Consider the following 55,161-nt stretch of genomic DNA (forward strand, 5'->3'; position numbering starts at 1 on the left):
CGGTCTCTCCCGAGCGTCTCAACCGTCTTTCCAGTCCGTCAGGCCGTCTCCCCGACCCGTCAGCACCGCCTCAGCAGCGCCGGTGAAGGGGGTTCTAAGCATAACACTTATCAGCCGCAAGCGAAAAAACACGTTCTGCGGAAATTTTTTGCGAAGAGCGATTTTCTGAAATAATATCAATATTATAAGATGCCATACTGCCCTAGAATCCATACCCTCATCACGGTTAGCAGGCGGAACCCTTTGTTGGAATCGTACGGGGACCAGCACCAGCACACAATATATAGAGGCTACGTGGATACACTACACAAGAAGCCACGACTCGGATTGTGCGAGTCGCCGGTCTTTTCGTGTCTGAATCGCCAAGTTTGGCGATACGATTCACACAACAAGGCACATTGGTGATCGATTTCCCGCACCCATTTGCCAACAGGCGATAACCGGAGATACATCCAGCCAAACACTTGCACACGCACGCCAGATGCGGTCAGGTTCCCGGGCGACTGAAACTGCGCTGGCTATGGCAAAACATGAACACCGTTGATCCTTTCCCAATGGTTCGAACCGTCGGCCTTGACGGCATTCTGGTGACCTACGCCGATACCATGACAGAACGGTCAAATCGTGCAGCGCTGGCGTTTCGGACAGAAGTTGAAAGCCGGAACTGGGAAGGTGTGTGCGAAACATCGACCTCTCTTGCATCGGTCTACATTCGGTTCGATCCGTTACGCCTGCACTATCGTGAGTTGGAGATTCGCGTCCAAGCGCTTCTGAAACAGCACGACTGGTACAATGCTGCTTTGCCTTCGGGCCGCAAGCTGTGGCGAGTGCCAACGGTATTTGGCACGGAACTGGCACCCCAACTGGAGGACGCCGCCAGGGCGGCCGGGCTGACAGCAAGTGAAGCGATTCATCGGCTTGGCCAGTCCCGGGTTCGTGTGCTGACAATCGGCTTTGCACCGGGGCAGCCATATCTCGGGCCATTGGGTCCGGAGTTCAACATTCCCAGACTGAAGGATTTGAACCCGATGGTGCCAGAAGGGGCTTTGGTTCTGGCAATCTCGCAGTTCGTGCTGTTCTCCGGCCCAACGCCGACCGGATGGCGGCATGTGGGGCAGACTGCCTTTCGCTGTTTCCGGCCCGAGAGCGATCCGTGCTTTGCATTGAATCCTGGGGACGAAATGCAATTCGAACCCGTCTCACGTAAGGAGTTGGAACATATTCAGGCAACAAACAGTGACGGCACAGGTGGCGCGACCTGTCAGGAGATTATCTGATGAGTCTGATCGTCCATCGCATTGGCCCATCTTGCACGCTCCAGGATCAGGGACGCTCTGGCTATCTGGATCAAGGTCTTTCAAGGTCAGGAGCCGCCGATAATCTTGCATTGCACGAAGGCGCGGCCCTGTTGGGGCAAAGCCCGGAATGTGCAGCTTTGGAATTGACGGGGACCGGGGGGGAGTTCGAAGCCACCCGGACCATTCGCATCGCTTTGACCGGTGCACCGATGCAGGCCAGCATTGATGGCAGCGCCGTCGCGTGGCACGCCTCGCACAGTTTGGAGACCGGGCAGCGATTGGTAATCGGGGCGGCGCTTCAAGGCAACTATGGCTACCTGCATCTGGGCGGTGGCGTTGATGCCGAGGTTTTTCTTGGGTCCCGCTCGACCCACCTGACCGCCAGGATCGGGCAACCATTGCAGCCTGGCGATGTTTTGGTTGCTGGATCTGACAACGGCAATACTGGGATGAAACTGCGCCCCGATGATCGGTTTTCGGGTGGCGTACTGCGCGTTGTCAGAAGTTTTCAGACCCCTCTGTTTGACAATGCAACCCTGGACCGCTTTGCCGCCACCGAGTTCCAGCGGGGCACGCGGGCCAATCGGATGGGCATGCAACTGGAGAGTGATGGCGACGGCTTTGCCGCCAAAGGCCAGCTCAATATTCTGTCCGAGGTCATTACGCCCGGCGACATCCAGATGACCGGCACTGGAAACCCCTTCATTCTGCTGCCCGAGTGCCAGACCACCGGAGGTTACCCGCGTATCGCTACCGTTCTACCATGCGATTTGCCGCGCGCTGCGCAGACCCCGGCGAGTGGAAAGATTCGGTTTTCGTTTGTCACCATGGACGAGGCCCTGAACCTGCATGCCGCTTACCAATCTGAACTTGCGCGCCTGCCGGGCCGTGTCGAGGCACTTGTGCGCGATCCGCATGACATCGCCGACCTGTTGTCTTACCAATTGATCGGCGGAGTCGTCTCTGCCACCGACTAAGGAGATATGCCGATGCCCCGCGTCGATCTGAATGCCGATATGGGTGAAAGCTTTGGACCCTGGAAATTGGGGGACGACGAGAACCTGCTAAAGATCATCACCTCGGCCAATATAGCCTGCGGCTTTCACGCGGGCGATCCGGATGTGATGGCAAAAGCAATGGCCACTGCCGCTGAAAATGACGTCGGCATTGGCGCGCATCCCGGCTTCCCGGACCTTCAGGGCTTCGGACGGCGCAACATGAAAGTGCCGCATGCCAGCCTGCGCAATCTGGTGCGGTATCAATTGGGCGCCGCCATTGGGGTGGCGAAAGCAGTGGGGACCCATGTACGCCACCTGAAGCTTCATGGCGCGCTGGCCAACATGTGCTCGGTCGATCTAGACATGGCGCGGGCTTGCTATCAGGGTGCCTTGGACGTGGACCCGGACATCATCATAATGGTTCTGGCAGTAACCCGGCAGGAAGAAGCCGTGCGCGAACTGGGCTGCAACTGGGTGGGCGAGATCTTCGCCGATCGCGCTTACAACGATGATGGCACTCTGGTCGACCGCAGCCTGCCCGGAGCCGTCATTCACGACGCCGACATCGCCGGGCCACGCATTCTGAACATGGTCCGGGAGGGCGCAATCATCACCGAAAGCGGGAAGCGGCTGGAAACTTCGATTGACACGATCTGTTTGCACGGCGACGGACCGACCGCTGTTCAAATCGCCCGCTCGGTACGTCAGAACCTGATTGACGGCGGGGTCGAGGTCACAAAATTCACCAGATAGACAGGTCTTCGCAACCATCTGCCCCCAGTATCTTACTGTTGCCCGATTGTCGGCCAGCCCCTAGCATGTGCGCAAGTGCATGTTCTGAATACTGTAATTAAAATAACGTAATTCGCGATGGTTGGTCCGGCCAATCCTGTCGCAGCCTGTTTTCTCGCAAGGAGGCACACAAATGTCTTTCGACCTGATGTCGTATCAGCCCAGAGGCGACAAGAAGAATTCCGAATTTTTCGCTGAGTATCTGCCAATGATTTATGAGCGGCGGACCAGTTCCGGAATTGCTGATCAGGTCGGACCAATGCGGGCGATTGTCATTCAGGTCGAACCGAATGCGTTGTTCGACACGATGGTCGAACTTTACGTGATGACGCCGTATCGCCACTCGGCAAGCTATCTTGGGGCGACGCACAAATTCGCGGTAATGCACTCTCATCCCGAATATCCGTCGCTGATCATCATGGCGCCGCTGAGCGACACGTTCGAGGATTTCATACCCCGCATCAACCGCATGTACCCCCTGGCGCGCAAAACACCGCAAACCCGCTACGTGGGTGAGGTGTTCGCGGCCTCGGACCTGAATGATCTGAGCAAAACGCTGGAAGATCAGAACATCCGATTTGAATATAGCGGTGATACCGAGAACCCGTTTTACACGCTGGACGGATTCCGCTTTACCACCCCGTCGGATTTCACCTGCAACCGGGTCGGCTATTCCTCACATGATTTCAATGATCCCGACAGCCTGGGCCTGGGCGACCGCGTCTTGCTGAGCGACGCCGAGAAGCGGCGGCTGCACGAAGCGGCGGCCTTTGCGGAAGACACCAAGATCGGTCCCTTGATGCTGGGGTTCGATCATCTCGCCACCCGTGTTTTGGCCGGTGAGCGGGAAGATGCGATCCTCGAGTTCCTGACCATGGTTCCCTACTATTTCTGGGGGGCGTACAACATCTTTGACATGAACTCGTCTACGAACGTGAACCGGAACGCCAATGTCGATGACGACAAGAAATCGCCTGCCAAGGTGTTCACAGCCAACAACACACCGTCATTCGTGAACTCATTTGCCAAGCTGCCGATGCCGACCGAGGATTTTGTCCGCAATTTCGGACGTCGCCTGCATCACATGGCCGTCGAAATATTGGATGGCGATCACGGCGCGGGTGAAAAGAACGTCGATTTCGTGGTGAACACTCTCAAGGACAAGGGCGTACCGTTTCTGGCCCATGTGGTGGGCGAATGCAAAGACGACCCAAACCTTAAACAGATCTTCTCGAAACACTCGAAGAATACATTGCTGATCACCGAGTACATCGAACGCTGCCACAAGTATGAAGGGTTCTTCACCAAGGACAACGTCGCTGCCCTGACAGCCGCCGCCGGTCAGGATGAACAATACGAACACGGCCACGTATTCGACTGAAAAAAAGGCTGCGAGGGGAACTCGCAGCCCAGACCCATCCAGGAGAGAATATGTCGGACCTTATGATGGCCCGATCATGAAACATGTGACATTGCGCGCCTGCAGGCGGCGGCAGGCCAGATCGGCCTGTTCGCGGGTCATGCCCTGAAAGGTGGCGTCAAACCCGCGCGAGCTTTGGTTCACCTTGCGCAACGTGCCTTCCAGCGTGGTCATCTCCGACAGCGCCGTTTTCAGCAGAATCTTCTCAGCTTCATACCGGGTTGTGTAGCGTCCCACGTTCACGCCCCAAAGGTGCCCACCTGACGTAGACAGGCGGGTAACGACCTCCTGCTCGGGTTCGGGCTCCTTTGCAGGTTCGGCCGACGCCAAAACCAGATTGTCCGGGCGAAGCGCCGGACGCGTGTCCGAATTTTCGACAGGAGGTGCGGTCGGCGCGATATCTGCCGCCGCAATCGCTGCCGCTATCCCGTCCTGAATACGCTCTCCGTTCTCGGCTGCTGTTTCGGCGACGGTTCCTGCCACCTGCACCGCACCACCAGCGGTTGGGCGAAGGACCGGTCGCAGGCTTTTTTCTGGCGCGCCTACAAGGCTGGCGACCTGCGTAGCGCTGCCCAGCCCGGCGTTTCCTGCATAGGCAGGACGTGCGGGTTTGCGAATTGGCGCGCGCGACGGAGCCCGGCGGAAACCCATGTCCAGCAGTTCGGCCACCTTGGCGTTGCGCGACGCGCCCGACTTGCCGCCAAAGACAGTTGCAATGATCCGTTCATCCTTGCGCTTGGCCGATGCAACGAGGTTGAAGCCCGCAGCCCGTGTGTATCCGGTTTTGATCCCGTCCGCGCCTTTGTACGCAGCCAGCAACCGGCGGTTGGTGTTGGGCACGGTCTTAATGCCCGCATGCGTCGACTGACGCGAAAACAGGTTATAGTACTGCGGATAATCATAAAGCAGATGGCGCCCCAGCGTTGTCATGTCGCGGGCTGTCGACAAATGACCCGACTCGGTCAAGCCATGCGCGTTCTTGAAGGTCGTGCGGCTCATCCCCATCGCCTTGGCCGTCCGCGTCATGCGGCGGGCAAAGGCTGCCTCGGACCCGCTGAGAGTAATCCCGATGGCCGTGGCCGCATCATTGGCCGATTTTACTGCGGCTGCGCGGATCAGGTAGCGGAACGCGATGGTTTGTCCGGTCCGCAGGCCCAGTTTTGAAGGCGGCTCGGAAGCAGCCTTGCTGGTGATCCGAACCGGCGTATCCAGCGTGATTTCACCGTTACGCACCGCCTCGAACGCAATGTATAGCGTCATCATCTTGGTCAGAGAGGCCGGGTGAAGGCGCGTATCGGCATTGCGCGAATGAAGAACCTCACCGGTGCGCGCATCAATCACCATCGCCGCGTAGGGTGCTGCGATGGCCTGCAATGGCACAAAAACAAGTAACCACAACAGTGCTGTAAGGAAAAAGCCCATTCGGGCTGGAACTGTCCGCCGAATCTGCACGATCTTTGCCTCTGTCTGCCTCGCACCGCCGGGTTTTCCCGGTCGGCTTCATTTATTTTGTTGGCAACAAGGCTAGCACAGGGCTGTCGCCAAATAAACCGAAAGCTGGGCATTTCGCCCATTCGTGACGCCTAACAAAACCACAATATGTAGCGGCGCAACCAAATCCACCCACTAGATGCATACCCCGGACTCGGGTTTGGTCACGGTAGATCAAGAATTTATGAAACTGAGACCTATTGGCAACATCAGGTCAGACCCCTGACGAGATCGCCCAGATCGCCCAGATCCGCAAGCTCACGGAATCGCGGATCGTCGCTGGGGGTTTCTGCCTGCTCGACCTCCCAAACCAGCCCGTGCGGTACATGAACGCCCCATGCGCCGGCCTGAATTGGCGCAACGACATCCGACCGCATCGAGTTGCCGACCATCATCGAAGCCAGCGGACCATCGCCATGCTGTTCGAAAATCCCACGATAAACCTCGGGTGTTTTTTCCGAGACAATTTCCACGTGATCAAACAGATCGCCCAATCCCGACTGTGCCAGTTTCCTTTCCTGATCGATCAGATCTCCCTTGGTGATCAGAACCACACGGTGGGTTTCACATACACCTTCGATAGCGGCCTGTGCATGCGGCAAAAGCTCGATCGGATGGGCCAGCATCTCTTGCCCCGCATTGATAAGCTGCCGAATGACGGATGCGGGCACCCGATCCTCGGTCACTTCGATCGCAGTTTCGATCATGGACAGGGTAAAGCCCTTGATACCGTATCCATAGTGCCGGATATTCCGCTTTTCGGCAGCCAACAGGCGATCCATCAAGTGATCGCGGTCCGCGTGATCGGCCAGCAGATCCGCGAAATGGGCCTGGGTGAGCTGAAAGAATCGCTCGTTGTGCCACAGTGTGTCGTCTGCATCGAAGCCGATGGTGGTCAGTTTTTCATGCATTCCGATACGTCCGCTTGCTCTTTCCTCTGACGCCAACGACGTTATATAAGCGCTCAGATAAACCGAAGCCTGAATCGAATTGTTAAACGCGATGCTGCATTACCAATGGATGATGTCTGACCAATCGGACGACGATGCGAACTCGTCGGTTCTTGTGCAGACACGCCCCAAGACCAAGCGTCCGCCATTGTACAAGGTTCTGCTGCTGAACGACGACTACACGCCGATGGAATTTGTGGTGCATGTACTGGAGCGATTCTTCGGGATGACCCATGCACAGGCGTTCGAGATCATGCTGACGGTTCATAAGAAGGGTGTTGCCGTCGTGGGTGTCTTCAGCCACGAGATCGCCGAAACCAAAGTGGGACAGGTTATGGATTTTGCCCGCAGGCACCAACACCCCCTGCAATGCACTATGGAAAGAGAAGAGTAAGCAAAAGCGGCCGGGCCTGATGCTCCGAGCCGGACCTCTTGCCGGTATCACACATGACGTCACGTATTGATCTTGCTCTGGAAAGCGGTCTGGTGCTGTCGCAGCCGCTGACCGTGATCGGCCCTTCGCCGGATTGCAATCTTTCCGCTCTGCCACGCGGAACTCAGGTGGTTCAGCCCTTCAAACCCTTCCACGACCATTTCGCGACGTTGGGTTTCGATGTCACGCCGGCATCTGAGGAACCGTGCGAGGACGCAATTGTCTTTTTGCCACGCGCCAAAGCGCTTGCCCGGTCCATGATTCATCAGGCGTGTCACCGTGCCAGCGGTAGGGTCGTCGTCGACGGCGGCAAAACGAATGGCGTTGACAGCATTCTCAAAGACGTTCGCAAACGGGTGCCAGTCGAGGGACCGATTGCAAAGGCGCATGGCAAGATTTTCTGGTTCCAGTCCGACAAATCGACCTTTTCCGACTGGGCCGCGCCGGAAGTTCAGCACGCTGACGGCTATCTAACAGCCCCCGGTGTCTTTTCGGCTGACGGTATCGATCCGGCATCGGCATTGCTGGCGCAGGTACTGCCTGAAAATCCGGGGCCTCGGGTTGCCGATCTCGGCGCGGGCTGGGGATTTCTTTCGGCCAAACTGCTGGAACGAGCCGAAGTTCGCACGCTGCATGTGGTCGAGGCCGATCATACAGCGTTGTCCTGCGCCCGCTCTAACGTGACTTCTCGGGTTGCGTATTTTCATTGGGCTGATGCCGTGACGTGGAAAGCGCCCGAGCCCTTGGACACGGTGATAATGAACCCACCCTTTCACACCGGAAGAAGCGCTGAACCTGCGCTGGGCCAGGACTTTATCAAGGCGGCAGCACGCAACCTGACCCGCAATGGCGAACTGTGGATCGTCGCAAACCGGCATCTGCCCTATGAGGCCACGTTGTCAGACTGTTTCAGGCAAGTTGAAGAGGTCGCCGGTGACAACCGTTTCAAGGTGTTCCACGCCTCTCGCCCTCGCCGGTGATCCCGGCTAACCTGCGCCAAACCTCCGGAGGAAGCTCATGTCGTTTTCCATATCAGGCAAATCCGCAATCGTAACAGGCGGTGCCAGTGGTGTCGGTCTGGCAATCGGCCGTCACTTTGCGGATGCGGGTGCAAACGTCATGTTCGCGGATATGGACGAAAAGCGATTGATCGAGGAGTTGGGGGAACAGGCAGATGACAGCAACATTCGGTATTTCGCAGGCGATCTGCGCGAGAAGCTGACCATTGCCAATTTGCTTTCCGCAACCATCGATGCCTTTGATCAGGTGGATATTCTGGTCAATGGATCAAGACAGGTCCGGCGGACGGACCCGCTGGATGCGGAAGACGACTCGGTCCGTGATTTGCTGAACCAGAACCTGATGCCTGCCTTGCGGCTCAGTCAGCTGGTTGCCAAACGCATGACGAAACAGGCCGAAGATCAGGATGATGGCCCTGCGGGTTCGATCATCAACTTGTCTTCCATAGCGGCGCGGCGCACGCACCCCGATTTGCTGGCTTATTCTGTCTCGACCGCTGCACTGGATCAGATGACGCGTTCTCTGGCGGTTGCACTGGCGCCGAACCGTATCCGCGTCAATTCCATCGCATTGGGCTCGGTCATGAGCGCGTCACTGCAATCAACCCTGAAAGAAAACCGCGATTTTCGCAAAGACATTGAAAAACATACACCTTTGGCCCGGATTGCTGCTCCGAACGAACTGGCGGAAACCGCGCAGTTTCTGGCCTCTGATGCGGCCGGCTTCATTACTGGTCAGATCATGACAATCGACGGAGGCCGAACCCTGCTGGATCCGGTCGCCGCTCCAGCGCACTGAGACAAATGTTCGAAAACGAAAAATCCGCCGCTGCCGCATGGTTCCGCCAATTGCGTGATGAAATCGTTGATGCGTTCGAGTCTCTGGAGGATACACATGAGACCGGGCCGTTTTCGGACGCCGCAGCCGGACGTTTTGAAGTCAAACAAACCACGCGGCAATCAGAGGATGGATCGGACGCAGGTGGCGGGTTGATGTCGGTCCTGCGCGGTGGGCGCGTTTTTGAAAAAGTCGGTGTCAACGTCTCGACCGTGTACGGATCACTGGGCGAGCGTGCGCAGCAGGCCATGGCAGCCCGCAAGGGTATTCCGGGGATGACCGAAGACCCAAGGTTCTGGGCCTCGGGCATCAGCCTTGTCGCGCACATGCAAAACCCGCACGTACCGGCGGTGCACATGAACACGCGGATGTTCTGGACACCACATGCCTGGTGGTTCGGGGGCGGTTCAGACCTGAACCCCTGCATTGAATATGACGAGGACACTGCGCATTTCCACGCCACCCAAAAAGCCCATCTGGACCCGCACGGGCCAGGACATTACCCGCGGCTGAAGGATTGGGCTGACGAGTATTTCTATATCCCTCACCGGAAAAGGGCACGCGGGGTTGGCGGCATATTCATGGATGATTACTGCACCGGCGACTGGCAGGCTGATTTTGCCCTGACCCAGGACATCGGCCGCGCATTCCTGCCTGCGTTCCTGCCTTTGGTGGAAAGGCGTCGGGTCCAGGGTTTTGATGACACACACAAGAACGCTCAGCTTGTGCATCGCGGGCTTTATGCGGAATACAATCTGGTCTACGACCGGGGCACCAAATTCGGACTGGAAACCGGGCACGATCCGGACGCCGTTCTGATGAGCCTGCCGCCTATGGCCAAATGGGTCTGATCAATCTCGTTCAGAACCCGAAATCCATGAAATTGTCATAGCAATAGTCCTGTGCCGACGCCGCCGTCATGTTCGCGCCTACCCGTTTGACGGTGACGGAATAGCCCGGGCTGGTATCGGCACCCTCGGGCGGTGTCAGCGAGAACTGTACAGTCCTTGCTTTGGGCACATAGGCGCCGGCAATATATATGCGTTGGTTGGACTTGGTTCTCAGCGTCCGGATTGCATAATCCCCTATACCACACCAGTACGCCACCGGGGCAGAAGTGCCGATCGCGGCAACCTCGTAGACACCGTTTGGCAGCGGCGTCACCGTGGTCCGAAACGCGGGCCGCACGGCAATGCCAAAACCGACCGCCTGTGCTATCCCCGGTAGGACGATCAACATCGCCAGAGCCGCAGTCTTTGCAATCCGCATCTTGATCGCCTCCGTGTAACCCAAGTTGTCTGATATAAAATAATAATTGCGCTGCGCGTCGAGTAAAGCCGTGGTCGCCTGCCCTTTTTCAGTGTTTTACCCCTGTGCATTTGGCAGACGGCTCGAATTTGCCGGGAAAACGAACGCCCTTTATTGACTCATGCTGCACCGGCACAATAGGAGAGGCCGGGTTGGTCGCATCGGGCGACCTGCGCATTTCCCTATGGAGTTCAAAGCAAATGTCTGACCTGCGTGAAACCGCGATGTCGTCCAAGGCCTGGCCCTTTGAAGAGGCGCGCCGGTTGCTCAAACGCTATCAGAAAGGGGCTCCGGATAAGGGGTATGTGCTGTTCGAAACCGGCTACGGCCCGTCCGGTCTGCCGCATATCGGAACCTTCGGCGAGGTCGCGCGGACCACGATGGTCAAGCGCGCATTCGAAGCGTTGTCGGATATTCCGACCAAGCTGATCTGCTTCTCGGACGATCTGGACGGGATGCGCAAGGTGCCAACCAATGTGCCGAACCCCGAGATTCTGGAGCAGCATCTGCAACGCCCGCTGACCTCGGTGCCTGATCCGTTTGGTGAATATGACAGCTTCGGCGAGCATAACAATGCGATGCTGCGGCGGTTTCTGGACACGTTTGGTTTCGAGTACGAGTTCTACTCGGCCAAGGAATTTTATGAGTCCGGGCAGTTTGACGAAGTGCTCAAGCGTGCGGTCGAGCGTTATGACGAGATCATGGCGATCATGCTCAAAAGCCTCCGGGAAGAGCGCCAGCAGACCTATTCGATCTTCCTGCCCCTTCACCCCGAAAGCGGGCGGGTGATGTATGTGCCGATGAAGAAGGTCTGCGCCGAGACCTATACTGTGACCTTTGACGATGAGACCGGTAAGGAATGGACGGTTCCTGTCACCGGTGGCCACGTCAAACTGCAGTGGAAGCCGGATTTCGGTGCGCGCTGGGCGGCACTGGGTGTGGATTTCGAGATGTATGGCAAGGAACATGCCACCAACGAGAAAATCTACGACGCAATCTGCCGGGCCCTGGGTGGTCGCGCGCCCGAGCATTTTTCTTACGAGCTGTTTCTGGATGAGAACGGGCAGAAGATCTCTAAATCCTCCGGCAATGGCGTGTCGATTGATGAATGGCTGACCTACGCACCGACCGAGTCGCTGGCATATTTCATGTATCAAAAGCCCAAGACGGCGAAACGGATGCATTTCGACGTGATCCCAAAGGCCTATGATGAGTATCATCAGCAGCTGCGCGCTTATCCGGGGCAGGATCTGAGGGCGCAATTGAACAACCCCGTTTGGCATATCCATGGTGGAAATGTACCTGAGTCCACGCTGATGGTTCCGTTCGCGATGCTGCTGAATCTGGCATCGGTATCTGGTGCCGAAGACAAAGAAGCGCTGTGGGGCTTTATCCGTCGCTACGCGCCGGAGGCCACGGCCGAGACGCATCCCGACTTGAATCAGGCGGCGGGCTTTGCGGTGCGCTACTTCAATGATTTCGTCAAGCCGACCCGCAAACATCGTGCACCTACGGATCAGGAACGCGAGGCGTTGGAGGCGCTGAAAGCCGCGCTGGAGGTTTATGACGGCCCGATTGAAGATGAGGCGCTGCAGTCAGTGGTTTATTCCATCGGACGCGAGCGGTTTGATCCGATGCGCGGCTGGTTCACCGCCTTGTACGAAGTGTTGCTTGGCGCCTCTCAGGGGCCGCGTTTCGGCGGCTTCATTGCGCTCTATGGCGTGCCTGAAACCATCGCGCTGATCGACAAGGCGTTGGCCGGAGAACTGGCCTGATTTGACCTGATCCCGCATGGGGCTACCCTTCCGTTTGGAGGTGACCCCATGCGTCGTTCATTACTTGCCTTATCGTTATCTGTCGCAGTGGCTACGGGCGTTTTTGCCCAAAGCTCCGAAATCGAGGCAAATATAGCGGCGCAGATTCAGGCGTTCAAAGTCGATGATTTTGATACCGCCTTTACTTTCGCCAGCCCGAATATCCAGCGTCTGTTCCGAAACCCCGATAATTTCGGGGCAATGGTTCGCAATGGATATCCGATGGTCTGGCGCCCGTCGGACCTGCGGTTTCTGGAACTGCGCGAAATTGCCGGGGCGTTGTGGCAGAAAGTTCTGATCGTGGACGGTCGCGGCCAAACCCATATCCTGGACTATCAGATGGTTCAGCAGGAAGACGGCTGGAAAATCAACGCGGTTCAGTTGCTGGGGAAAGCAGACCCCGCAGCCTGACACAACACGACCGTCACGGTGACATGAGACCCGGTTAATCCCCATTCGATATCCAGACTTTCGCGCCCGGAATTCATCCGGGCAATGGTCTGGTGCGCGCTGCAATCTGATCGGCAGCGATTGGGAAAGGGATTCGAATGAACAAGGCAATCACCGACGGCATCGTGTTTATGCCGCCTCAGTTCGCAGATGATTTGGGCGTCTGGTCCAGCGGCGATGGCACCCCGGGGTCTCCGACATATGCCGGGTCGGTTACGGGCGCATTTGTGCCCTCGGATCCGAACTTTGCCGGATGTCTTGAAATCCTCAAAGTGAGCACGACCCAACACTTGCGGTATATGGGGCAGACGCCGTTGCTGCCCGGCTGTTACCTGCAGATCAAGGCACGGGTCAAAGCCATCAGTGGTCCACTGCCCACCGTCAGGATCGGAGGGGTAGGCCGGTGTTGCCGGCGACGTGCACGTGACCGGTGTCGTCGAACAGGGGCCTGCCGCGCAATTGTCGGGGTACGGCACAGTTCATGAGATTACCGCCATTGTCGGAACTGGCCAGCGGGCTGGCGTCGACATGGCGTGGGGCGCACAGGCACTGTATGGACATTTCGGTCTGGATTTCGACGGGCCAAACGGGGCCGTGGTGCGCATTGACGATCTTCAGATCACCGACATCACGAGTGTTTTTCTGCGCGACATGATCAGCAGCGTGGATGTCACGGATTTCGGCGCAGTCGGCGATGGGGTTGTGGACGATTCCCTTGCGTTCGAAGCAGCCGATCAGGCGGCGGGGGGCCGTCGTGTGTTTGTGCCGCAGGGTACTTATTTGCTGGCAGAAAACACAACCATCGTGTCAGAAGTTGATTTTGCGGGCACCGTTACAATGCCCGACGACAAGATGCTGTTGCTGACCCAAGGTTTTGACCTGCCGACTTATATATCGGCTTTTGGCCATGAAGAGCTTGGCTTCAAAAAAGCGTTTCAGGCTTTGCTGAACAATTCAGATCATGAATCGCTGGATATGGGCGGGCGCAAGATTTCGGTGAGCAAGCCCATCGACATGGCCGCTGCCGTTCCCAATAAGAAAAGTGGTTTTTCAACCCGGCGCGTGATCCGCAATGGTCAGTTTGACGTCAAAAGCAGCTCGGCCTGGGACACCGAGATCTTCACCTCGGTCGCAACCTACAACCCTGCGGACCAAACACGGCTGACAAATGTCGCTAACGTCGCGAATATTCCGGTTGGTGCCCTGATTCAGGGCAATGGTGTCGGGCGCGAGATTTATGTCCGCTCGAAGAACGAGGGTGCCGGTGAAATCACGCTGAACGCGCCGATTTACAATGCTGCTGGCACACAGACATTCACCTTCACCAGCTTCAAGTATCTGCTTGATTTCAGCGGCTTCGACACGCTGCGGAAGTTCAGCCTGGAAGAGATCGAATTTCAGTGCAACAGCAGATGTAGCGCCATTCGTCTGGCTCCATCCGGCAGCACGTTTGCGGTCAGCAATTGCTTTATCAGCCGTCCCATGGATCGGGGGATCACATCCATCGGAACCGGTTGTCAGGGCCTGCTGATCGACAATTGCCAGTTCCTGTCTGCCGAGGAGTCCCTGAACGTTACCGATCGCCGTTCGATCGCCCTCAATGCAACAGCGAATGATGTCAAACTGCGGCACAATCGGGCGGTTCGGTTCCTGCATTTTGCTCTGTTGGGCGGCACCAACAACTTGATTCTGGGCAATCATTTCTTTCAGGGCGACAGCATTCCGCAGGGGTTGCGAACCGCCGGGTTGATCCTGACGCGCACTTACAACAGTTCGACCATTGCTGAGAACTACATCGACAATTGCTACTTCGAATGGACGAATGAACGGGATGCCGCTCCGACCTATACGTCCGGCTATTCCTTCAGCGCGCTGAGTATCACAGACAATATTTTTTACTGTGGCGAGGCGCCGTCATGGTTCAGTTTCATCGTTATCCGACCGCACGGCCCCGGCCACTTCCTGAACGGCTTCATCGTCACCGGAAACAAGTTCCGGTCTTCGAGCGGGAGTATCTACAAGGCCGAACGCGTGGACACGAGCTTTGCGGACCTGAACAATAACGCGCACATGAATGTCACGTTCCAACACAATACATTCCACGGAACGCTGACGGATTCAGAAAACCCGGTTCGGGTGCGGCACAAGCAACAGACGCCATCCTTTGCATGGGGTGTGTTGTCGGTGGGCAAGCTTCCATTCGCGGGCAAAGCGCGGGGGTGTGACGCCGTGACCACGCTTGGTCCCCTGAGAACGGTGTTTGGCAGTGTGAGCCACGCGAGCCCATATGCCGAGCTCGAACAGGGTTTTGGCGCTCGCGACGTGATCCTCCGCTGGCCAGAGCAACTTAGCGGGGAAGTATCCGTTATCCTACGCATGGACAGCTGAGGCCGACATGGCCGTCCCCGGAGGACGGCCAACTCCCGCCGCATCAGAAGTCGCGCCACAAGGCAAATTTGATCCCGACGTTGCTTTGGAAGGCATTCCGTTCGGCACCAACAACCCAAGTTGTACTCCCGCCCTTTCGGCGGATCATCACTGACGGCCGTGCGCTCCAATAAACCGGACGGCCGGGGGTATATGTGCTTTCAAGCTGCAGCAGTGGATTGATCCATCGCTGAGATGACAGCCCCGCCGTCAGATCAAGTTTGCGAAACAGCGCATCGTGCGTGCGGTATTCCAAAGCTGCGTCGATCGCGATCCAGCCATTTCCCCAACCGCTTTCAAACCCATTTCCGTAAGACATAGTCGCCTTGTACAAGGCCCACGCGCTTTTTTGCCGGTGATGTGCGCCGACACCAAATTCGGTGGCAAACCGACCTTTGCGCCCAAGATCCGCAACCGGAGTACGGGCGAAAATCAAAGCGTGGCCATAAAGGTGTTGGTGCTCCTCGGCGTCGAGTCCAATCGTCAGTCCGGGCCGTAACCCCCATTCTGCATAAAGTGACGATTTGTATTCGTAGCTGCCGTCCTCGGACCTGAATCCCGTGATTGCAGCCGCGACAAAGCCGGCATTCTGTTCCCTCAGCCAAGCCCCGGCAAAAACCGGACCGGCCAATGTCATCAGAAAAAGGAAAAGCAAGATGCGGATCATGACCGCACCTTCCCCGAGCATGGTTAACGGATCGTTAGTTTTTCGTTTGTTTTCTGGAAACTAATTCCCGAAGACACCAAACGAAACACAAGACGTTTCCGGTTCCTGTGTTAGGCTGAGAAAAGCCAAAGGAGATTCCAGATGCTACAGATTTCAAAATCCGCAAGCGTTCAGACTGTCATCACCACATTCGAAATGACACCGGGGACCTGTCAGGACCTGCTTGAGGCGCTGACGGATGCCTATGCGGAATTCATCTCAAAACAACCGGGTTTCGTATCCGCCGGCCTGCACGTGAACGATGCTCAAACGCGGATCGCAAACTACTCGCAATGGGAACGCCGCGAAGACTTCCTTGCCATGCTCCGCACTCCCGAGATGCGCGACCGGAACCGCAAGATCAATGAGCTGTGCAAAAGTTTCGAACCGGTCATGTATGATGTCGCGGAAACATTCGGCTTATCCTGACCTGAATCAAAGACCACAACTGAACTTGGGTTCAGTCTGAAAACCTGAAACGGAGGCTCGTGTCATGTATCACAACATTCTTGTACCCATTTCGTTTGATGTCGAACGTGACACGTCAGGACCACTGAAACTGGCGCAAATTCTGGCGATCCCTGAGGCAAAGGTCACGTTGCTGCATGTCGTTGAACATATTCCAAGCTACGCGATCTCGTACATGCCGACGGAGTATCTGATCGAAGCCCGAAGGGCCATTCAGGCCGAGTTGGACAAACTGGCAGCAAATATTCCCAACGCGCGGGGCGTTGTGGTCGAAGGGCATTCCGGCAGGACCATTCTGGATTGGGCGCAGGAGCACAAACCTGATCTGATCATCATCGCTTCCCACCGACCGGGCATGCAGGATCTGTTGCTTGGATCGACCGCCAACCATGTGGTGCGCCATGCGGCCTGCGCGGTTCACGTGGTACGCTGATATTCAGTCCTTCAGCATTCGCCATTCCGAGGCCAAAGCTTTGCCACAAATCCGGGCGAAGATCAGCGCGAAATGTTGAAAAGATCCGTACCACCTGAGCCCGAACTGAATCCGCGCGCCGCTCACCGGTATCGTCGGGCAGACGCGACGCGCAAAAGGGCTCTGTCCCCGATCCGCATTCTGTTCATGGTTCTGGCCCTGCCCCTGACAACGGCACTGGTCGCCGCCAACATCTATTTGCGGACGTCCGAGTACGAAAGAAACGATGCCATTATTCATCTTGTGGCGATGGCGGGTTGTGACACCGTTCTGAAGATTGTCCCGGGACCATTCGTCCGGGGCCAACCAGGGTATCATGAACGCAATGATCCAAATGGCGACGGTGTCGCCTGCGGGATTCTCAATCAAGCCTCTTCGACCGGACAGACACAACAACGCCCCCCAGCCACGAGCGTGCGTTCGGTCGGTAACGCAAAATTCGTCCGGCCCTAAGGGCTGAGGACCTGCTAAACCACAAAGACAAACCGGAACCGCAGGCCATCAAACCACGATCAGTCCCCGGCTGAGGGCCGTGGCGATGGCATGAGTGGTGTTTTGTGCGCCCAGCTTTGCCCGCGCGCTTTCAATGTAGACACGCAGCGTGTGTTCCGAAATCGACAGGGAGTGTGCGACCTGAGCGCGACTATAACCCAGTGCAAGCAAGGTCATCGCGTCAATTTCGCGCGGAGACAGGGCGCGTGGAGCGTCCGGTTGTCGCTCACGCTCAAACTCCAGCGCCTTTCGGTTGAAGTAATGGGCAATCAGGATCAGGCCACGCCCATTTTCGGAGATGAAATCCTGCCAGGTTTCGTCATCGCAGGAATGGTTCACTGTAAACAGGGCAAACTGGCCGTTGGGACCGCGGATCGGGATGGAGTAACCCTGATTGCCGACGCCGTGCTGCTGCGCGTCCAGAAGAAAAGCCTTGGCGACCTTTCCGGACCAGTCCAGTGATTTCCAGTCAACCGGATGAAATCGCTGGAAGCACCCGATAATAACCGGGTCGATCCGGTGATAGTTCTTTTCCTGATATCGCTCGGCCCAGGCATCGGGATAGGTCGTATATCCGTATTGGTCCCCTGCCCCATCAACCCAGTGATAGATGATGTGTTCAATCTGCAGCTTGTCTCTGAGATGAACAGCGATAGCACTTAGTTCATCAAGCGTGCTGGTGTTTTCCAAATCCTCCAGGATCTGGCTCAAATCGAGTCTTGTGACCATCCGCCGGCGCCCGCACCTCGTTCTTCATGGACGCGATTTCGGCCGCTGCGATCAGCCTAGTATCGTCAAGCTGCTCGGCCAGCGCGGTCAAACCGTTTGCCGAAGCAAAGGCGTTGAGGTCCGACAATACGTCCAGTATCCACTCATTTTGCGCCATCAGGGTCTCTCCGAAACGGTTAACGAAGGGTTAACACAACCATAGCATGCATAGTGTTTTTTCGCATATTCACTGCTTTCTACTCCCCAAAAATAGCGGGGGCCGAAATTGCAACTCTCTGAAAGCATTGAAGCCCCTCTGAAACAAGAAACGCCCGCGAACCAAAAATGTGATTCGCGGGCGCTGAAATTGGCTTTCGTGGACTTAGTCGCGCGCGTCCAGAACCTCTTCCAGTGTGCGCATACCGGTTCTCGGTGCCTGAACCAGAACGGACATGTTCCCGGGCTTGTGTTCGTTGCGCATCATCTTCATGTGCGCAGCAGGCAGTTCGTTCCAGGCAAAGACCTCGGACATGCAGGGATCAAGACGGCGTTCGACCATCAGCTGGTTGGCCGAGGCGGCTTGTTTCAGATGCGCGAAGTGAGACCCCTGAAGTCGCTTCTGGTGCATCCACATGTAACGCACGTCGAAGGTCAGGTTATAGCCGGTGGTGCCGGCACAGATCACAACCATGCCGCCTTTTTTGACGACGAATGTCGAGACCGGAAAGGTGCTTTCGCCCGGATGTTCGAACACCATGTCGACGTTCACACCCTTGCCGGTGATGTCCCAGATCGCTTTGCCAAACTTGCGGGCCTCTTTGAACCACTCGGCATATTCCGGCGTGTTCACCGTGGGCAGCTGACCCCAGCAATTGAAGTCCTTGCGATTCAATACACCCTTGGCGCCCAGCCCCATGACAAAGTCACGCTTGCTTTCGTCCGATATCACACCGATCGCATTCGCGCCGGCTGTATTGATCAACTGGATCGCGTAAGAGCCCAGACCACCCGACGCGCCCCAAACCAGAACGTTCTGACCCGGCTTCAGGTCATGCGGCTCGTGACCAAACAGCATCCGGTACGCAGTGGCCAGCGTCAGCGTGTAGCAGGCGCTTTCTTCCCAGGTCAGGTGCTTGGGACGCGGCATCAACTGCTGAGCCTGAACGTTGGTGAACTGCGCGAACGAGCCGTCTGGAGTCTCATAACCCCAGATACGCTGGCTGGGCGAGTACATCGGATCGCCACCATTGCAGTGCTCGTCATCACCGTCATCCTGGTTGCAGTGGATCACGACCTCATCGCCGACTTTCCAGCGTGTGACCTTGTCGCCCACGGCCCAGACGATACCCGAAGCATCGGAACCTGCGATGTGAAACGGCTGGCCGTGGCCATCAAACGGGCTGATCGGCTTGCCCAGCGACGCCCAGACGCCATTGTAGTTGACACCTGCGGCCATCACCAGAACCAGCACCTCGTGGCTGTCCAATACAGGCACATCAACCACTTCCAGCTGCATGGCAGTGTCAGGCTCGCCATGGCGCTCTTTGCGGATGGCCCAGGCATACATTTTCTTGGGGACATACCCCATCGGAGGGATCTCACCCATCTCATAGAGGTCTTTTTCAGGTGCCTCGTACGACGCGATACCGCTGTCGGTGTCCAGAGCCATGTTGGCCTCCTTTAATCAGTTCGTTTGCCGCGACGCAGAATCGCGCCCGTTAACCGATGGAATATTGGCCATCGAGTAACATTGCAATAGATATTGACACTGTTTTTGTAATTTTATGACCCAGCAGTTGCAGAAAGACCTTTCGCTTCTGCAGCATAATACGTCTCGATTTCCTTTGGCGCAGAGGCGGCATAGTAGTTCAGAAGATCCAATCTTTGCCCTGAGGATGAGATTTTTCCGTCAACCTGTCGCAATACCCTGCGCTCGACCAACTGGTTGACAGCGGACGTGATCGCATCGCTGTTGGATTCGGATCCGCCTCCGTCCCGCTGCATGAAGCGGGCGATCAGGTCGGTCAGCATTGCACCGGGCATCTCGCCATGTTCGCGCACAAGCCAACAGGCTGCAGGCGCAGGCACCAGGGGTATCGCCTCGCCAATACGCGCCATCAGCAGACGTGCGAGATCGGTCATAAGATCCTTGCTGCCACCTGCCCGATAGGCCCGCAGCGAAACAGGCTCGCCATAGCGCACAGAGGCAAGGCCGAACCTTGTGTATCGACCAATAATGCGCCGCCAGACCTGCTTGAGCATCCAACGCGTCACAACCCCGATCCTTGCGCGAAAGCGCCGCTCGCTTCCCAGCGCGGCCCGGGTCAGAATCGTATCTTCCAGTACACGATCGTAATTCAGCGCCACGGGAACAAAGACCACATCCCGTCCATCGGATGTGGTCCCGTCTATGATGTATTTTAGCAAGCCAAGCTTGGGCCGCCCCAATGCGCCGGTCAGGCTCAGCCCGCCTTCGGGGAACATCGCCTGCGTAACACCGGCCTCGGTTGCATGACGCACATAACAAGCCAGTACATGACGGTAGAGGTCACTTCCCGACTTTCGCCGGATGAAATACGCGCCCATCGCCCGGATCAGGCGGCTCAGCGGCCAGACGCGCGCCCATTCTCCGACCGCGTAAGACAGTGCCGATTGCTGCGCTGCCAGGTAAGTGACAAGTACATAATCCATGTTGCTGCGATGGTTCATGACAAAGACAACCGTCGCTTCGGGATCTATTTTCTTTAAGGCGTCCTCGTCCTGATGGCTCAGCCGGACTTCGTAAAACGCGTTGCTCAGCATGCGCGCAATACGGATGGCAAAGCTGAAATAGGCAAAAGCGGAAAAGGACGGAACAATCTCGCGGGCAAAGCGGCGGGCCTGCTCGAAGGCGACGCCTTCGGGGATGCCTTCTTCGCGGGCATGTCGCTGCACCGCATAGCCAACCTGTGGGTCGTAGATAAGCCTTTCGATCATGTCATGCCGCCGGGCCAGCTTGAACGGCTGAATCGGTCTTTGCAGCCGCTGGTTCAGGCGCGACACGGCCCGCTCCAGGCGGCGGCGAAAAAACCAACGCACCGACGGGAACAGAAAATGCGACGCAAAAGTGACCGCAGCGAAGACCACGATCAGTACAAACAGCCAAAGCGGAAGTTCCACGGTCTGCGTCATGGCGGCACAGTGCCATTATTCCAAAACACCTACAATCTGAACAATTCGGGATGCCGCAACGCAGCGAATTGACATATCCCAAAAATTGCGCTTTAGAACCCTTAGACGAAATTATGTTGCCCACCCAAACGCGAGGCCCACCCATGACGCAGATGCAGAAAGACCGCCCCTGGCTCATCCGAACCTATGCTGGTCATTCCACCGCACAGGCCTCGAACGCGTTGTATCGCAGCAACCTGGCCAAAGGGCAGACCGGTCTGTCCGTTGCCTTCGATCTGCCGACTCAAACGGGGTATGACAGCGATCATACGCTGGCACGGGGCGAGGTGGGTAAAGTGGGTGTGCCCGTCTGCCATCTGGGTGACATGCGGGTTCTGTTCGACCAGATTCCGCTGGAGCAGATGAACACCTCGATGACGATCAACGCCACAGCGCCCTGGCTGCTGGCACTTTATATCGCCGTGGCCGAAGAACAGGGCGCGGATGTCTCCAAGCTGCAGGGCACGGTTCAGAACGATCTGATCAAGGAGTACCTGAGCCGCGGCACCTATGTCTGCCCGCCGAAACCGTCGCTGAAGATGATCGCGGATGTGGCCGAATTCTGCTACACCAACGTGCCGAAGTGGAACCCGATGAACGTGTGTTCCTATCACCTGCAAGAGGCTGGCGCGACACCTGAACAGGAACTGGCCTACGCGCTGGCCACCGCCATCGCCGTGCTGGACGAACTGCGCCCGCGCGTTCCGACCGAAGACTTCCCCGCGCTGTGCGGAAGGATTTCGTTCTTTGTGAATGCGGGAATCCGCTTTGTCACTGAAATGTGCAAAATGCGGGCATTCGTCGACCTTTGGGATGAAATTCTGCAACAAAGGTATGGGGTCGAAGACCCCAAATTCCGCCGATTCCGCTATGGCGTTCAGGTGAACTCTCTGGGTCTGACCGAGCAACAGCCGGAAAACAACGTCTATCGCATCCTGATTGAGATGCTGGCCGTGACGTTGTCGAAAAAGGCGCGCGCCCGGGCGGTGCAGTTGCCTGCTTGGAACGAAGCATTGGGTTTGCCACGGCCCTGGGATCAGCAATGGTCGATGCGGATGCAGCAAATTCTGGCTTATGAAACCGACCTGCTTGAATTTGGCGACCTGTTCGACGGCAACCCGGCCGTGGATGCAAAGGTCGAAGAGTTGAAAGAGGGTGCGCGGGCCGAACTGGCAAACCTCGAATCGATGGGCGGTGCTGTTGCCGCGATCGAATACATGAAATCGCGGCTGGTGGATTCCAACGCGGATCGCCTGAACCGCATCGAGCGCAATGAGACCGTCGTGGTCGGCGTGAACAAATGGACCGAAGGCGAGCCTTCGCCGCTGCAAACCGAAGATGGCGGCATCATGGTCGTCGACCCGGCAGTTGAACAGGAGCAGATCGGGCGGCTGAACGAATGGCGGGCGGACCGCGACGACAACGCGGTCGCAGCGGCTCTGGCGGCGTTGCGCGAGGCTGCGCAATCCGGGGCCAACGTCATGGAACCCTCGATTGCCGCCGCCAAGGCGGGCGTAACAACCGGCGAATGGGCCGAAGAGATGCGCAAGGTGTACGGCACCTATCGCGGCCCGACCGGCGTTTCGGGCTCGGTCTCGAACAAGACCGAAGGCCTAGAGGATCTGCGGGCCGCAGTGGACGCGGTCAGCGACAAGCTGGGGCGGCGTCTAAAGTTCCTGGTTGGCAAGCCGGGGCTGGACGGTCATTCCAACGGAGCCGAACAAATCGCCTTCCGTGCCCGCGATTGCGGTATGGATATCAGCTATGAGGGCATCCGCCTTACGCCCGAGGAAATTGTGACGGCCGCGATCGAGGACGACGCCCATGTCATTGGCCTGTCGATCCTTTCCGGCAGCCACCTGCCGCTGGTTCAGGATGTCATGGCCCGGCTTCGCGAAGCCGGACTGGATCATATCCCGGTCATCGTCGGCGGCATTATTCCGGATGACGATGCGGCAAAACTGAAATCATTTGGCGTTGCCCGAATTTACACGCCAAAAAATTTCGAACTGAATGCGATCATGGGTGATATTGTCACCTTGGCCGATCCAAAAAACCTTGCAGCGGAATAACGCACAAAACCGAGATTAATTCCCAGTTTCTATTCCCAAACCCGAATGAATGGATTACGGCATTGTTCGGGATGCGAAAGGCCAATTGGCCTTTCGTAAAATAAATGAATGGGAGAGAAATAATGGGGATCAATCTGGACAATATGTCCCGCAAGGACCTGTTGGAATTGCGCGATCAGATCGAAAAGGCACTTAAAACAGCGGAAAAACGCGAGCGCCAAAACGCCTTGAAAGCGGCAGAACAAGCTGCCGCCGAATTTGGGTTTTCACTGGCCGAATTGTCGAGCGACGCACCGCGTGGACCCAAAGGCTCAAAAGCTAAGGCAAAATACCGCAATCCGGCCGCACCCGAACAGACCTGGTCTGGCCGCGGTCGCAAACCGCAATGGGTACATGACGCGCTGAAATCGGGCGCGGATATCGCAGATCTGGAAATCTGACAGGGCTGGCCGGAAAATGACTATTCATATCGGCGCTGAAAAAGGTGAAATCGCTGAAACCGTTCTTTTGCCCGGTGATCCGTATCGGGCAAAATGGGCGGCGGAAACGTTTCTGACGGATGTCAGAAAAATCAATGACGTGCGCGGAATGCTGGGCTTTACCGGCACCTGGAAGGGAAATCCTGTAACCATTCAGGGCAGCGGCATGGGAATGCCGTCCCTGTCAATTTACGTCAATGAACTGATCCGTGATTATGGCGCGAAAACCCTGATCCGCATCGGCTCGTGCGGCGGAATGCAGGACAACGTCAATATCCGTGACGTTATTCTGGCCATGACCTCGACCACGCTCAGCACGCCTTCGCGCGGGATCATGAAAGAGCTGAATTTTGCCCCCTGCGCCGATTGGAGCTTGTTGCAGGCCGCAGCCAGCGCCGCGCAAGCCAAGGGCACGACCACGCATGTCGGCGGCATCTATTCGTCGGACGTATTCTACGATGAGCGTCCCGATCTGAATGAACAGATGGTCCGGCACGGGATTCTGGGCGTCGAGATGGAAGCCGCAGAGCTGTATATTCTGGCCGCCCGCCACAAATGCCGGGCGCTGGCGGTTCTGACCGTTTCAGACCATTTGCTGACCGGCGAGGCACTGCCGTCGTCAGAACGTGAAAGCAGCTTTGGCGACATGGTCGAAATCGCATTGCAGGCCGCGTTCTCGGACGCGACGTGACCAAGCTAGGGGCGATCCTTTCGCCCCTTGTTGCCCCGTCAGGCTAACGCCCATGCGACCGGTCATAACCGTTCGGATCAGGGCTTGCCCAGCCGTCCAGCGCACCGTCCAACGGGGCAAAGACTTCAACCAGCAACGGATGGCAGGTTGCGGTATCCGAAGAATGCACGGATGAACAATCCCCGCCCGGACATGCGCTCAGATTGCCTAACAGGTCGATCTCGGCAAAGAACTCCAGGTAATCGCCCGGACGGACGGGTGACGCCTTCATGAAATACTGACCGGTATCTCGCGTGAATCCGGTGCACATGAAAACGTTAAGGACGTCGTGAACTGCCTGCTCAGCCTCGGACATCTCAATTCCCAGATGGTCCGCCAGTGCGCGGGTCAGATTGGAGTGGCAGCAATGGTGGTATTGCGTCCCCGACAACAGGTTTCCGGTGTAAGGATCACACCGGGTTCCAATCACATCATGTACGGACCCGCCAAATTCGTCGATCCCGTACCAGTCCAGCGTGTCTTCGACAATCGTGGCCAAAGGGCGCAGGTTGGGAAAGCTTGACCACATCCGCTCTCCGGCTGTCAGATGCGTGCCATGCAGGGCGCGGGACTTTCCGGAATAGAATCGTTCCGATAAGTCGTTGAGATTCCATATATTCAGATCGCCGACCTGCGGCCCTTCGACAGAAGTGATGCGAAAGAAATGACCCGCCGGCACCTCGAAACACCGGGCATCGCGCGGGGGCACCAACACCACATCCGTCTTGATCGCATCCCTGCGGGCGCGCCGGTACAGCGCAAGATCAGGTATGGGCAAAGTGTCATTAGGATAACAGATCACCGGTTTTATCGCCCGGCGGGCCGCAGCATCTTCAGGGGGCAGAGCCATCTTCAGTCCATCCAGCTTTTTGGCCAGAGTGCCTCATATCGCCCGACCTGAAAAGCCTCGGCGTTCCGGCTAAGCCTGATTCCTCAGGCATTGCGTAGGCTGATCATTTGTTTGGACAACGGCCCCACAAAACGCGCAGGACCACGTGCCCTCTTTCAGATGCTGACGCCACCGGCAATCCCGGGTCAGAGACGAATGGCGCGACCTCCAAAAGAAATAGGCAATAACACCCGCAGCGAGCAAAAGCAGAAGAACTGGCATGGTTCTGCTTTGCTCATCTGCCGGTGAATTTCAAGAGGGTTGCCCTTGCCGCGCGCATCAAGCTGCGTTTGCGTATTCGAACAACTCAGGCTCACCCTCAGCCAGCCTCAGCACAGGTTCCGGCGTGTAATAGGCCCAGGCCTGACCCAGAATTTCCAATGCTTCGGACGCGTTGATCTTTTTGTTGTCTTTAGATTTTTTCATCGGAGTGACCCCGTTAGATCCTGTCACTCCTCCCTGTCGCAAAGATATAGCTGCAGGGTCACCGCTACATCATACAATTTTGCAGACGGGCAATGCGCTTGCCGCAAGGCGGCAAGCGCATATTGTCGTGTTTCGATTAAACGGCGCGCTCAACCATCATTTTCTTGATCTCGGCAATAGCCTTGGCCGGATTAAGCCCCTTGGGGCAAGTCTTGGCGCAGTTCATGATCGTATGGCAGCGATACAGCTTGAACGGATCTTCCAATTCATCCAGGCGCTCGCCCGTGGCCTCGTCCCGGCTGTCGATGATCCACCGATAGGCGTGCAGCAGAGCGGCGGGGCCTAGGTAACGATCACCGTTCCACCAGTAACTGGGGCAGGATGTCGAGCAGCTGGCGCACATAACGCATTCGTAAAGGCCATCCAATTTCTTGCGATCCTCGATGGATTGCTTCCACTCTTTCGCCGGGCGGTTGGTCTTGGTTTCCAGCCACGGCATGATGGAGGCGTGTTGCGCGTAGAAATGCGTCAGGTCGGGGATCAGATCCTTGACCACCGGCATGTGCGGCAGAGGATAAATCTTCACGTCGCCCTTGATCTCGTCCATGCCGTAGATACAGGCCAGCGTGTTGATCCCGTCGATATTCATTGCACAGGAACCGCAGATGCCTTCGCGGCAGGACCGGCGGAAGGTCAGGGTCGGGTCAATCTTGTTCTTGATGTAGATGAGCGCATCCAGAACCATCGGACCACAGTCGTCCATATCAACGAAATACGTATCCACGCGCGGGTTCTGCCCGTCATCCGGGTTCCAGCGATAAATCTGAAACTTGCGCACGTTGCTGGCGCCGTCCGGCCTGGGCCAGGTTTTTCCTGTCGTGATACGGGAATTCTTGGGTAGGGTAAGTTGTACCATTTCCGACCTCGTGAATTTCACGGCCATTGATACATACTGCAGCGCAAAAAGCCAACAGTATAGCCATTGAAACGCCGAATAAATTGGGAAATTTGACCTTTACAAACCTTTCTGCAGCACTGAGATTATTTGATGTTTTGAGACGGAAACCTAACTCATGCCGCCGACAAAAGTAGCCAACATACCTTTCGGCACCGGGAATCCGTATCAACACATGATGTACCAGAAATGCGGGCCGGAATTCATCCTGCGCGGAGCCCGAAATGGAGAATTCGCAACCTTTGGTCAGCCGGAATTCAGGGAACAGCACGGCATTGTTCATTTGCATTGGGACGATCGGTTGTTTCAAAGCAAGGACGGGCTGGCTGACTCCCATATTTCGCGTTTTCAGATAGCCCACGACAATCTGAGCCAGTTTCAGGACAATGGCGGCCGGGTTATCTGGACCATTCACAATCAGGTCGCGCATTCGAATCCCGGTGAGATTGAGTTATTCAGAGCCAGTCGCATACAGCTAACCATGCTTGTCGATCTGATCCACGTACACACTCCGCATGCCAAAAAGCACATGATTGAGGAGTACAATGCCGATCCGAAAAAGATCCGGCTGATCCCGCACCCCAGCTATCTTGACGTTTACGAAGATAGCCAGATCACCCTGAACCGCCCGCTTCCCGCGCGGGACAAGACCCGGTTTCTTACATTTGGCACAATGCGAGGCGGTCGCGAGCTGAACATATTGCACGCGGCGGTCGCTAAGCTGTCGCGACGGGGCTACGATTTTCATCTGCATGTTGCGGGCAAGGTATTTCCTGCCAATCGCCGCGTGATCCGCCAGCTACAGTCAGTCGACACTGTTGACGTGACCGATACGCGTATTCCCAACGAAGACATCCCTGAGGTTTTCGCGCAGGCCCATGCTTATGTGTTACCGTCCGCTCAGACATTCACATCCGGGACAGCCATGCTGGCACTCAGTTTCGGTCTGCCGATCATTGCCCCCGACACGGCAGCGCACCGAGATACCACACCCGAGGCCTGCCATGATCTGCTGTATCAGCCTCATAACGCGCGGGGTCTGATACGAATGCTGCGTCACGTGATGCAGATGACCGACCAGGAGCTATCCGAAAAACGGCAGGCCTGTTTCGATTTCGCCACAGCGCGGCACCCGGAGAACGTTAGCCAAATGCTCGCCAACACCCTGAAGGAGCTTGTCGGTGAATCAGGACTTTAGTTCCAGACTCTCATCTCTCAATAGCCTTCTTGATCTTCCCGATCTGGTGCGCATCGCCGATATCGGCGCCAACCCCATGCGCCATGATGCGCCCTATCGCGATCTTCTGGCATCCGGAAATTGCGACGTCATCGGCTTTGAACCCCAAGAAGAAACCATGCGCGACCTGATCCGGAAAAAGGGACCGAACGAGCAATATTTCAATACCGCTGTCGGCGACGGACGGCTGGCGACCCTGAACATCTACAAAGGGTCTGGCCTGACGTCGCTGTTGCACCTGCGCGATGCTACATTGCGGCACCTGAGAGGGTTGCGCCGAGCGGCCCGGCAAATAGGTTCGATGGAAATCCAGACACGAAAGCTGGATGATATTCAGGATCTCGGTCGCGTAGATTTTCTGAAAATCGACATTCAGGGGGCCGAGCTTTCCGTGTTCGAGGCCGGAAAAACCACCCTCAGGGATGTCGTTGCGATACAAACCGAGGTTTCGTTCTTTCCGCTTTACGAAGATCAGCCCGGTTTCGGCGAAATAGATACGCTCATAAGAAGCTTTGGGCTGGTTCCGCACAGCTTCGCCCATATCGAAAATCGTTTGGTTGTTTCAAAATGGTCCGGCCTGCTGACCGATTTCAAACCTTCGCAAATGCTGGACGGTGACATCATCTATCTTCGGGATCTGTCAATGCCCGACAAGATCGGCACGGCCGAGCTGAAACGAATGGCGATATTGTCCGAGGGTGTTTTCGGCTTCACGGATGTGAGCATCAAGATTCTTGAAATCCTGGCACAGCGGCAAGCAATTTCCGAAGCGGATACGCAGGCGTACATTCACCGCTACGTCGCAGCACAATAAGATAAGTATTTTCGCAGGCATTCGCCGCCTCGAGAGCGCAGGCCATTTTGTTTGGAAATGGCCTGTGGAATTGTTTAGAACGTCCGCGCCTTGGGCGCGATTTTCTTCAGGTTTATGCCACCTTGATCTTCGGTCGTCAGCGGATCGACAATAACGGGGCGATAGCTGAGATCGACCTTGTTGCCCTCGACACGGCTGACGGTGTGAACGCGCCAGTTTTTGTCATCGCGTTCGGTGAAGTCTTCATGTGCATGGGCGCCGCGCGACTCCTTGCGGGCTTCGGCACCGACGATAGTGGCCAGCGCGCTAGGCATCAGGTTTGTCAGCTCCAGCGATTCCATCAGGTCGCTGTTCCAGACCAAGCTGCGGTCGGTGACTTTCAGGTCGTCCATCTTGGCCGCAATCGCGGTCATCTTTTCGACGCCTTCCGCCATGGTCTTTGCAGTCCGGAACACGGCTGCATCGGCCTGCATGGTCCGCTGCATCTCGAGCCGCAGATCAGCGGTCGGGATTGCACCATCGGCATTGCGCACGGCGTCAAACCTGTCGAAGGCCTTGTCGACCGACGCCTGATTCAAAACAGGATTCGCCGCATCTGCGTCCACCACCTTACCGGCGCGGATCGCTGCCGCACGGCCGAAGACCACCAGGTCGATCAGCGAGTTCGACCCCAGACGGTTCGCACCATGCACCGAGGCACATCCTGCCTCACCCACGGCCATCAGGCCCGGAACCACGGCGGTCGGGTCTTCGGCGGTCGGGTTCAGAACCTCGCCCCAATAGTTCGTTGGAATACCGCCCATGTTGTAGTGCACGGTCGGCAGTACCGGAATCGGTTCCTTGGTGACGTCAACGCCGGCAAAGATCTTGGCGCTTTCCGAAATGCCCGGCAGACGTTCGGCCAACGCTTCTGCCGGCAGGTGGCTCAGGTTCAGGTGAATGTGATCCCCGTCCTTGCCAACACCGCGTCCTTCGCGGATCTCCATGGTCATCGAACGCGAGACATAGTCACGTGGCGCAAGGTCCTTGTACTGGGGCGCATAGCGCTCCATGAACCGTTCGCCTTCCGAGTTGGTCAGGTATCCGCCCTCGCCCCGTGCACCTTCGGTGATCAGGCAGCCGGACCCATAGATGCCGGTTGGGTGGAACTGAACGAACTCCATATCCTGCAGCGCCAGACCGGCACGGGCCACCATGCCGCCACCGTCACCGGTGCAGGTGTGGGCCGAGGTGGCGCTGAAATAGGCGCGGCCGTAACCACCCGTGGCCAGCACAACCATCTTGGCATTGAAGACGTGCATCGTGCCGTCGTCCAGCTTCCAGCAGACGACACCCTGACACTGCCCGTCTTCGGACATGATCAGGTCGATGGCGAAATACTCGATGTAGAATTCGGCGTTGTTCTTCAGCGATTGGCCGTAAAGCGTGTGCAGAATTGCGTGACCGGTTCGGTCAGCCGCCGCGCAAGTGCGCTGCACTGCGGGGCCTTCGCCGAACTCGGTAGTGTGACCGCCAAAGGGACGCTGATAGATCTTACCCTCTTCGGTCCGGCTGAACGGCACACCGTAATGTTCCAGTTCGTAAACCGCTTTGGGGGCCTCGCGCGCAAGATACTCCATCGCGTCGGTATCACCCAGCCAGTCCGAGCCTTTGACGGTGTCGTACATGTGCCATTGCCAGTTGTCGGGGCCCATATTGGCCAGCGACGCGGCAATACCGCCCTGCGCGGCAACCGTGTGCGAACGGGTCGGGAAAACCTTGGTTACGCAGGCTGTGCGAAGCCCCTGCTCGGCCATGCCCAGCGTGGCGCGCAAACCTGCCCCGCCAGCGCCGACAACGACCACGTCATATTCGTGTGTTTCGTATTCGTATGCAGCCATTTCGTTCAGCTCCGGGGTGTTACAGGGCGATGCGCGCGATGGCAAAGATACCAGCGGCAGCAGCAGCGTAGGACAGGCAGATTGTCAGGATGATCAGGACCTTTTTCATCGTGCCATGCACGTAGTCCTCGATCATCACCTGCGCGCCGTCGGCGAAGTGCTTGAAACCGACCGCGAGGGTCAGCGCGGCGACAATGGCCGGGAACGGGCGCGCATAGTAGTCGAGCACCACGTCAAACGGCTGCCCCAATATCGGTCCAAAAGTGAAAATGAACAGTGGCACTAGGATCAGCAACGCAACCGAGCTGACCTTCATCGCCCAGAAATGAGCCGTGCCGGACTTGGCAGAGCCCAGGCCAATCGCACGCTTGCGGTCGGTAAGATAACGCATGAGGGCCTCCTAATTATCCGACGATCAAAAGGGTCAGAACGGTCAGTACAACGGAACCGATCACAACGGCCCAACCCAGCTTGTAGGCGGTTGGAATGTCCAACCCCACAGCGTTGTCCCAGATAAGATGCCGCACGCCCGCCAGCAAGTGATACCACAGGCCCAGCAACGAAAAGGCCATGATCAGATCGCCCAGAACCGAGGTCAGCCACCAGTTGGCCCGCTCGAACGCTTCGGGCGATGTGGCAGCGGCCAGGAACCACCAGACGATCAGCAACGCGGCCACGATCATGGCGTTGCCGGTGATGCGCGTCAGGATGGACGTGACCGACGTCAACTGCGGACGATAAATCGACAGATGCGGAGAAAGCGGGCGGTTGCCCCGATTAACATCGGCCATGGCGGCTCCTTTTCGGTTGGCTACCGAAGGTTTTACCGTTTTTTGTGGGTCTGTCACGTGCTGCGGATGCAAAAAGCCGCATATTCGGTCCAAAATCACAGATAAAGTTAATATGTGATCACGGTAAATATTCTCGTGATCACAAATCACATATTGCGCCGCCTATGTTAGCGTTTTCAACGGCAAAGCAATGTGATCACGAATCTCATCTGCTCTGTCGCAAGCCCGCCGTCTGCTGCGTCACTTCGCGCAGCAGTTTCTTGCGGATACGCTCCGGGTAATCGTCAAATCCAGCCGCCGAGACGACAAATGCGCCCTCGCCGACAATGACATTCTCAAAGAAATAGGCGGTCAGATCCGGCTCGCTTTCTTCGATTGCGATGGCGTTTACGGTGATGCCCCGGCTGCGCAGAACCGCATGGAGCTGCGAGGGTTCAACCCCTTCGTTCGAAATCCCGTCCCCGGAAATGTCGATCAGGCGTCGTTTGCAGTCCGCAACCTCGTCAAAGCTGGGAACCGTCATCTCCAGTGCCTCGCCAATCGCCGTGGAAAAGTTGCGCCATACCCTTGGATCATCAGAAACCTGTTGGGAAAACCTTTCGAGCGCTTCGAAGCTGTCGATGCGGGTCCAGGGGATCGTGATCCTTTGGCGCGAAGACCCCGTCCACTGGACAAGCATCAGTTGCGCCTGCCCCCTGACAAGTGCCTCGGACACAACCGGGTCGCGCAATCCAGCAGACAGGCCATCCATCTGAATACGGAACTCCTGCGCGTCGACCGATCCTGATACGTCAACCGCCAGCGCCAGCGCCAGATCGCACGCGGCTGCCGGTGGAGCAAAGCAGAGACAGGCCAGAATATTGCGAAGCCAAGACATGAACGCAGATTAGCATGGTTGGCGCGATCTGCGTTCAAATGAATGTAATCTGTCAGATCGGCATCAGGGCCCAGTAGTCCAGATCCAAAAGAACGTCCGGCAGGTATTTTCCGTCATCGTTTCTTAACGCAAACGGTTCACCTCCCTTGGTCGCCACCAGTCGCAGACGGATGGCACCAATGCCGGGCGTGCCGGTTTCGGCCTTGTCCAGAACCTCGCTCCAAGCCTTGATCGTGTCGCCGGCAAAGCACGGATTGGCGTGGGCACCACCGTTCAGGCCGACGATCATCTGCGCGTTTGCCAGCCCGTTGAACGACAGCGCACGTGCCATCGAGATGACGTGGCCGCCATAGATCAGACGTCCTTCGGGTCGGAAGGTCAGATCGAAATGAACCTTGGCGGTGTTCTGCCACAGGCGGGTGGCCAGCATGTGCTCGGCCTCTTCCACGCTCACGCCGTCGACGTGATTGATGGTTTCGCCTGTTTTGTACGCATCCCAGCGGTGGGATTCGCCGGATTGTACAAAGTCATATTTCGAGAAATCGAGGCCCTGCGGCACCACCAGATCTTGCGGGTCCAGCACTTTTTTCAGATCCGGAACAACCGTTTCCGGCGCAGGGGCATCGGGGTTCGCTTTGCGCACCATGACCCAGCGGACATACTCGATCACAACTTCGTCGCGCTGGTTCAGCCCGCGGGTACGCACCCAAACCACACCGGTCTTGCCGTTCGAGTTCTGCTTGAGCCCGATCACCTCGGATTCCGACCGCAGTGTATCGCCGGGATAGACGGGTTGCAGCCAACGACCCTCGGCATAGCCCAGATTGGCCACCGCGTTCAGCGATATGTCGGGGACCGTTTTACCGAACACAACGTGAAAGGCGGCCAGATCGTCAATCGGGCTTTGCAGCAGGCCGCAATTCCGGGCAAATTCATCCGAGGAGTAAAGCGCATGCCGCGCGGGATAAAGCGCGTGATACAGTGCACGCTCGCCGGTCGTGACGGTGCGGGGCACCGCGTGATGCAGAACCTGCCCGACCGAATAATCCTCGAAGAAATGACCCGGATTTGTCTTTGCCATTATTGCTGTCCCAGTTTCATGTCAGGTGAATAGTCGGCCGCAACCTCTTTGGTCACGGCCTGCGCGCAGCGCATGACGTTGCCGGCCGGATCGAAGGCATAGGACGGCGATCCGTGCAATTCCCACCCTTTGGCCAGCGCGTCCGAAACCTTGTGGCAGAAGGCTGACGTGTCCTCCTCGGTCAGGAGACGGTAGAGAAATGCCATATTATCAGCTCCTTACGAGGGGAAAGGTGAGGGGCCGACCAACCCGTGGATGTAACCGATGACGCCCAGCAGAACAATCGAGGCCACAAAGAACATCGCGTCCTTGCCATAAGTGCCAGGTTCGCCGGGCGTCCATTCAGGCTCGGACCGGTTGATCACGATCACCTCGACTACGGCCCAGGCCAGAAGCCCGCCGAACAAGATGATCGACGCCAGATCGCCGTTTACCAGCAGGTGCGCGAAGGCCCATGTCTTGAACCCGGCCAGCATGGGGTGGCGCATGCCGTTGAGCAGCTTTCCCTTGGTTCCTGCGGGGCTCATCATGAAAATCGCGATCAGGACCAACAGGTTGTTGATGTGGATCATGAAGGTCGGCGGCGACCACACATGGATGAAATCGGTCATGCGGTAGCCGAAAATCATCAGCAGGACCGACACCAGCAGCGCCAATGCCACCGCGCCCTTGCCCTTTTCGCCCATGGCGGCGCGCTGTTCCGGACGGACGCGTTTGAACAGATGCGCCGCCCACCAAAGCGCCACACCAAGAATCAGAAGAAGAAAACCCATTGCCGGCTACCCCGCTTGCAAAGCCAATATTGCCTCTGCTTTTGCCAGAATTTCTCGTGCGGTTACAACGTGAAGGTTTTCAACAATCTTCCCGTCAACGACAGCAACCCCCTGACCCTGGGCCTCGACCTCTTCAAAGGCGGTGATCTGACGGCGGGCCAGATCGATCTCGGCGTCCGATGGCGCATAGGCTGCATTGGCGACGTCGACCTGCGCCGGGTGGATCAGCGTCTTGCCGTCAAAGCCCATGTCGCGACCCTGCGCGCATTCGGCGGCCAGCCCGTCATTGTCCTTGAAGGCGTTGTAGACGCCGTCGACGATAATGAGGCCCTCGGCCTTGGCGGCCAGCAGGCACAGGCCCAATGAGGTCATCAGAGGCAGGCGGTCCGGGCGGAACCGGGTTTGCAGTTCCTTGGCCAGATCGTTGGTTCCCATGACAAATCCGGCCATCAGGGGATGCGCCGCGATTTCAGCCGCGTTCAGTATGCCGCGCGGGGCTTCCATCATCGCCCAGATTGGCAGATCGCCGGTGATGGCCGCCAGCGCGTCCACATCTGCGGCAGAGTTGACCTTGGGCAGCAGCACGACGTCCGCGTCCGTGTCGCGCACGGCCTCGGCATCGGCGCGGCCCCATTCGGTGTCCAGACCGTTGATTCGCACGATCCGGACCCTGTTGCCGTAACCGCCTTGGGCCAGAGCACCTTTCAGCGTTTCGCGCGCATTGTCCTTTTCGTCTGCTGCAACCGCATCCTCCAGATCGAAAATAATCGCGTCCACAGGCAGAGTGCGCGCCTTGTCCAGCGCCCGTTCTTTCGAACCGGGGATATAAAGAACGGAACGATAGGGGCGCTGGCGCGGGTCCATCTGTCTTCTCCCAAAGAAATAATGTTGCGCGGAATGGGGCATTTTTTACCGGAAAGTTCAAGGCAAAAATCGCCGCAGCGCAGCATCGGCACGCAACGCTCGGCGGCTTAACCGGATTTCACGCCTCTGCCGTCAGCTTTTGAGGTCTTACAGCAAAGGGGTCGGATATGAGGATGACGGTTCTGAGGATGACATTGGGTCTGATAATCATGGTCGCCGCCGCGCAGCAGGTCTTTGCCCGGCCGGGCACTTGCGCCCCGCGCCCGGACGTAATCGAGCGGTTGGCGGCCACATACGGCGAAACACGAAAAGGCATCGGAATTGCCCGCCAGGGCGCGGTGATGGAGATCTACGCGTCGGACGAAACCGGCAGTTGGACCATCATCGTCTCCTTGACTAACGGTATGGCGTGTCTGGTCGCATCAGGTCAGTCCTATGAGGCGCTGGCGGATGCGCTGCCGCCAAAAGGTGACAAGATCTGACCCGTCAGGTCAGTGCATCCCAGATCAGCTTGGTTCCGGTCAGGGTAAGCAGGACGTAGGCGATGCCAAAGAACAGGCGCTCGGACATCATCCAGTGCGCCCGGACGCCCAGCCAGGCGCCGAGAATTGCGAAGGGTGCCAGCAGAAGGTCCGCCAGCGCGGTATGCCAGGTGAACAGGCCGAGAAAAGCATAGGGGATGAACTTGGCGACGTTGATCACCCAGAACACCAGAACGGTCGAGGCCTGAAACTCGGTCTTCGACAGGCGCTGTGACAGAAGATAGACGGCGGCGGGCGGGCCGCCGGCGTGGCTGACAAAGCTGGTGAAGCCTGCGACCAGACCGGCTGTCAGACCTGCCGAAGGCGGCAGCCGGTTGGCGAAGCCGCGCATCCAGCCCCGGGTTTGCGCGACATGCCAGATCACGAACCCGACCGAGATCCCGCCGATAAGAAGCCGCAGCAGGTCGTCATCGGTGGCGCGATAGAGCCATGCGCCCAGCGCCACGCCTGGCACGCCACCCAGGATCAACAGGCGCGAATCCGGCCAGCTCCAGCGTTTCCAGTAGGGCCCCAGGGTGGCCACGTCGATCACCATCAGGATCGGCAGCATCAGGGCAAGCGACTGCCCCGGCTCGAGGATCAGCGCCAGAATCGACGAGGACGCAAAAGCCACGCCCGAGCCGAAACCGCCCTTGGAAATCCCCGCAAATATCACCGCCGGGATCGCCACGGCAAAAAACATCAGGTTCAGATCGAACATGCGGGCGGCCCCGATTTGGCATATTTCCCAGCCGGTTTAGCGCAAACTGATTGCCCGGCGCAAACGGTATGCGGTCGCATGCCGCGCTGCGCGGCCCTTGCGCGAAACCCATTTAAGGACTAGCAAAACCGCGATTTCAAAACCGACCGGAGATATTCCAAATGGCCAGACCCAAGATTGCGCTGATCGGCGCGGGGAACATCGGCGGCACGCTCGCGCACCTTGCAGCTGTCAAGGAACTGGGTGACGTTGTCCTGTTTGACATTGCTGACGGGCTGCCGCAGGGCAAAGCGCTCGACATTGCCGAGTCCGGCCCGTCCGAGGGCTTTGACGCGGCCATGTCCGGCACAAGCGACTATGCGGATATCGCGGGCGCTGATGTCTGCATCGTCACCGCAGGCGTGGCCCGCAAGCCGGGGATGAGCCGCGATGACCTGCTGGGCATCAACCTGAAAGTCATGAAGTCGGTCGGCGAAGGCATCGCGGCCCACGCCCCCGACGCATTCGTGATCTGCATCACCAACCCGCTGGACGCGATGGTCTGGGCCCTGCGCGAATTCTCGGGTCTGCCCCACAACAAGGTCTGCGGTATGGCGGGCGTTCTGGATTCGGCGCGCTTTGCGCATTTCCTGTCGGAAGAGTTCAACGTCTCGATGCGCGACGTCACCGCCTTTGTCCTGGGCGGCCACGGCGACACCATGGTGCCGTCGGTCCGTTATTCGACCGTCGCCGGCATCCCGCTGCCCGATCTGGTCGAGATGGGCTGGACCACGCAGGAGAAACTGGACGCCATCGTGCAGCGCACCCGTGACGGCGGCGCCGAAATCGTTGGCCTGCTGAAAACCGGTTCGGCTTATTACGCGCCCGCCACCTCGGCGATCGAAATGGCCGAGGCCTATCTGAAAGACCAAAAGCGCGTTCTGCCTTGCGCGGCCTATTGCAACGGTGAGTTCGGCGTCGATGGGATGTATGTTGGTGTGCCGACCGTTATCGGTGCCGGCGGCATCGAGCGGATCGTCGACATCAAGCTGAACGAAGACGAGCAGGCGGGGTTCGACAACTCGGTCAACGCCGTCAAAGGTCTGATCGAAGCCTGCAAGGGCATCGACGGCTCGCTGAGCTAATCTCGCGCCTGCACTAAAGCTGAGCCGGTCCGTTTCGGGCCGGCTCTTTTTTCATACTATCCGGACGACGACGGATTTCAGAACAAAACCCAATCGGCAGTGTTGGCGCAAACGTCGCAAATGCCTTTTTTGAATATGTTTTCCAGAGCGGTCAAAGAACTTTCGAATCAATGACGACGGCGGTTGAATTTTGTGATCACACGATAAAACGCTGTGATCACAAATCCGAAAAATCTTCGCCAATTTCCCCACCCCCATCAAAAAACCCTTTAAACTTGTCCCTTAGACCCCCCTATAACGGTTTAATCGTAGTCAGACGGGACAGTTTCGATGAACATTCACGAATATCAGGCCAAGGCTCTTCTTCGCAGCTATGGCGCTCCGGTCTCCGAGGGTCGCGCGGTTCTGCGCGCCGAGGAAGCCAAAACCGCAGCCGGTGAACTGGATGGACCGCTTTGGGTCGTCAAAGCGCAGATCCATGCGGGTGGGCGCGGCAAGGGCTCATTCAAGGAAGCCGATGCCGGCGAAAAGGGCGGCGTCCGTCTGACCAAGTCGGTGGAGGAAGCCGCCGAAGAAGCCAAGAAGATGCTGGGCCGCACACTGGTCACCCATCAGACCGGCCCGGCTGGCAAGCAGGTCAACCGCATCTATATCGAAGCCGGTTCGGGCATCGAGCGTGAACTGTACCTGGCCCTGCTGGTGGACCGCCAGACCAGCCGCATCTCGTTCGTATGCTCGACCGAAGGCGGCATGGACATCGAAGAGGTGGCCGCAGCCACGCCCGAGAAAATCCTGTCCTTCTCAGTTGATCCCGCAACCGGCTATCAGGCCTATCACGGCCGCCGCATCGCTTTCTCGCTGGGTCTGGAAGGCGCGCAGGTCAAGCAATGCGTCAAGCTGATGAACCAGCTCTATAACGCCTTCGTCGAGAAGGACATGGAGATGCTGGAGATCAACCCGTTGATCATCTCGGACAAGGGCGACCTCAAGGTGCTGGACGCCAAGGTCGGCTTTGACGGCAACGCGGTCTACCGCCACCCCGATATCGCCGAACTGCGCGACACGACCGAGGAAGATCCCAAGGAACTGGAAGCGTCGAAATACGACCTGAACTACATCGCGCTGGACGGTGAGATCGGCTGCATGGTCAACGGCGCGGGTCTGGCGATGGCGACGATGGATATCATCAAGCTCTATGGGGCCGAGCCCGCCAACTTCCTGGACGTTGGCGGCGGTGCTACCAAAGAGAAAGTGACCGAAGCGTTCAAGATCATCACCAGCGATCCGAACGTCAAAGGCATTCTGGTCAACATCTTCGGCGGCATCATGCGTTGTGACGTAATTGCCGAGGGCGTTGTCGCGGCTGTGAAAGAAGTCGGCCTGAAAGTACCGCTGGTCGTGCGCCTGGAAGGCACGAATGTCGAGAAGGGCAAAGAGATCATCAACACCTCCGGCCTGGACGTGATTGCGGCAGACAACCTGAAAGACGGTGCCGAGAAGATCGTGAAGGCGGTCAAGGGGTAAGCTCGGGTAGCTGGTTCAACCACAGGGGCTGATAGGACATCCGGGATGCGCAGCGGTCTGAGAAACGCGTTTGAAAACTTGAGCTGGGCGGGGCGCCATAAAGGGCCGCGCTCGGGTCAGGGCTCGACGCTTGAGGCGACGGCTCCGCTACGCGCGGCACTGCCCGGGATCTTTGAAAGTTATCGGGTCCGGGCATTTCTTGATGCGCCCTGTGGGGACTGGACATGGATGCAGCATGTGGATCTGACGGGCATCGACTATACCGGCGGCGATATCTCGCTTGAGGTGGTTGACGCGGTCAAAGCCCGGCACGGGGCACCGGGTCGTTCCTTCATGCATCTGGACATCACGTCCGATCCGTTGCCCCGGGTCGACCTGATGATGTGCCGGGATTGCCTGTTTCACCTGAAATGGTGGCTGCGCTGGGCCTTCTTCGAAAATTTCGTGCAAAGCGGGACACCCTACCTGTTGACCACAATGCATTACGTTCCCGTCAATGGAAGGCTAAGAGCCAATGCTGGCTTTCAAAGGTTCAACCCCTGCGCCGCGCCATTTAATTTCGAAGACCCCGTTGAGACCATTTCGGAAACAGGCGAGATCAACCTGGACCCCGAGTATCTGCAAAGCCCGGCGGGGCAGAACCAGCGGTCATTGGGGATTTGGTTACGCGAACAGGTCATCGCCGCCCTTGAGCGGCACAGAGGTGCGTCATGAAAGGCGCTGAAACTCTGTCATGATCCGTTGGGCATTAATATCGCTTTTGACGCTGGCGCAACCGGTTCCGGCGCAGCAAGGCGTAACGCTGCGTGATGCGGCGCAGGCCAATGTCACCGGCCTGACCTATTGGTGTGTCGAGGTGATGTTCCGTCGGGCGCAGGCCGCGCAGGCCTTTCCGGCGGCGGGGTTCACCTATCGCAAGGTCGATCGCGGCGTGAACGAATACGGCATTCATCGGGGCAGCAGCCACTATTTCGACGCACCCGCAAACACGGCGCATGCCGAGGTGGACGATACCAGCCGTCCCGCCGGTCTTTGCACTGTGTACACAACCCATCTGAATCAGGCGGACATGGCGGCGATCGTGGGCCGAACGCTTTACCAGTATTTTCCGACGACTGAGCAGTTCAGCCCGACAAGCTGGCATATCTCATTAGACGGCGGCTTGCCGTTGATCATTGAACTCTCAACCATCCAGAACAACCACAGATATGAAACTCCGGGCACTGTGCGCGTCTCTATGACCTATCCCGGCTAGCAGGAACAAAGGAAAGTAAATGGCAGTCCTCATCGACGAAAACACCAAAGTCATCTGTCAGGGCTTCACCGGCTCGCAGGGCACATTCCACTCTGAGCAGGCCATCGCCTATGGCACCAAGATGGTCGGCGGTGTAACCCCGGGCAAAGGTGGCATGACCCATCTTGACCTGCCCGTGTTCAACTCGGTCCACGAGGCCAAGCATGTGACCGAAGCCAACGCCAGCGTGATCTACGTTCCTCCGCCGTTTGCAGCCGACTCGATCCTCGAAGCGATCGATGCCGAGATGGAAGTGATCGTCTGCATCACCGAAGGCATCCCGGTTCTGGACATGATGAAGGTGAAGCGTGCTCTGGAAGGTTCGAAATCGCGCCTGATCGGCCCGAACTGCCCCGGTGTCATCACACCCGACGCCTGCAAGATCGGCATCATGCCCGGCCACATCCACAAGCGCGGCTCGGTCGGCGTTGTGTCGCGTTCGGGCACCCTGACCTATGAGGCCGTCAAGCAGACCACCGATGTGGGTCTGGGCCAGTCCACCTGCGTCGGCATCGGTGGCGACCCGATTAAAGGGACCGAGCATATCGACGTGCTGGAATGGTTCCTGGCCGACGACGAAACCGAGTCGATCATCATGATCGGTGAAATCGGTGGCTCGGCCGAGGAAGAAGCCGCGCAGTTCCTGGCGGATGAGGCCAAGAAAGGCCGCAAAAAGCCAACCGCCGGTTTCATCGCAGGCCGCACAGCCCCTCCGGGCCGTCGCATGGGCCATGCAGGCGCGATTGTCGCCGGTGGCAAAGGTGGTGCCGAGGACAAGATCGAAGCCATGCGCTCGGCCGGTATCGTCGTGGCCGAAAGTCCTGCCCAGCTGGGTGAGGCTGTGCTGGAAGCGATTGGGTAAATGAATAAGAACCGGGCATATGCTCTGAGGGCAGCGCCCGAAAAACGGGTGGGCGAAAAACGCCCACCCGATGTTCCTATCTTTTTGCCGCGTAAATTTGCTACCTGGGCAATTCCATTCGTCGCGATATTGGCTGCAACAGTCGCTCAATCCAAGGCTGCGTCCGCTGCCGATGGTCGGTTCGTAACGCGATGGTCGGTAAGCCCATGACCTTCTCCGACGCCATCCGTACCTGTTTCTCCAAGTTCTTCACCTTCTCGGGTCGTGCTTCGCGGCCCGAATACTGGTTCTTTTTCCTGTTCATCGTGATCTGGAACATCATTGCCGGTATAATCGACTGGCAGTTCTTCACTCAGGTCGCGGTCAGTGAAAGCGATGAGGTCAAGTCCTTCGCCGCCACGTCCCGGCAACCTGTGCAGAGCATTGTCGGCCTGATCGTATTCTTTCCGCATCTGGCCGTGGCCTTCCGCCGGATGCACGACACCGGGCGGAGCGGGCTTTATGCCCTGCTGCCGATCCTGCTGATCGTGGGCGCGTTTGCGGTTCTGATCTTTGGCATCGGCCTCGCCAGCCAGTTCCACGGTGGTACGATGGATATTCTGCTGACACGTGCCACGCTGCTTATCGTCATTCCGACACTGCTTGTTCTGTTTGTGTCGCCCCTTCTGGTGCTGTGGTGGCTGACCCGCCCCAGCCAGCCAGGCACCAACCAATACGGTCCCAACCCATATGAGGTAGCCCAATGACCGAACATTCGCCCAACTCAGCCTTTCATGCCTCGAGCTTCATGCAGGGGCACAATGCCGAATATCTGGAGCAGCTTTACGCCCAGTACACCAAGAACCCCGGTGCGGTGGATGCCGCCTGGGCCGAGTTCTTCAAAGCCATGGGCGACGACGCGCCGGATGTGCAGAAAGAAGCGGAAGGGCCATCCTGGGCGCGCACGGACTGGCCGCCAGTGCCGGCGGATGACCTGACGGGTGCGCTGACCGGCGAATGGGCCGAGATCGACGCCAAGGCGGCAGGCAAGAAGATCAAGGACAAGGCTGCGGCCAAGGGTGTCGAGGTCAGCGACGATCAGATCAAGCGCGCGGTGCTGGACAGCCTGCGGGCGCTGATGCTGATCCGGGCCTATCGTATCCGGGGCCACCTGGCGGCCGATCTGGACCCGCTTGGCATGCGCGCCGCCAGCAACCACCCCGAGCTGGACCCAAGGACCTACGGCTTTACCGATGCCGACATGGACCGTCCGATCTTCATCGACAACGTTCTGGGCCTGCAGATGGCCAGCATGCGTCAGATCGTCGAGATCGTGAAGCGGACCTATTGCGGCACCTTCGCACTGCAATACATGCATATCTCTGACCCGGAAGAGGCCGCATGGCTGAAAGAACGGATCGAGGGATACGGCAAGGAGATCGCCTTCACCAAGGAAGGCCGCAAGGCGATCCTGAACAAGATGGTCGAGGCAGAAGGGTTCGAAAAGTTCCTGCACGTCAAATACATGGGTACTAAGCGGTTCGGTCTGGACGGCGGTGAGGCGCTGATCCCCGCGATGGAACAGATCATCAAGCGCGGCGGCGCGCTGGGTCTGAGCGATATCGTGATCGGGATGCCGCACCGGGGCCGTCTGAACATTCTGGCCAACGTGATGGGCAAACCCTATCGCGCCATCTTCAACGAGTTCCAGGGCGGCAGTTTCAAGCCCGAGGACGTGGACGGTTCGGGCGACGTGAAATACCACCTCGGCGCGTCCAGCGACCGCGAGTTCGATGGCAACTCGGTGCACCTGTCGCTGACCGCCAACCCATCGCACCTTGAGGCGGTGAACCCGGTGGTTCTGGGCAAGGTCCGCGCCAAGCAGGATCAGTTGAACGACACCGACCGCACTAAGGTGATGGCCATTCTGCTGCACGGTGATGCGGCCTTTGCCGGTCAGGGTGTCGTGGCCGAAGGGTTCGGTCTGTCGGGTCTGCGCGGGCACAAGACCGGCGGCACCATGCACATCGTCGTGAACAACCAGATCGGTTTCACGACCGCGCCGCACTTCTCGCGCTCCAGCCCCTATCCCACCGATATCGCGCTGATGGTCGAGGCACCGATCTTCCACGTGAATGGCGACGACCCCGAGGCCGTGGTACATGCCGCGAAGGTGGCAACCGAATTCCGTCAGAAGTTCCACAAGGACGTGGTCATCGACATCTTCTGCTATCGCCGGTTCGGGCACAACGAGGGCGACGAGCCCATGTTCACCAACCCGATCATGTACAAGAAGATCAAGACGCATAAGACCACGCTGTCGCTTTATACCGAGCGGCTGGTCAAGGACGGCCTGATCCCCGAGGGCGAGATCGAGGACATGAAGGCGGCCTTCCAGGCGCATCTGAACAACGAGTTCGAGGCCGGAAAGGACTATAAACCCAACAAGGCCGACTGGCTGGACGGGCGCTGGTCTCATCTGGACAAGAACAAAGAAGAATACATGCGCGGCGAGACGGCCATCACACCCGAAACGCTGAGCGAAATCGGAGGTGCGCTGACCCGTGCACCCGAGGGCTTTGCCCTGCACAAGACCGTGGGTCGTCTGCTGGATCACAAGAAACAGATGTTCGAGTCGGGTCAAGGGTTCGACTGGGCCACGGGCGAGGCGCTGGCCTTCGGGTCGTTGCTGACCGAGGGCTACCCGGTGCGACTGGCAGGTCAGGACGCGACGCGCGGCACGTTCAGCCAGCGCCACTCGGGTTTCGTCCACCAGGAAACCGAAGAGCGTTATTACCCGCTGAACCATATTCGCGCGGGCCAGTCGCAATATGACGTGATTGACTCGATGCTGTCCGAATACGCGGTTCTGGGTTTCGAATACGGTTATTCGCTGGCCGAACCCAACGCACTGGTTCTTTGGGAGGCGCAGTTTGGTGACTTTGCCAACGGTGCGCAGATCATGTTCGACCAGTTCATCAGCTCGGGCGAAAGCAAATGGCTGCGGATGTCCGGTCTGGTCACACTGCTGCCGCATGGGTTCGAAGGTCAAGGACCTGAACACAGCTCGGCCCGTCTGGAGCGGTTCTTGCAGATGTGCGGTCAGGACAACTGGATCGTGGCGAACTGTACGACGCCTGCGAACTACTTCCACATCCTGCGCCGTCAGCTGCACCGCACCTTCCGCAAGCCGCTGATCCTGGTGACGCCCAAATCGTTGCTGCGCCACAAGCTGGCGGTCAGCACGGCCGAGGATTTCACCACCGGCTCAAGCTTCCACCGGGTGCTGTGGGACGACGCGCAGAAAGGTAATTCGGACACCAAGCTGGTTGCGGACGACAAGATCAAACGCGTCGTCATGTGTTCCGGCAAGGTCTATTTCGACCTGCTGGAGGAACGCGACGCACGCGGCATTGATGACGTCTATCTGATGCGGATCGAGCAGTATTACCCGTTCCCGGCGCATTCGCTGATCAACGAGCTTGAGCGCTTCAAGGGTGCCGAAATGGTCTGGTGTCAAGAAGAACCCAAAAACCAGGGCGCCTGGTCCTTTATCGAACCCAATATCGAATGGGTGCTGACCCGTATCGGCGCAAAACATACTCGCCCAGTCTATGCCGGTCGCGCAACCTCGGCCTCGCCCGCGACGGGTCTGGCCAGCCAACACAAAGCCCAACAAGAGGCGCTCGTGAACGAAGCGCTGAGCATTGAAGGAAAGTAAGCGATGACGATTGAAGTTCGTGTTCCCACGCTTGGCGAATCCGTCACAGAAGCCACGGTCGCAACATGGTTCAAGAATCCCGGCGACGCCGTGGCAGTGGACGAGATGCTGTGTGAACTGGAAACCGACAAGGTGACAGTTGAAGTACCCTCGCCCGCCGCAGGCGTGATGGGCGAGATTGTAGCGGCAGAGGGTGAAACGGTTGGCGTGAACGCCCTGCTGGCCACCATTACCGCCGGTGAAGGCGCCGCCCCTGCGCCTGCTGCGGCCGCCCCGGCTCCGGCGGCAGCACCGGCAGCATCCGGAGGCAGCGTCGACGTGATGGTCCCGACTTTGGGCGAGTCCGTTACCGAAGCAACCGTATCCACCTGGTTCAAGCAGGTTGGTGACACCGTGGCCCAGGACGAGATGCTGTGTGAGTTGGAGACCGACAAGGTGTCAGTCGAGGTCCCGGCCCCGGCAGCCGGCGTTCTGGCCGAAATCGTGGCACCCGAAGGGTCAACCGTGGATGCAACCGCGAAACTGGCGGTGATCTCGGGCGCGGCCGCTGGCGCGGCGCCCGCACCAGCTGTTGCTGCCGCTGCGGCTGCTCCGGCGGCGGCCAGCGCTAGCAAGGACGTTGCAAACGCGCCGTCCGCCGAAAAGGCGATGGCCGAGGCCGGTCTGTCCTCCGATCAGGTCACGGGCACGGGCCGCGATGGCCGCATCATGAAGGAAGACGTGGCAAAAGCTGTTGCAGCGGCTACAGCCCCAGCGCCTGCGGCGGCTGTGCCCGCCCCCGCTGCCCAGGCCCCGCGCGCACCGGTTGCCGCCGAGGACGAGGCCCGCGAGGAGCGCGTGCGCATGACCCGTCTGCGCCAGACCATCGCCAAGCGCCTGAAGGATGCACAGAACACCGCCGCGATCCTGACCACCTATAACGAGGTGGACATGACCGAGGTGATGGCCCTGCGCAACCAGTACAAGGAGCAGTTCGAGAAGAAGCACGGTGTGCGGCTTGGCTTCATGTCCTTCTTCACCAAGGCCTGCTGCCACGCGCTGAAAGAGGTTCCGGAAGTCAACGCCGAGATCGACGGCACCGATATCGTCTACAAGAACTTCGTGCACATGGGGGTTGCCGCCGGTACGCCTCAAGGTCTGGTTGTTCCGGTCATCCGTGATGCTGACAGCATGTCCTTTGCCGCGATCGAAAAAGCCATCGCCGAAAAGGGCAAGCGCGCCCGTGACGGCAAGCTGTCGATGGCCGAAATGCAGGGCGGCACCTTCACCATCTCGAACGGTGGTGTGTATGGCTCGCTAATGTCGTCGCCGATCCTGAACCCCCCGCAGTCGGGTATTCTGGGCATGCACAAGATCCAGGATCGTCCGATGGTCATCAATGGTGAGATCAAGATCCGCCCGATGATGTATCTGGCGCTGTCCTACGATCACCGGATCGTTGACGGCAAAGGCGCCGTGACCTTCCTTGTACGTGTAAAAGAGGCGCTGGAAGATCCGCGCCGCCTCCTGATGGATCTGTAATCATGGCGACACATGTACTCTGGCAGGCCGACGTGGCCGATTTCGATGCCTGGCTGAAAGTGTTCCGCGAGGACAAGCCGATGCGCAAGGCCGCGGGTATCCGCGACCTGCATGTCTGGCGCGACCCGGATCAGAAGGACCATGCAATAGCGATGTTCGAGGTTCTAGATTTGGACAAGGCGAGGGATTTTTTCGGATCCGAGGAGCTGGCCATGCATCACGAACGCGGCGGCATTGCCCATATCACGATCAAGCTGTTGGAACCCGTCTAAGGACGAACATGCCCCGACCCGCCGATGCCGGGTCGAGCGGCCACCGGGTGATCCGGTCGATTTAGGAGAATATTATGGCAAATTATGATGTCATCGTTATCGGCGCCGGACCCGGCGGCTATGTCTGCGCCATCCGTTGCGCCCAGCTGGGGCTGAAAACCGCCGTGGTCGAAGGCCGCGATACGCTGGGCGGTACCTGCCTGAATGTGGGCTGCATTCCGTCGAAGGCGCTGCTGCATGCCAGCCATCAGCTGCATGAGGCCGAGCATAACTTTGCCAAGATGGGCTTGAAGGGCAAAAGCCCCTCGGTCGACTGGAAACAGATGCAGGCCTACAAGGACGAGGTGATCGAGGGCAACACCAAGGGCATCGAGTTCCTGTTCAAGAAGAACAAGATCGACTGGTTGAAGGGATGGGGTTCGATCCCCGCTGCCGGTCAGGTCAAGGTGGGCGATGAGGTGCATGAGGCCAAGAACATCATCATCGCCTCCGGCTCCGAACCGTCTGCTCTGCCGGGTGTCGAGGTCGATGAAAAGGTCGTCGTGACATCGACAGGGGCGCTGTCGCTGGGCAAGATTCCGAAGAAGATGGTCGTCATCGGCGCCGGCGTGATCGGGCTGGAACTGGGCTCGGTCTACAGCCGCCTGGGGGCCGAGGTGACGGTGATCGAATTCCTCAAGGAAATCACGCCGGGCATGGACCCCGAGGTTCAGAAGACCTTTCAGCGCATCCTCAAAAAGCAGGGCCTGAAATTCGTCATGGGGGCGGCAGTCCAGAAGACCGAAGCCACCAAGACCAAAGCCAAGGTCACCTACAAGCTGCTCAAGGACGACAGCGAACACGTGATCGAAGCCGATACCGTGCTGGTCGCCACCGGGCGCAAGCCGTACTCGGACGGATTGGGACTGGATGCGCTGGGTGTTGAGATGACGCCGCGTGGCCAGATCAAAGTTGGGGCCGACTGGCAGACCAATGTGCCGGGGATCTATGCCATCGGTGACGTGACCGAAGGCCCGATGCTGGCGCACAAGGCCGAGGATGAAGGCATGGCCGCCGCCGAGCAGGTTGCCGGCAAGCATGGGCACGTCAACTATGGTGTCATTCCCGGCGTGATCTACACCTGGCCCGAGGTGGCCAATGTGGGCGAGACCGAAGCAACCCTCAAGGAACAGGGCCGCGCCTACAAGGTCGGCAAATTCATGTTCATGGGAAATGGCCGCGCCAAGGCGAATTTTGCCGCCGATGGATTTGTCAAAATCCTCGCCGACAAGGACACGGACCGAATTCTGGGCGCGCATATCATCGGCCCGGCTGCCGGCGATCTGATCCACGAGGTCTGCGTGGCGATGGAGTTTGGTGCGTCGGCCGAAGATCTGGCCCTGACCTGCCATGCCCACCCCACCTATTCCGAAGCAGTGCGCGAGGCAGCACTGGCCTGTGGCGACGGTCCGATACACTCGTAGGGATCCACCAGACTGAACCAAGGTATGCGAGGCTCTGCCTCGCGCTCCGGGATATTTGGAGCCAGATGAAGTTCGGATCCGCTCTTCATCTGGCCGAAAGTATCCCGGGGAGTCGCGCGGCACGCGCGGCGGGGGCAGAGCCCCCGTTACCACATGGTTTTTGCCGCGCGGGCGACCCATTCACGATCGTAGTCCGCGCCGCCTTCCTCGCCACCTGACGCTTCGGCCAGCATTTCGCCGATCGTTGGCAGATCGGTGCTCTCGTCCCTGCCAGCCCAAGTTCCGGCCCGCATCAGGGCGCGGGCGCATTGGGTGTAGATTTCGTCAATCTCGATGACGATGACGGTTGCCGGGGTCTTTCCGTGTTTCAGGAACCGGTCACGCATTCCGATGTCTGCGGTCAGGCGCGCGGTGCCGTTCAGCCGAACGACGTTGTTCGACCCCGGCACAATAAACATCAGCGAAACGCGCGGGTCGCGGACGATATTGCGCAAGGAATCCAGCCTGTTGTTTCCACGCCAATCCGGAAGCGCCAGAGTTTTGGCGTCAAGCTCCAGCACCACGGGGCCATCATCGCCACGCGGGCTGCCATCGACACCTTCGGGGCCCACCGTGCTGAGAATACAAAGGCGTGAAGCCATGATCCATTTTCGGTAAAGCGGTGTCAGATGGCGCACCACCTTGCGCAAGGACGGCGCGCCGGGTTTGCCATAAAGCGCCTCAAGCGCGGTTATGTCGTCAATGAACTCCATCCGGATCAAACCCCACTTCCCGCATCAGACTGTTCGACCGCGTCTCGATCTCCTGTTCCAGCCGGTCCAGAAATTCGTCCCGGGCCACACCCGGTTCGATCGGATCCAGGAAATCTACAATCGCAAGGCCGGGCTTGCGCATGATCCCGGAGCGGGGCCAGAAAACGCCCGCATTGGTGGCCACCGGAACACATGGAAACCCGAGACCTTCATATAGCACCGCGGTTCCGACCTTGTATGGTTTCTGAACGCCCGGCGCGACACGGGTGCCTTGCGGGTAGATCACCAGCTGTCCGGGTTCGGTGAATTCCTTTGCAACATCCTTGACCATCTTCGCTACGGCCGCGCCCCTTTTGCCGCGGTTGACCGGAATGCACCCCAAGCGGCGGGCATACATGCCAATGATCGGGGTCCACAGAAGCTCTTGTTTCATGATGAATTTGCCGTGGGGGATGGCGCTGAAGATCATGATGATGTCGAGGAAGGACTGGTGCTTGGCGCCGATGACGACTTCGTCATGGGGGGGTGATCCGCGCACCTCGCAGCGGATGCCGACCATCCAGCGGGCCAGCCAGATCGTGCTGCGGGCGTAGGTCTTGCAGGCCTGCAATGCACCGCGTTTGGTGAACAGGGCATAGGGCGCGAAGACAACGCCAAGGATCAGCATCCAGGCATAGATTGTGATCATGAAGATCAAAGAGCGAATCCATTGAAAACCTGTTCGCATCAGGAAAGCTCCTTTAGTTTTCTGCGGGCGGCGCTCCAGGTCGCGAAGAACGCAACCGTAGCACCCAGAAGCGGGATTACGGCCGGCAGCAACCATCCTGCCCCCTGAAAGCCGAGCCCGGTCAGAAACCCGCCCGCATCCGAGGTTTCGGGCAGCAGTGACACGCCGATCATTCCAAACAAGGTTCCAATCCCGGCCCCCAGAAGCGCCCGATAGGTAAAGCGGCGAACGAAGGCTCCGGCGATGAAACGGTCGCGGGCACCGACCTGGCGTAGGACCTCGATGATCCGGGCGTTGGCAGCCAGCGAGGCGTTGGCAGCCAGCGTGATCATTGCGGCGGTTGCACCACCGATCAGCAAAATGGAAATCCAGCCCAGTCGCCGCACGGACATGGCCGCGTCAACCAGCGGTTCGCGCCAGCGTGTGTGGTCATCCAGAACCGCGCCAGGTACCTCGGCGCTCAGTCGGAGGCGCAGCCCGGCGGCATCCAGCCCCGGCTCGCCTTCGATAATCTCGATCAGTTGCGGCACGGGCAGAGTGTCCAGTGGCAGATCGGGTCCGAACCATGGCGATAGCAGAGCGGCCTGTTCCTGATCCGTCAAGGCGCGGGCCGAGGCGACTCCAGGGGTCTGGCCAAGGACGGTCAGGGCGGCTTCGGTCTGGGCCGCAAGCTGTCCGGCAGGGGCGTTGATGCGCAAGGTGGCGGCACCGGCCAGTTCCGACGCCCAGCGATCCGCCACGCGGCCCGAAGCCAGCGACAGGGCCAGCGCAAATACCGCCAGAAATCCCATCGCGCCCGACACGAACAGGGTCAGATGCGCGGTATACCCTGTGGGCGGAACCACCCGGTCGGCGCGTTTGTCGCGCGACAGCAGGTTGCGGATGGTGCCATTGCTCATAGATCGGCCCCCGCGAGCTGCAGCTTGCGCTGCGAGATCCGCAGAACACGCGCCTGTACCTGGCTTTTGGCGGCGCGGATCAGGCTGAGGTCATGGGTCGCGATCAGCACCGTTTTGCCCATCCGGTTCAGTTCGACCAGCAGGCGCAGCAGGCGCTGCGACATTTCCCAGTCCACATTGCCGGTGGGTTCATCCGCCAGCACCACATCCGGCGACAGGATCACCGCGCGGGCCAGCGCGGCGCGCTGGCGTTCGCCGCCCGACAGTTCCGGCGGATGCGCCTCAAGCCTTGATCCAAGCCCGACCCAGCTCAGCAGTTCTGTCAGGTTGTCCTGTTCGGCCGTTTCGGCCCGCCCCGAAACCATCAGCGGCAGAGCCACGTTTTCCGCCAGTGTCATGTGGTCGAGAAACTGGCAATCCTGATGGACCACGCCGATCCGGCGGCGCAACAGGGCCATCTGGTCGCGGTCCAGCCGGGCAATATCGCTGTCAAACGCGCTGAGACGACCGGATGTCGGCAACAGAGCGCCGTAGCATAGTTTGAGGAACGTGGTCTTGCCCGCACCCGAAGGACCGGTCAGAAAGTGGAAGGACCCCGGCGGCAGCTGAATCGACACGTCGCTCAGCAGTTCGCCGTCGCCATAGGTGTAGCTGACATTCTCCAGCTCGATCACAAGGTGCGCCCCCAGTTTTTTCTGCCGCTCTTCTTGCCCGAGCGCGGTTGCGGTTTCAATGCCTGCACCGGGTCGATTTGGTGACACTTGACCCGTGAAACCGAAATCGCCCTTTGCTGTTGGGTCTTAACGGAATATGGTTTCTTAAAAAACTACTATCAGGCCGATCAATCGGCCAGGAGGCAGCATGCGTCTTACGTGTCCCAATTGCAGTGCCCAGTATGAAGTTCCGGATGAGGTCATTCCGGAAGAAGGCCGCGACGTTCAGTGTTCCAATTGTGAAGAGACGTGGTTTCAGGCGAAGAACCCGGCTGAAGCAGCCTCTGCGCCCGAACCGGCAGCACCGGATGCTGCAACCGATGAGGCACCCGAGCCCGCATCGCCGCCAGCGGACGACATGAACGAGCCCGCAGAGGCCCAGCCTGCCGAGGCCAAAAGCGGTGTCGACCCCTCTGTCGCCAGCATCCTGAAGGAGGAGGCAGCCCGCGAGGCGGAATTGCGGGCCAAGGAAGGGGGCGGCCTTGAAAGCCAGCCTGATCTTGCGCTGGAACCGGTCGCCAAACCGGCGCCTGCGACGCAATCCGTTCCCGTGGAAACCGCCGCCGATGCGGGGCAGAAAGACGCTTTGCCGGATGTCGAGGCGATCAATTCCAGCCTGCGCAGCGATGAAGTGAACGCGTCCGATACCGACGATCAGCCCGCGCAGCGCAAATCGGGCGGCTTTCTGCGGGGATTCTCACTGATCCTGATCATCGGCGTTCTTCTGTTTCTGATCTACGGCAACGCGCAGCAGATCAGTGAAGCTGTTCCGCAGGCCGACCCTGTTCTGAAACCCTATGTCTCGCTGGTGGATCAGGCGCGCGTCTGGCTTCAAGCGCAATCCGGGGCGGTTCAGAACTGAACCGCGCAAAACCAAGCGTCAGAAACGTTCCAGCAAGCGTTTGAGGTATTCCAGCTCGATCTTGGGCCGATCGGATTCACCGGTGCGGCGGCGGATTTCGTCCAGCAGTTCACGCGCGCGGCGATAGACGTCTTCCCCCTGCAAAAGGTTGTCGTCGGTCGAGATCGACCCGGCAGCACCCGGGCTGCGGCCCAGTGGATCGCGGTTGTTGGCCTCCATGTCGCCTTCCTGCGAGCCCTGTCCCGGTTGGTTCTGTTGGTTCTGCGCCAGCGCCTCGCCCAGCGAGCGCATGCCCTCGCGCAGGGCCTCCATCGCTTCGGACTGTCGGTCAATGGCTTCGGCCAGATCGTCGCCGCGCAGGGCGTCTTCCGCTTCGTCCATGGCGCGACCGGCGCGGCCCAGCGCCTCGCGCGCCGCTTCACCTTCGGCGGTTCCGGCACCCGGCAGGCCCTGTTCCTGACGTCTGAGTTCCTCGCGCAGGGCCTGCTGGCGGTCTGCAAGCGATCCCTGGCCCTGTTGTCCGCCGCCGGCCTGATCGTCCGAGCCGTCAACCTGACCGCCCTGGCCTTCATGGCTCTGGCCCCGGCCCAGGCCACCGGAACGGCCTTCGTTGCCGCGGCTTTCGCCGGCCTGCGCACCGGGGTTGAACTGTTCCTGCAAATCCCGGAACGCCTGATCGCTGAGGCCCTGCTGTTCGCGCAGGGTTTCCGCAAGCCCTTCCATGGCCTGTTGACCCTCGGACTGTCCGCCCTGCCCCTGACCTTGGGTCACGCGCATGTTTTCCATCATCTGCTGGAACTCTTCCAGCGCCTGTTGCGCCTCGGCCATGCGGCCCTGTTCCATCAGTTCCTGAATGCGGTCCATCATCCGCTGCAGATCGTCCTGGGTCATCTGCAGAGACTCGCCATTTGGGCCTGTCTGGTTCTCGCCGCCTTCACCGTTTTCTTGTGCCAGCCGCTGAAGCTGTCGCATGTAATCCTGCGTGGCTTCGCGCAACTCCTGCATCAGCTCGGCGATTTCCTCGTCACTGGCACCATTCTTCATCGCCTCCGTCAGGCGCTCCTGCGCGCGGCGCATGCGTTCCAGCGCATCGGCCAGAGTGCCATCTTCGATCAGCACGGCCAGATCCCACAGGGCCTGGGCTATTTCGGCTTGCTGATCCGGCTTCAGGCCATAATCGGTGAACGTCTCCAACCGGCGCAGCACGACCCGAAGCCTCAGATAGGCGGTGTCGGACCGAAACAAATCCTCGGGGCGGTGGGACACGGCGCGCAGAACTTGCGCAATGCGCGGCGCATTGGAACGGGCCCACAACAGGTCACGCCGTTGTTCAATCACCGCGGCAGCCAGCGGGTCGAAGAAACGGCGCGCAGGAAGGGCCGTCTGATAGGGATCGGACCAGGTTTCCTGATCGGCGGCATCCCGTGCCATCAGGGTTATCGTGACCGGCAGGTGTGCCCAGGGATGTTCCGAGAAATCCTCGATCAGGTCTTCCGTGAAATCGGCCCGGTCGCCGGTGATCGGCATGGGCAGTTCAACGGTCACGGCTTCGCGCGGTTCAGGGTCTGCAGTCAGGCCAAAGCGGCGATCAACCGAGGCCAGATCAAGTTCGATCAATGCGGTGCCCGAGACCACGCCATAATCATCGCTTGCCGCAAAGGGCAGTTTCATCTGACCACCCGCCTCGGCTTCGGCCACATCGGTCACCGCAATCTGCGGCGCCGCGTCGGCAAGCAGGTTCAGCGCCCATTCGCGCCCTGCGGGGCCTTCGATCTTCAATTGCCCTGAATGTTCGGCCACGAAATCCTGTTCGGGATTGGTCTCGGCCTCGGCCCCCAAAAGAGACGTGGTCTCGGTCAGGCTGTGTGACCCGACTTCTCCGTAAAAGCGCAACGTGATGCGGCTGCCCTGTGGAAGCGTCAGATCGGGGCCCGGCTGATCGGCCAGATAGAGCGTCGGCAGACCGGTGTATCTAGGCGGTTCGATCCAGCCTTCCCAGCTTGGCCCCTGCCCCGCTGTCGCAGTACCCGGCGTCATCTCGGCCACGGATCCGATACGCCAGAACGACCCGAACAGGGTTGCGATCACCAGCGCCAGAAGCGCTGCATAGCGCAGGGCAAAGGGGTCGCGGTCTGCCAGCCTAAGGTCAGGCTTTACGGGTTCGGCCTGCGCCACCTTTTGTGCCATGCGTTTTTGGTGCGCCTGCCACAGGGCGACCGAGGCCGCGTCCATGGAGCCGATGGCCTGATCGTCTACCAAGGCCTGGATCGGGCGTCCCGGCAGTGTTTCATCTAGCCTCACCAACGCCTCGGCGCGTGTCGGTAGATGGAATCGCCTGACCCCGAACATGAGCGCAGAAAGCAGTCCGATCAGCGCGACACTGCCCGCCGCCCAGACAAATTCGACACTGACAAGATCCTGCAGACCCAACATCAGAGCGGCCAGAATGGCCATCAAAACCGAGAAAAACGGCCAAAACGCGCGCAAAACCCGCTCGGCCAGCATCCCTGCGTGCGTCAGCCACAGCGACAGCCGGGGAATAGGCAGGTTTGATCTGTCGCTCAAGGCGGGCCTCCTGATCAGGCCCGTGCGATCATCGCGTCAGAGCCATGGGGGTATGGTATCGCGGTTTATGATTTCGTCAAAGCTTGGGCGTTCACGAATAACCGCAAATTGATCCCCATGCACCAGAACCTCGGGGATCAGGGGACGGGTATTGTATTCGCTGGCCATCACCGCACCATAGGCCCCGGCGCTGCGGAACGCGACCAGATCACCGGCGTTCAGCGGCGGCATATCGCGCTGCTTGGCAAAGGTATCACCGGTTTCGCAGACCGGGCCCACGATGTCATAGGGTTGCTGTTCGACCCCGGGCATGGGTTCGTGAACGGTGACAATGTCATGATACGCCTCGTACATTGCGGGGCGGATCAAGTCGTTCATGGCGCCGTCAAGGATCAGGAAATCGCGACCCTCGCCGGATTTCACATAGATCACCTTGCTGACCATCAGCCCGGCATTTCCGGCAATCAATCGGCCCGGCT

At 58.6% G+C, this 55,161-nt stretch carries 57 protein-coding genes and 1 pseudogene (1 of these 58 only partly in view); 31 read left to right on the plus strand and 27 right to left on the minus strand.

Going from position 1 to position 55,161, the window contains the following annotated elements; all coding sequences use genetic code 11:
• Nucleotides 1–554 precede the first annotated feature (554 nt).
• The 4 genes from ACR0FE_RS08755 to ACR0FE_RS08770 all read left to right on the plus strand — a co-directional run bounded on the left by ACR0FE_RS08755 (nucleotide 555) and on the right by ACR0FE_RS08770 (nucleotide 4,469).
• A complete protein-coding gene (locus ACR0FE_RS08755) occupies nucleotides 555–1,277 on the plus strand; it encodes a 5-oxoprolinase subunit B family protein (protein ID WP_480912472.1) in 723 nt (240 codons plus the stop codon).
• Nucleotides 1,277–2,275, plus strand: a complete 999-nt coding sequence (locus ACR0FE_RS08760; protein WP_480912473.1) for a 5-oxoprolinase subunit C family protein — start codon at nucleotides 1,277–1,279, stop codon at nucleotides 2,273–2,275. Before ACR0FE_RS08755 ends, ACR0FE_RS08760 begins: the two co-directional genes overlap by 1 nt.
• Nucleotides 2,276–2,287: 12 nt before the next feature.
• Entirely contained in the window at nucleotides 2,288–3,049 is a 762-nt protein-coding gene (locus ACR0FE_RS08765) for a 5-oxoprolinase subunit PxpA (protein ID WP_170614441.1), read from the plus strand.
• Between the two features lie 172 nt (nucleotides 3,050–3,221).
• A complete protein-coding gene (locus tag ACR0FE_RS08770; protein WP_480912475.1) occupies nucleotides 3,222–4,469 on the plus strand; it encodes a hypothetical protein in 1,248 nt (415 codons plus the stop codon).
• A 60-nt stretch (nucleotides 4,470–4,529) separates the two neighbouring features.
• On the opposite strand, the gene ACR0FE_RS08775 is transcribed toward ACR0FE_RS08770, so the two are convergent.
• Together ACR0FE_RS08775 and ACR0FE_RS08780 are read right to left on the minus strand one after the other, a co-directional pair.
• Nucleotides 4,530–5,930, minus strand: coding sequence for a D-alanyl-D-alanine carboxypeptidase family protein (locus tag ACR0FE_RS08775; protein ID WP_480491324.1), 1,401 nt, complete (start codon nucleotides 5,928–5,930; stop codon nucleotides 4,530–4,532).
• A gap of 278 nt (nucleotides 5,931–6,208) precedes the next feature.
• On the minus strand, nucleotides 6,209–6,910 hold the full coding sequence (locus tag ACR0FE_RS08780) for an HAD family hydrolase (RefSeq protein ID WP_480912476.1): 702 nt from the start codon (nucleotides 6,908–6,910) through the stop codon (nucleotides 6,209–6,211).
• A 91-nt stretch (nucleotides 6,911–7,001) separates the two neighbouring features.
• Here ACR0FE_RS08780 and clpS point away from each other — a divergent pair, with 91 nt between their 5' ends.
• Genes clpS through hemF form a run of 4 tightly spaced genes read left to right on the plus strand, consistent with a single transcriptional unit; the run spans nucleotide 7,002 to nucleotide 10,090 of the window.
• Entirely contained in the window at nucleotides 7,002–7,343 is a 342-nt protein-coding gene (gene clpS / locus ACR0FE_RS08785; protein ID WP_170614437.1) for an ATP-dependent Clp protease adapter ClpS, read from the plus strand.
• A 53-nt stretch (nucleotides 7,344–7,396) separates the two neighbouring features.
• Nucleotides 7,397–8,362: a class I SAM-dependent methyltransferase gene (locus ACR0FE_RS08790; protein ID WP_480912478.1), complete on the plus strand. Its 966-nt coding sequence runs from the start codon at nucleotides 7,397–7,399 to the stop codon at nucleotides 8,360–8,362.
• 37 nt (nucleotides 8,363–8,399) lie between these two features.
• Nucleotides 8,400–9,200 carry an SDR family NAD(P)-dependent oxidoreductase gene (locus ACR0FE_RS08795; protein ID WP_480912479.1) on the plus strand — a complete coding sequence of 267 codons (801 nt, stop codon included), beginning with the start codon at nucleotides 8,400–8,402 and terminating at the stop codon, nucleotides 9,198–9,200.
• A gap of 5 nt (nucleotides 9,201–9,205) precedes the next feature.
• Nucleotides 9,206–10,090, plus strand: a complete 885-nt coding sequence (gene hemF, locus ACR0FE_RS08800; protein WP_170614434.1) for an oxygen-dependent coproporphyrinogen oxidase — start codon at nucleotides 9,206–9,208, stop codon at nucleotides 10,088–10,090.
• A gap of 10 nt (nucleotides 10,091–10,100) precedes the next feature.
• Here the strand turns inward: hemF and ACR0FE_RS08805 are convergent, their stop codons facing one another.
• The gene (locus ACR0FE_RS08805) at nucleotides 10,101–10,508 is read right to left on the minus strand and encodes a hypothetical protein (RefSeq protein WP_170614433.1); all 408 of its coding nucleotides are present in this window, start codon (nucleotides 10,506–10,508) and stop codon (nucleotides 10,101–10,103) included.
• A 239-nt stretch (nucleotides 10,509–10,747) separates the two neighbouring features.
• Here ACR0FE_RS08805 and ACR0FE_RS08810 point away from each other — a divergent pair, with 239 nt between their 5' ends.
• The 3 genes and pseudogenes from ACR0FE_RS08810 (at nucleotide 10,748) to ACR0FE_RS08820 (ending at nucleotide 15,199) form a co-directional block, all read left to right on the plus strand.
• On the plus strand, nucleotides 10,748–12,322 hold the full coding sequence (locus tag ACR0FE_RS08810; protein ID WP_480912480.1) for a lysine--tRNA ligase: 1,575 nt from the start codon (nucleotides 10,748–10,750) through the stop codon (nucleotides 12,320–12,322).
• Between the two features lie 48 nt (nucleotides 12,323–12,370).
• Entirely contained in the window at nucleotides 12,371–12,772 is a 402-nt protein-coding gene (locus ACR0FE_RS08815) for a DUF4864 domain-containing protein (RefSeq protein ID WP_321249229.1), read from the plus strand.
• 137 nt (nucleotides 12,773–12,909) lie between these two features.
• Nucleotides 12,910–15,199, plus strand: a pseudogene (locus ACR0FE_RS08820) (glycosyl hydrolase family 28-related protein).
• Between the two features lie 43 nt (nucleotides 15,200–15,242).
• Here the strand turns inward: ACR0FE_RS08820 and ACR0FE_RS08825 are convergent.
• Nucleotides 15,243–15,905, minus strand: coding sequence for a hypothetical protein (locus ACR0FE_RS08825; protein WP_480912481.1), 663 nt, complete (start codon nucleotides 15,903–15,905; stop codon nucleotides 15,243–15,245).
• Nucleotides 15,906–16,046: 141 nt separating this feature from the next.
• Between ACR0FE_RS08825 and ACR0FE_RS08830 the strand changes: the two genes are divergently transcribed.
• The 3 genes from ACR0FE_RS08830 (at nucleotide 16,047) to ACR0FE_RS08840 (ending at nucleotide 17,337) form a co-directional block, all read left to right on the plus strand.
• A complete protein-coding gene (locus tag ACR0FE_RS08830; RefSeq protein WP_480912483.1) occupies nucleotides 16,047–16,373 on the plus strand; it encodes an antibiotic biosynthesis monooxygenase family protein in 327 nt (108 codons plus the stop codon).
• 64 nt (nucleotides 16,374–16,437) lie between these two features.
• Nucleotides 16,438–16,845: a universal stress protein gene (locus ACR0FE_RS08835; protein ID WP_480912485.1), complete on the plus strand. Its 408-nt coding sequence runs from the start codon at nucleotides 16,438–16,440 to the stop codon at nucleotides 16,843–16,845.
• A 72-nt stretch (nucleotides 16,846–16,917) separates the two neighbouring features.
• Nucleotides 16,918–17,337 (plus strand): excalibur calcium-binding domain-containing protein, encoded by a 420-nt coding sequence (locus tag ACR0FE_RS08840; protein ID WP_480912487.1) that lies wholly within the window; start codon nucleotides 16,918–16,920, stop codon nucleotides 17,335–17,337.
• 48 nt (nucleotides 17,338–17,385) lie between these two features.
• Here the strand turns inward: ACR0FE_RS08840 and ACR0FE_RS08845 are convergent, their stop codons facing one another.
• The 4 genes from ACR0FE_RS08845 to ACR0FE_RS08860 form a co-directional block, all read right to left on the minus strand.
• Nucleotides 17,386–18,105, minus strand: coding sequence for a LuxR family transcriptional regulator (locus tag ACR0FE_RS08845; RefSeq protein ID WP_170614425.1), 720 nt, complete (start codon nucleotides 18,103–18,105; stop codon nucleotides 17,386–17,388).
• Complete coding sequence (locus tag ACR0FE_RS08850) at nucleotides 18,044–18,262, minus strand: hypothetical protein (RefSeq protein WP_170614121.1); 219 nt, start codon at nucleotides 18,260–18,262, stop codon at nucleotides 18,044–18,046. The genes ACR0FE_RS08845 and ACR0FE_RS08850 overlap by 62 nt, the downstream gene beginning before the upstream one ends.
• 204 nt (nucleotides 18,263–18,466) lie before the next feature.
• The gene (gene ccrA / locus ACR0FE_RS08855) at nucleotides 18,467–19,753 is read right to left on the minus strand and encodes a crotonyl-CoA carboxylase/reductase (RefSeq protein WP_480912489.1); all 1,287 of its coding nucleotides are present in this window, start codon (nucleotides 19,751–19,753) and stop codon (nucleotides 18,467–18,469) included.
• A 113-nt stretch (nucleotides 19,754–19,866) separates the two neighbouring features.
• Nucleotides 19,867–21,255, minus strand: coding sequence for a 1-acyl-sn-glycerol-3-phosphate acyltransferase (locus ACR0FE_RS08860; protein WP_480912491.1), 1,389 nt, complete (start codon nucleotides 21,253–21,255; stop codon nucleotides 19,867–19,869).
• Nucleotides 21,256–21,398: 143 nt separating this feature from the next.
• Between ACR0FE_RS08860 and ACR0FE_RS08865 the strand changes: the two genes are divergently transcribed.
• From ACR0FE_RS08865 to deoD, 3 genes are all read left to right on the plus strand, one after another.
• Complete coding sequence (locus ACR0FE_RS08865) at nucleotides 21,399–23,366, plus strand: methylmalonyl-CoA mutase family protein (RefSeq protein WP_480912493.1); 1,968 nt, start codon at nucleotides 21,399–21,401, stop codon at nucleotides 23,364–23,366.
• 122 nt (nucleotides 23,367–23,488) lie between these two features.
• Nucleotides 23,489–23,806, plus strand: coding sequence for an H-NS histone family protein (locus ACR0FE_RS08870; protein ID WP_170614421.1), 318 nt, complete (start codon nucleotides 23,489–23,491; stop codon nucleotides 23,804–23,806).
• Between the two features lie 16 nt (nucleotides 23,807–23,822).
• Nucleotides 23,823–24,536: a purine-nucleoside phosphorylase gene (deoD, locus tag ACR0FE_RS08875; RefSeq protein ID WP_480912495.1), complete on the plus strand. Its 714-nt coding sequence runs from the start codon at nucleotides 23,823–23,825 to the stop codon at nucleotides 24,534–24,536.
• Between the two features lie 43 nt (nucleotides 24,537–24,579).
• On the opposite strand, the gene ACR0FE_RS08880 is transcribed toward deoD, so the two are convergent.
• From ACR0FE_RS08880 to ACR0FE_RS08895, 4 genes are all read right to left on the minus strand, one after another.
• On the minus strand, nucleotides 24,580–25,425 hold the full coding sequence (locus ACR0FE_RS08880; RefSeq protein WP_480912496.1) for an urea carboxylase-associated family protein: 846 nt from the start codon (nucleotides 25,423–25,425) through the stop codon (nucleotides 24,580–24,582).
• A 318-nt stretch (nucleotides 25,426–25,743) separates the two neighbouring features.
• Complete coding sequence (locus ACR0FE_RS08885) at nucleotides 25,744–25,890, minus strand: hypothetical protein (protein WP_480904784.1); 147 nt, start codon at nucleotides 25,888–25,890, stop codon at nucleotides 25,744–25,746.
• 136 nt (nucleotides 25,891–26,026) lie between these two features.
• Complete coding sequence (locus ACR0FE_RS08890) at nucleotides 26,027–26,806, minus strand: succinate dehydrogenase iron-sulfur subunit (RefSeq protein WP_480912497.1); 780 nt, start codon at nucleotides 26,804–26,806, stop codon at nucleotides 26,027–26,029.
• Nucleotides 26,691–27,275 carry a hypothetical protein gene (locus ACR0FE_RS08895; protein WP_480912499.1) on the minus strand — a complete coding sequence of 195 codons (585 nt, stop codon included), beginning with the start codon at nucleotides 27,273–27,275 and terminating at the stop codon, nucleotides 26,691–26,693. Before ACR0FE_RS08895 ends, ACR0FE_RS08890 begins: the two co-directional genes overlap by 116 nt.
• Before the next feature lie 51 nt (nucleotides 27,276–27,326).
• Between ACR0FE_RS08895 and ACR0FE_RS08900 the strand changes: the two genes are divergently transcribed.
• Complete coding sequence (locus ACR0FE_RS08900; RefSeq protein ID WP_480912501.1) at nucleotides 27,327–28,043, plus strand: glycosyltransferase family 4 protein; 717 nt, start codon at nucleotides 27,327–27,329, stop codon at nucleotides 28,041–28,043.
• Nucleotides 28,027–28,896, plus strand: a complete 870-nt coding sequence (locus tag ACR0FE_RS08905; RefSeq protein WP_480912502.1) for an FkbM family methyltransferase — start codon at nucleotides 28,027–28,029, stop codon at nucleotides 28,894–28,896. Before ACR0FE_RS08900 ends, ACR0FE_RS08905 begins: the two co-directional genes overlap by 17 nt.
• 74 nt (nucleotides 28,897–28,970) lie before the next feature.
• Here ACR0FE_RS08905 and sdhA read toward each other — a convergent pair whose 3' ends face one another.
• The 8 genes from sdhA to ACR0FE_RS08945 all read right to left on the minus strand — a co-directional run bounded on the left by sdhA (nucleotide 28,971) and on the right by ACR0FE_RS08945 (nucleotide 35,162).
• Entirely contained in the window at nucleotides 28,971–30,776 is a 1,806-nt protein-coding gene (sdhA, locus tag ACR0FE_RS08910; protein WP_170614413.1) for a succinate dehydrogenase flavoprotein subunit, read from the minus strand.
• A 19-nt stretch (nucleotides 30,777–30,795) separates the two neighbouring features.
• A complete protein-coding gene (gene sdhD, locus ACR0FE_RS08915; RefSeq protein ID WP_170614412.1) occupies nucleotides 30,796–31,167 on the minus strand; it encodes a succinate dehydrogenase, hydrophobic membrane anchor protein in 372 nt (123 codons plus the stop codon).
• 13 nt (nucleotides 31,168–31,180) lie between these two features.
• Nucleotides 31,181–31,567 (minus strand): succinate dehydrogenase, cytochrome b556 subunit, encoded by a 387-nt coding sequence (gene sdhC, locus ACR0FE_RS08920; protein WP_170614411.1) that lies wholly within the window; start codon nucleotides 31,565–31,567, stop codon nucleotides 31,181–31,183.
• A gap of 205 nt (nucleotides 31,568–31,772) precedes the next feature.
• Nucleotides 31,773–32,444, minus strand: coding sequence for a DUF1194 domain-containing protein (locus ACR0FE_RS08925; RefSeq protein WP_480904772.1), 672 nt, complete (start codon nucleotides 32,442–32,444; stop codon nucleotides 31,773–31,775).
• Between the two features lie 52 nt (nucleotides 32,445–32,496).
• Nucleotides 32,497–33,525: a MaoC family dehydratase gene (locus ACR0FE_RS08930; protein ID WP_480813107.1), complete on the minus strand. Its 1,029-nt coding sequence runs from the start codon at nucleotides 33,523–33,525 to the stop codon at nucleotides 32,497–32,499.
• Nucleotides 33,525–33,731 carry a DUF1737 domain-containing protein gene (locus ACR0FE_RS08935; RefSeq protein ID WP_170614408.1) on the minus strand — a complete coding sequence of 69 codons (207 nt, stop codon included), beginning with the start codon at nucleotides 33,729–33,731 and terminating at the stop codon, nucleotides 33,525–33,527. Before ACR0FE_RS08935 ends, ACR0FE_RS08930 begins: the two co-directional genes overlap by 1 nt.
• Nucleotides 33,732–33,743: 12 nt before the next feature.
• Nucleotides 33,744–34,298, minus strand: coding sequence for an NnrU family protein (locus ACR0FE_RS08940; RefSeq protein ID WP_321249260.1), 555 nt, complete (start codon nucleotides 34,296–34,298; stop codon nucleotides 33,744–33,746).
• Nucleotides 34,299–34,304: 6 nt separating this feature from the next.
• A complete protein-coding gene (locus ACR0FE_RS08945; protein WP_480912504.1) occupies nucleotides 34,305–35,162 on the minus strand; it encodes an HpcH/HpaI aldolase/citrate lyase family protein in 858 nt (285 codons plus the stop codon).
• A gap of 167 nt (nucleotides 35,163–35,329) precedes the next feature.
• Between ACR0FE_RS08945 and ACR0FE_RS08950 the strand changes: the two genes are divergently transcribed.
• The gene (locus ACR0FE_RS08950; RefSeq protein WP_480912506.1) at nucleotides 35,330–35,644 is read left to right on the plus strand and encodes a hypothetical protein; all 315 of its coding nucleotides are present in this window, start codon (nucleotides 35,330–35,332) and stop codon (nucleotides 35,642–35,644) included.
• A gap of 4 nt (nucleotides 35,645–35,648) precedes the next feature.
• On the opposite strand, the gene ACR0FE_RS08955 is transcribed toward ACR0FE_RS08950, so the two are convergent.
• Complete coding sequence (locus ACR0FE_RS08955) at nucleotides 35,649–36,404, minus strand: sulfite exporter TauE/SafE family protein (protein ID WP_480912507.1); 756 nt, start codon at nucleotides 36,402–36,404, stop codon at nucleotides 35,649–35,651.
• Between the two features lie 161 nt (nucleotides 36,405–36,565).
• On the opposite strand from ACR0FE_RS08955, the gene mdh reads away from it, so the two are divergent.
• From mdh to lpdA, 10 genes are all read left to right on the plus strand, one after another.
• Nucleotides 36,566–37,528 (plus strand): malate dehydrogenase, encoded by a 963-nt coding sequence (gene mdh / locus ACR0FE_RS08960; RefSeq protein ID WP_170614403.1) that lies wholly within the window; start codon nucleotides 36,566–36,568, stop codon nucleotides 37,526–37,528.
• A gap of 330 nt (nucleotides 37,529–37,858) precedes the next feature.
• Nucleotides 37,859–39,052 carry an ADP-forming succinate--CoA ligase subunit beta gene (gene sucC, locus ACR0FE_RS08965; protein ID WP_170614402.1) on the plus strand — a complete coding sequence of 398 codons (1,194 nt, stop codon included), beginning with the start codon at nucleotides 37,859–37,861 and terminating at the stop codon, nucleotides 39,050–39,052.
• A 45-nt stretch (nucleotides 39,053–39,097) separates the two neighbouring features.
• The gene (locus ACR0FE_RS08970; protein WP_480912509.1) at nucleotides 39,098–39,766 is read left to right on the plus strand and encodes a class I SAM-dependent methyltransferase; all 669 of its coding nucleotides are present in this window, start codon (nucleotides 39,098–39,100) and stop codon (nucleotides 39,764–39,766) included.
• Nucleotides 39,767–39,785: 19 nt separating this feature from the next.
• Nucleotides 39,786–40,307, plus strand: coding sequence for a hypothetical protein (locus ACR0FE_RS08975; protein ID WP_480912511.1), 522 nt, complete (start codon nucleotides 39,786–39,788; stop codon nucleotides 40,305–40,307).
• Between the two features lie 19 nt (nucleotides 40,308–40,326).
• Nucleotides 40,327–41,208 (plus strand): succinate--CoA ligase subunit alpha, encoded by an 882-nt coding sequence (gene sucD, locus ACR0FE_RS08980; RefSeq protein WP_058278790.1) that lies wholly within the window; start codon nucleotides 40,327–40,329, stop codon nucleotides 41,206–41,208.
• 206 nt (nucleotides 41,209–41,414) lie between these two features.
• Nucleotides 41,415–41,954: a DUF805 domain-containing protein gene (locus ACR0FE_RS08985; protein ID WP_321249279.1), complete on the plus strand. Its 540-nt coding sequence runs from the start codon at nucleotides 41,415–41,417 to the stop codon at nucleotides 41,952–41,954.
• Nucleotides 41,951–44,908, plus strand: a complete 2,958-nt coding sequence (locus tag ACR0FE_RS08990; RefSeq protein WP_321249281.1) for a 2-oxoglutarate dehydrogenase E1 component — start codon at nucleotides 41,951–41,953, stop codon at nucleotides 44,906–44,908. The genes ACR0FE_RS08985 and ACR0FE_RS08990 overlap by 4 nt, the downstream gene beginning before the upstream one ends.
• 3 nt (nucleotides 44,909–44,911) lie before the next feature.
• On the plus strand, nucleotides 44,912–46,429 hold the full coding sequence (odhB, locus tag ACR0FE_RS08995) for a 2-oxoglutarate dehydrogenase complex dihydrolipoyllysine-residue succinyltransferase (protein ID WP_480912514.1): 1,518 nt from the start codon (nucleotides 44,912–44,914) through the stop codon (nucleotides 46,427–46,429).
• 2 nt (nucleotides 46,430–46,431) lie between these two features.
• Nucleotides 46,432–46,701: a hypothetical protein gene (locus ACR0FE_RS09000; RefSeq protein WP_480904742.1), complete on the plus strand. Its 270-nt coding sequence runs from the start codon at nucleotides 46,432–46,434 to the stop codon at nucleotides 46,699–46,701.
• Nucleotides 46,702–46,775: 74 nt separating this feature from the next.
• Nucleotides 46,776–48,164, plus strand: a complete 1,389-nt coding sequence (gene lpdA, locus ACR0FE_RS09005; protein ID WP_321249285.1) for a dihydrolipoyl dehydrogenase — start codon at nucleotides 46,776–46,778, stop codon at nucleotides 48,162–48,164.
• 146 nt (nucleotides 48,165–48,310) lie between these two features.
• On the opposite strand, the gene ACR0FE_RS09010 is transcribed toward lpdA, so the two are convergent.
• Genes ACR0FE_RS09010 through ACR0FE_RS09025 form a run of 4 tightly spaced genes read right to left on the minus strand, consistent with a single transcriptional unit; the run spans nucleotide 48,311 to nucleotide 51,216 of the window.
• Nucleotides 48,311–48,916: a pyridoxamine 5'-phosphate oxidase family protein gene (locus ACR0FE_RS09010; protein WP_480912516.1), complete on the minus strand. Its 606-nt coding sequence runs from the start codon at nucleotides 48,914–48,916 to the stop codon at nucleotides 48,311–48,313.
• Nucleotides 48,903–49,643, minus strand: coding sequence for a lysophospholipid acyltransferase family protein (locus ACR0FE_RS09015; RefSeq protein WP_480912518.1), 741 nt, complete (start codon nucleotides 49,641–49,643; stop codon nucleotides 48,903–48,905). The genes ACR0FE_RS09010 and ACR0FE_RS09015 overlap by 14 nt, the downstream gene beginning before the upstream one ends.
• Nucleotides 49,643–50,542 (minus strand): cell division protein FtsX, encoded by a 900-nt coding sequence (locus tag ACR0FE_RS09020; protein WP_480912520.1) that lies wholly within the window; start codon nucleotides 50,540–50,542, stop codon nucleotides 49,643–49,645. Before ACR0FE_RS09020 ends, ACR0FE_RS09015 begins: the two co-directional genes overlap by 1 nt.
• Nucleotides 50,539–51,216 (minus strand): ATP-binding cassette domain-containing protein, encoded by a 678-nt coding sequence (locus tag ACR0FE_RS09025; RefSeq protein WP_170679786.1) that lies wholly within the window; start codon nucleotides 51,214–51,216, stop codon nucleotides 50,539–50,541. Before ACR0FE_RS09025 ends, ACR0FE_RS09020 begins: the two co-directional genes overlap by 4 nt.
• A 187-nt stretch (nucleotides 51,217–51,403) precedes the next feature.
• Here ACR0FE_RS09025 and ACR0FE_RS09030 point away from each other — a divergent pair, with 187 nt between their 5' ends.
• Complete coding sequence (locus ACR0FE_RS09030; protein WP_480912522.1) at nucleotides 51,404–52,117, plus strand: zinc-ribbon domain-containing protein; 714 nt, start codon at nucleotides 51,404–51,406, stop codon at nucleotides 52,115–52,117.
• Nucleotides 52,118–52,135: 18 nt separating this feature from the next.
• Here the strand turns inward: ACR0FE_RS09030 and ACR0FE_RS09035 are convergent, their stop codons facing one another.
• Nucleotides 52,136–54,682 carry a TIGR02302 family protein gene (locus ACR0FE_RS09035; protein ID WP_480912523.1) on the minus strand — a complete coding sequence of 849 codons (2,547 nt, stop codon included), beginning with the start codon at nucleotides 54,680–54,682 and terminating at the stop codon, nucleotides 52,136–52,138.
• Between the two features lie 36 nt (nucleotides 54,683–54,718).
• Nucleotides 54,719–55,161, minus strand: partial view of a diaminopimelate decarboxylase gene (lysA, locus tag ACR0FE_RS09040; protein WP_480912525.1) — the 3' end only. Its footprint extends 823 nt past the window's final position; the window shows 443 of its 1,266 coding nt (coding positions 824–1,266); the start codon falls outside the window, past its right edge; the stop codon is at nucleotides 54,719–54,721.

The organism is Ruegeria sp. K7 (genome assembly GCF_056531785.1).

Coding starts and splice junctions, on each gene's coding strand:
- ACR0FE_RS08830 (WP_480912483.1), top strand. CDS start 16,047: ATGCTACAGATTTCAAAATCCGCAAGCGTTCAGACTGTCATCACCACA.
- ACR0FE_RS08885 (WP_480904784.1), bottom strand. CDS start 25,890: ATGAAAAAATCTAAAGACAACAAAAAGATCAACGCGTCCGAAGCATTG.
- mdh (WP_170614403.1), top strand. CDS start 36,566: ATGGCCAGACCCAAGATTGCGCTGATCGGCGCGGGGAACATCGGCGGC.
- ACR0FE_RS09020 (WP_480912520.1), bottom strand. CDS start 50,542: ATGAGCAATGGCACCATCCGCAACCTGCTGTCGCGCGACAAACGCGCC.
- ACR0FE_RS08815 (WP_321249229.1), top strand. CDS start 12,371: ATGCGTCGTTCATTACTTGCCTTATCGTTATCTGTCGCAGTGGCTACG.
- ACR0FE_RS08890 (WP_480912497.1), bottom strand. CDS start 26,806: ATGGTACAACTTACCCTACCCAAGAATTCCCGTATCACGACAGGAAAA.
- sucC (WP_170614402.1), top strand. CDS start 37,859: ATGAACATTCACGAATATCAGGCCAAGGCTCTTCTTCGCAGCTATGGC.
- ACR0FE_RS08945 (WP_480912504.1), bottom strand. CDS start 35,162: ATGGACCCGCGCCAGCGCCCCTATCGTTCCGTTCTTTATATCCCCGGT.
- sucD (WP_058278790.1), top strand. CDS start 40,327: ATGGCAGTCCTCATCGACGAAAACACCAAAGTCATCTGTCAGGGCTTC.
- ACR0FE_RS08775 (WP_480491324.1), bottom strand. CDS start 5,930: ATGGGCTTTTTCCTTACAGCACTGTTGTGGTTACTTGTTTTTGTGCCA.
- sdhA (WP_170614413.1), bottom strand. CDS start 30,776: ATGGCTGCATACGAATACGAAACACACGAATATGACGTGGTCGTTGTC.
- deoD (WP_480912495.1), top strand. CDS start 23,823: ATGACTATTCATATCGGCGCTGAAAAAGGTGAAATCGCTGAAACCGTT.
- ccrA (WP_480912489.1), bottom strand. CDS start 19,753: ATGGCTCTGGACACCGACAGCGGTATCGCGTCGTACGAGGCACCTGAA.
- ACR0FE_RS09015 (WP_480912518.1), bottom strand. CDS start 49,643: ATGCGAACAGGTTTTCAATGGATTCGCTCTTTGATCTTCATGATCACA.
- ACR0FE_RS08770 (WP_480912475.1), top strand. CDS start 3,222: ATGTCTTTCGACCTGATGTCGTATCAGCCCAGAGGCGACAAGAAGAAT.
- sdhD (WP_170614412.1), bottom strand. CDS start 31,167: ATGCGTTATCTTACCGACCGCAAGCGTGCGATTGGCCTGGGCTCTGCC.
- ACR0FE_RS08860 (WP_480912491.1), bottom strand. CDS start 21,255: ATGACGCAGACCGTGGAACTTCCGCTTTGGCTGTTTGTACTGATCGTG.
- ACR0FE_RS08895 (WP_480912499.1), bottom strand. CDS start 27,275: ATGCGCGACCTGATTGTGAATGGTCCAGATAACCCGGCCGCCATTGTC.
- ACR0FE_RS08925 (WP_480904772.1), bottom strand. CDS start 32,444: ATGTCTTGGCTTCGCAATATTCTGGCCTGTCTCTGCTTTGCTCCACCG.
- ACR0FE_RS08990 (WP_321249281.1), top strand. CDS start 41,951: ATGACCGAACATTCGCCCAACTCAGCCTTTCATGCCTCGAGCTTCATG.
- ACR0FE_RS08805 (WP_170614433.1), bottom strand. CDS start 10,508: ATGCGGATTGCAAAGACTGCGGCTCTGGCGATGTTGATCGTCCTACCG.
- ACR0FE_RS08940 (WP_321249260.1), bottom strand. CDS start 34,298: ATGGGTTTTCTTCTTCTGATTCTTGGTGTGGCGCTTTGGTGGGCGGCG.
- lpdA (WP_321249285.1), top strand. CDS start 46,776: ATGGCAAATTATGATGTCATCGTTATCGGCGCCGGACCCGGCGGCTAT.
- ACR0FE_RS08935 (WP_170614408.1), bottom strand. CDS start 33,731: ATGGCATTTCTCTACCGTCTCCTGACCGAGGAGGACACGTCAGCCTTC.
- ACR0FE_RS08760 (WP_480912473.1), top strand. CDS start 1,277: ATGAGTCTGATCGTCCATCGCATTGGCCCATCTTGCACGCTCCAGGAT.
- ACR0FE_RS08900 (WP_480912501.1), top strand. CDS start 27,327: ATGCTTGTCGATCTGATCCACGTACACACTCCGCATGCCAAAAAGCAC.
- ACR0FE_RS09000 (WP_480904742.1), top strand. CDS start 46,432: ATGGCGACACATGTACTCTGGCAGGCCGACGTGGCCGATTTCGATGCC.
- ACR0FE_RS08930 (WP_480813107.1), bottom strand. CDS start 33,525: ATGGCAAAGACAAATCCGGGTCATTTCTTCGAGGATTATTCGGTCGGG.
- ACR0FE_RS08835 (WP_480912485.1), top strand. CDS start 16,438: ATGTATCACAACATTCTTGTACCCATTTCGTTTGATGTCGAACGTGAC.
- ACR0FE_RS08845 (WP_170614425.1), bottom strand. CDS start 18,105: ATGGTCACAAGACTCGATTTGAGCCAGATCCTGGAGGATTTGGAAAAC.
- ACR0FE_RS08970 (WP_480912509.1), top strand. CDS start 39,098: ATGCGCAGCGGTCTGAGAAACGCGTTTGAAAACTTGAGCTGGGCGGGG.
- ACR0FE_RS08955 (WP_480912507.1), bottom strand. CDS start 36,404: ATGTTCGATCTGAACCTGATGTTTTTTGCCGTGGCGATCCCGGCGGTG.
- ACR0FE_RS08765 (WP_170614441.1), top strand. CDS start 2,288: ATGCCCCGCGTCGATCTGAATGCCGATATGGGTGAAAGCTTTGGACCC.
- ACR0FE_RS08870 (WP_170614421.1), top strand. CDS start 23,489: ATGGGGATCAATCTGGACAATATGTCCCGCAAGGACCTGTTGGAATTG.
- sdhC (WP_170614411.1), bottom strand. CDS start 31,567: ATGGCCGATGTTAATCGGGGCAACCGCCCGCTTTCTCCGCATCTGTCG.
- ACR0FE_RS08780 (WP_480912476.1), bottom strand. CDS start 6,910: ATGCATGAAAAACTGACCACCATCGGCTTCGATGCAGACGACACACTG.
- clpS (WP_170614437.1), top strand. CDS start 7,002: ATGCTGCATTACCAATGGATGATGTCTGACCAATCGGACGACGATGCG.
- ACR0FE_RS08850 (WP_170614121.1), bottom strand. CDS start 18,262: ATGGCGCAAAATGAGTGGATACTGGACGTATTGTCGGACCTCAACGCC.
- ACR0FE_RS08985 (WP_321249279.1), top strand. CDS start 41,415: ATGACCTTCTCCGACGCCATCCGTACCTGTTTCTCCAAGTTCTTCACC.
- ACR0FE_RS08790 (WP_480912478.1), top strand. CDS start 7,397: ATGACGTCACGTATTGATCTTGCTCTGGAAAGCGGTCTGGTGCTGTCG.
- ACR0FE_RS08755 (WP_480912472.1), top strand. CDS start 555: ATGGTTCGAACCGTCGGCCTTGACGGCATTCTGGTGACCTACGCCGAT.
- ACR0FE_RS08865 (WP_480912493.1), top strand. CDS start 21,399: ATGACGCAGATGCAGAAAGACCGCCCCTGGCTCATCCGAACCTATGCT.
- ACR0FE_RS08840 (WP_480912487.1), top strand. CDS start 16,918: ATGTTGAAAAGATCCGTACCACCTGAGCCCGAACTGAATCCGCGCGCC.
- ACR0FE_RS08880 (WP_480912496.1), bottom strand. CDS start 25,425: ATGGCTCTGCCCCCTGAAGATGCTGCGGCCCGCCGGGCGATAAAACCG.
- ACR0FE_RS08975 (WP_480912511.1), top strand. CDS start 39,786: ATGATCCGTTGGGCATTAATATCGCTTTTGACGCTGGCGCAACCGGTT.
- ACR0FE_RS08810 (WP_480912480.1), top strand. CDS start 10,748: ATGTCTGACCTGCGTGAAACCGCGATGTCGTCCAAGGCCTGGCCCTTT.
- ACR0FE_RS08950 (WP_480912506.1), top strand. CDS start 35,330: ATGAGGATGACGGTTCTGAGGATGACATTGGGTCTGATAATCATGGTC.
- odhB (WP_480912514.1), top strand. CDS start 44,912: ATGACGATTGAAGTTCGTGTTCCCACGCTTGGCGAATCCGTCACAGAA.
- ACR0FE_RS08825 (WP_480912481.1), bottom strand. CDS start 15,905: ATGATCCGCATCTTGCTTTTCCTTTTTCTGATGACATTGGCCGGTCCG.
- ACR0FE_RS08795 (WP_480912479.1), top strand. CDS start 8,400: ATGTCGTTTTCCATATCAGGCAAATCCGCAATCGTAACAGGCGGTGCC.
- ACR0FE_RS09030 (WP_480912522.1), top strand. CDS start 51,404: ATGCGTCTTACGTGTCCCAATTGCAGTGCCCAGTATGAAGTTCCGGAT.
- hemF (WP_170614434.1), top strand. CDS start 9,206: ATGTTCGAAAACGAAAAATCCGCCGCTGCCGCATGGTTCCGCCAATTG.
- ACR0FE_RS09010 (WP_480912516.1), bottom strand. CDS start 48,916: ATGGAGTTCATTGACGACATAACCGCGCTTGAGGCGCTTTATGGCAAA.